The sequence below is a fragment of the Bacillota bacterium genome, from assembly GCA_018818595.1.
GTDB lineage: Bacteria > Bacillota_I > Bacilli_A > Izemoplasmatales > Hujiaoplasmataceae > JAHIRM01.
Genome location: JAHIRM010000008.1, coordinates 57,672 through 115,342, shown reverse-complemented (window position 1 = coordinate 115,342; position 57,671 = coordinate 57,672). Strand labels below are relative to the sequence as shown.

Sequence of the window (57,671 nt, the reverse complement as noted above, 5' to 3'; positions counted from 1 at the left end):
TAAAAGTTTATATGGAGGAACTTTAAGAACAGATTATTTTAATGCATACGCAAACTATCTTGTAAAATATATTATTACAATGCAAGAAGAAGGAATTGATATTCATTACCTTTCTATCCAAAACGAACCATATTATGCAGCAGTTGATTATCCTGGTATGACTTGGACAATTGATACAACTAAAATATTTATTCGTGATTTTTTAGGCCCAAAATTAGTTGAAAATGAATTGCAAACCAAATTAATGATTTGGGATCACAATCCAGAGGATAATTCAGGGAATTTAATTGATTTTCCTGTACGAGTATTGCTAAATGATGCAACGGCTTCTTTTATAGATGCAATTGGAGTTCATTGTTATACAGGCGATGAACAAGATATGAAAGATTATCTTACCTATTTAAGTACAAATAACCCCGAAGTAGAAGTGTTTATGACAGAATGTACTGCGACAACGACTTATCAAAATAGAGAAAATAATATTGAATGGTCTATAAGAAGAATGTATACTTCGGCCTATAATTTAGGAGCAGTAGGAACAACTTACTGGAATTTGGCTTTAGATCCAGAAGGATTAACCCACTTAGGTGGATGCGATACATGTACTGGATTAATAAGCGTTCCTTTAAATCAGGAGTCAGGATATACTCTTGAGGCAGACGGATATGTGAGTGCCCATTTTTCGAAAGATATTCTATCAGGAGCTAAAAGAATTTTGACTTCGTCGAATAATTCTTCTCTTTTAGTTTCAGGCTTTGTTGATGAAAACAAAAAAATTACTTTAGTAGTATTTAATGATGGGCCTCAAAAAACGACTTCCATTGTTTGGCAAAATAATACTTTTTTAATTGTACTTCCAAGCAATAGCTTAACTACTATTACTTGGACAAAACCAAGCTAGAATGAGAGGACTATGATGAAAAAAAGTGTAGTGATCATTGTACTATTATTATTTTTATTTATAGTGGGATGTCAAAAGAGTTTGACTTCCACTTCAACCACTGTTTCAATCACATCTTCTGAAACATTATCTACGACAACTTCAATTACTGAATCAACTACGACCTCTTTTTTGACAAACATAGCAGAAGTAAACTATGAAGGATCTTATTGCGATGATTTAGAAGTAGATTATGCTTTTATTGATGATTTACTTGAAAGTCTTGATTTAGATGAAAAAGTCGGTCAAATGTTACAAGCTGAAAAAAATGGAGCTTCCTCTCTTGATGCAAAAACCTACAATTTAGGATCTGTATTAAGCGGAGGAGGATCCTCTCCGGATACAAATGATGCATATCACTGGTATTTAATGTATAAAGGATATCAAACCGCAATGAGAACGTCTTCTTCACAAATTCCCATCATGTATGGAGTGGACGCAGTTCATGGACATAATAATGTCTATGGCGCAACTATTTTTCCTCATAATATAGGTCTTGGAGCTGCAAATGATCCAGATTTAATGGAAAAAATTGGAATCATAACCGCAAGAGAAGTACGAGTAACAGGAATCAATTATACCTTTGCTCCAGCGGTTAGTATTGTTCAAGATATTTCATGGGGAAGAAGTTATGAATCTTTTGGTGAAAAGTATGAATTGGTGTCTAATTTAGCTGAACCTTATATTAACGGACTTCAATCTTATTGTGTTGCCTCAACAGCAAAACATTTTTTAGCAGATGGCGCAACAGACGATGGTCAGGATCAAGGAGACGCTACTTTAACCCAAGAACAAATAAGAGATATTCACTTACAACCCTATTATGCAGCAATCAATGCAGGTGTTTACACCATAATGGTTTCTTACAGCTCAATTAATGGAGAAAAAATGCACCAAAGTAAATACTGGATTCAAGAAGTACTAAAAGACGAAATGAACTTTGAAGGATTTGTTATTTCTGATTACAACGCTATTCATCAATTGCCAGGAGAGTATTATGACAAACTCGTTTCTTCTATCAATGCAGGAATTGATATGTTAATGGAACCTTATGATTGGAAAAGCGCCATTGAAACTATTTTATTAGCTGTGGCTAATGGAGATATTTTAGAAGAAAGAATTAACGATGCGGTTAGAAGAATCTTAATTGTTAAATACAAAATGGGTTTATTTGAAGAAGAATTTTACGACGAAACAACTGGTGATTTTTATAGATTAACCTACGATGGTAATTTTTATACCACCGAAAATAAAGAAGTAGCAAGAGAAGCCGTAAGAAAATCACTTGTTTTACTTAAAAATGATAATAATGCACTTCCTTTATCAAAAGATCAAGATGTAGCAGTAATAGGTGAGGGAGCAGACAATATTGGAATTCAATCAGGAGGCTGGACCATTTCTTGGCAAGGAGATGACGCCTCAAGGTTGACTAAAGGAACCACAATTCTTTCGGGAATGAGGCAAGCGGTTTCAGGTACAAGCGGATCTGTTTATGATAATACAGAAGATGCAGATACTGTTGTAGTTGTTTTATCAGAAAATCCATACGCTGAATTTAGCGGAGATAACGATACTTTAACGCTTACAGGGCCAACTGCTTGTAGTCAAAATGCAGCTTTGTTAGATGAAGCATTGCAAGCTAAAAGCCAAGGAAAAACTGTTATTGCTTTGTTAATAACCGGACGCCCTTTAATTATCAATAACTATTTACCGTTTTTTGATGCTGTTGTTGCTTGTTGGCTTCCTGGGTCAGAAGCGGGGCTTGGCATAGCAGATGTATTATATGGAGACTATGATTTTTCTGGTAAATTACCCGTCACTTGGCCAAAAACATTGTCGGGTGTTGGTATGAATAGCAATTCATTAAATTATGATCCAACCGTCGTCGAATTTGCTTTTGGATTTGGACTTTCATACAAAGAAGAATAGTGATTAGTAATGTAAGATTGAGATAGACTTTATTGGCATAATCATTTTACATTTGAAGTAAAATAAATCATCAATATTTTATGAGGAAGACGAGAAAAACCTCGCGAACGAGTATTGAAAAGAATTGATAAAGGAAGGTTTTTATTCATTCAAAAAAAGTTAGAATGACTGAAAATGATTATGATTAAATAATGAAACTTAATCACAAAAAGACTATCGATGAAAAAAATATGTAACCAATTACATAAAAAGTGTTGAAAACGCTTTACTGATATGATAAAATAATTCGTGTATAATAAAAATATAGGAGGAAAATAATGAAAAAGTTTTTAATGGTTTTTGTAGTATCGGCTTTTTTGTTGGTTTTAGTTGGTTGTGGAGAAGTTACGACCACTACAACCACTACTCAAACTACATCTGAAGAAACTACTACTGAATTAACAAATATTGAATCTGACACAGGACTTGATAAAAACGTTGTCGGAGAAATAGATATCGTTTTATGGAGTGGGTCTGGTCAACAATATTATGATTTAGGACATCAAACTTATGATGCAATTGATTTGCCTGCTCAAAATGATGCGGCAGCATATGCGGTTGCCAAAGCATTTAATGAAATTTATCCAAACATTGTTATTAACGGATATTTTAAAACAGGAGGCCCAGATAATTGGAGCCAAACCTTAGAAACTTATAAAGATGACGAAGGACGTTTTCCAGCAGTTTGGGCGTCCATGGGATTATACAGCGACCTTGAAAAAGGAATCGTTGCCGATCTTACTCGTTTTGAAGATGATCCTTTATATGAAGCTTTAAATCCAAGTGCAATGGAAATGATGAATTATTACGGATTCCAAGCTGGACTTCCACAATATATTCTTCCTTGGGGAGTTTACGTGAATAAATCACTTGCGGATACGAACGGAATAGAAATGCCAAGTTATGATTGGGATATCGATGAATATACCGATTTTGCTTCACATTATTCACTTGAACCAGATTCTATTTATTTTGGAGCAATGGATACTCCGCTTTCCTTTATTTCAACAGGAACAACTACAATGTATGCCTCTCTTGCAAGCTACACTTCTGGAGATACATTTATTAATATGAACTCTGGAGAAGTCAGAGATATGATAGGCTACATTCACGAATGGGTAGACGGTACTCTTTGGGGACGATATGATCAAGAAATGTTAATTACTCCTGATGGATCTGGTCCAGTCGCAACTTATATTGCTGGAACCGGTTGGTGGGATTATGATATCTTTAGAACTGGTGGTCTTTTAACGTTTGATGGTCAACCATGGATGATGGGTGACTGTGCTGAAACCGATCCTGATTGGTGGGCAGTATGTAATATCAATGATTGGGATATTTATCCAAGACCTGCAACAGAATATCAAGATACAACAATAGGAATCGTTTTAGATCCTATGGCTGTTTATAATTATTGTTTAGAAGGGGCAACGATTGAGTGTACTCCAGAAGAAGAATTAAAGATTCAAATTGCTTACACATTTGCTATATTCTGGGCTGCAGATAGCCGTTCTTTCGAAGCAAGAGCTAATCAATTATTTTATGATGAAACTTCAGATGCGTATTCTTCAGCATTAAACGACTCTCTTCCAATTGTTACTGGAGCAATGTTTGATGATCAAATGGCTTATTGGTATACACCAACAAAACACATTCGATTTGGCGCAACCAATGACGATGGAGATTATTTAATGCCAGGATTCCAAGAAGTATTAAGATTATATCTTGAAGGACAGTTCTGGGATATCTCAGATAAAGCCTTCCCTTGGAACTATTCTTTTGAAGGATCAAGTCGAGCTATTTTATACGAATGGTTACACTACTATTTGGCAGAGGTAAATGGAGATAAAACAAAATTTGATACAGACTTTACATCTACCATTCAATCCTTACTTCCTACATGGAATGACCTAGCAAATCAGCGCTTGGTTACAGCGTTTGATGATATTAAGATTGCACTTCAAACTTATTATGGGTATTCTTCATCCGATTTCGAATAAATCAAAAAAAAGGTGTGTGTAAACACACCTTTTATTTTTTTAAAACTGTTTATTAATATAGACACTATTTTATGATTTATGATATAATTAAATCGTATGTTACGGTTTACATACGTGAAAATAAAATAAAATTAGTGCTTTTGGAGGAACTCATATGAAGTTAAAAAAATTCATAAAACCTATCATCATTATTTTACTAATTGTCATTGCATTTGTTTTTGTTTTTGACAATCCTTTTTTGCAATCTGATTATGATAGTTGGAATGAAGAAATCACAGATACAATGTATGAAGATGCTTTAAATGTTATTAAAGGATCTTCCGATTACATAACAAGATATTCATATATTAGTTTTCTCGAAGAGTTTCAAATTCAATATGGACTTGAAGATTATGATGCAACTTTGTTAGGAGCAGCTGCTACTTCAAATTTTGATTATCAAGGGAACAAAGCAATCGACCTTGAAGAAGCCAATATTGTTAATTATCAAGTTTCAATTGATCAAGCCGGTTTGTATTATATTTACGTTGATTATTACGTCAAAGAATCTGTTTTGAATAATCTGACTATTTCCGTTAAAATAAATGACGAAATTGAGTTCGATGATGCACAAATCGTTGATGTGCCACTGATATGGGAAGATGAGTCAAAAGAATTTTCACTTGATACCTACGGAGATGAATCCTTACCAAATCAACTAAGAGTTTTAGAGTGGAAAACACTCCCACTTTATAATAATACGTATACGACCACTGAACCACTGCTTTTTTATTTTGAAGAAGGGAATAATACCATTACTTTTGAAAATGTAATATCAGGAGCCGTTCTTTTTGGAGATTTACAAGTTGTAAGTCCAAAAGTAGTTCCATCTTATGAAGCTTATAGTACTTTATATGTTTCTGAAAATCATCCCGAAACAATTTTAAACATCGATGCGACAGAATATGTAGACAAAAACTCATCTTATGTCAGATTATATTCCTTCCAATCTCCATCTGTTTCTCCTTTTGATTCTATTGATAAAAAATTAAATGTAATCAACGGAGCAGCTTGGTATCGCTCAGGCCAAGAAGTAACCTACTCTTTTACAGTCAGCGAAACAGGGCTATACCACTTAAATTTACATTACTTAAATGATAAAGATGAATTTAGTGTTTTTCGTTCCATTTACATTGATGGAGAAATTCCGTTTGATGCGTTTGAATCTTATGAATTTAAAGTGACCGGTCAAAACACTTGGGCAAATGAAGTTCTTGGAACGGACGAAACCCCATTTGATATTTACTTAGAAGAAGGAGTTCATCAAATCGCTTTTAGAGTTGAAACCGATTCTCTTTCAGAAGAATTAAGAAATATTCAATTGTTAGTGGACCACATCAATGCTTTTGCCCTGAATATTCTTAAAATTACAGGAGTGAATATTGATGCAGACCGCAAATGGCAATTTACAAATTATATCCCTGAAACTGAAAGCTATCTAAGGGCGTATGAAACCATCATTAAACGAGCAGTCGTCACTTTAAGCAAGTATTCAAACCAATCTGATTTATCAGCTACATTAGCTTATTTGAAAACGGCGGTAAGTGCTCTTGAAGTCATAGTAGAAGAGCCTGACAAAATTCCACTTTATTTGGATTCTCTTTACAGTGGAACCGGATCTGTTACACAAATGCTTGGAGATTCGTTAACAATGATTTCAAAACAACCTCTTTATCTTGATGGATTTACCATTTATAACGATAATGAATTAGATTCTCCTAATGCGAATTTTATTCAAAAATTAGGAAGTGGTATTCGTACGTTTACCGCATCATTTACCGAAAAAAAATACATTACTGAAAACAATCCAGAAGCTGTAAATATTTGGGTGAGTCGCTCGCTCATTTATGTCGATTTAATGCAAAAAATGGCAGATAAAGCTTTTTCAGGTACTGACATTCAAATTAAAATATCTATTATGCCTGATGCAAATAAATTAATTTTAGCAAATGCTGCAAATCAAACTCCTGACGTTGCTTTAGGACTACCATCTTATATGCCTTTTGATTTAGCCATTCGTGGTGCGCTTCAAGATTTATCAGAATTTTCTGATTTTTGGGAAGTAGCAAGCGAATTTAGTCCAGGTGCATTTATTCCATATGTGCTAGAAGACAAAGTATATGCTATTCCAGAAACACTAGAATTTCATGCTTTAGCGTATCGAATTGATACGATGAATGCTTTAGGGTTATCAATTCCTAGTACTTGGGAAGATGTAATCGATATGCTTCCAACTTTACAACGATATGGAATGAATTTTTTCTATCCAACAAGTGGAGGAACCAGTTTAAAATGGTTTTACCAAACATCAGCTTTGATTTATCAAAGCGGAGGTTCTATTTACAATGAAGATGGATTATCCACTTCAATAAATTCTGAGCAGTCATACAACGGATTAAAATTATTATCGGATTTGTATACGACATATAGTTTGCCTTCTTATGTTGCTAGCTTTTATAATTCTTTTAGATACAATACGCTTCCTATTGGAATTATCGATTTTAATACGTATTTAACTCTTAAGAATGCAGCACCAGAATTAACAGGTCAATGGGCACTAGCTCTCTACCCTGGAATTGAAGATGAAAACGGCGATGTTCAAAGATGGTATATCGCCAATGGAACAAGTGCAATTATGTTTAAGAATGAAGATACTCAAAAACTGTCAGACAGTTGGGAATTCATGAAGTGGTGGTTATCTACAGAAACACAAACTGAGTTTGCATTTGCACTTCAATCAACTTATGGGCCAGAATATGTATGGTTATCTGGAAACATTGAAGCTGTTGCAAATTCACCAATTGATTCTGCAGATAAAGCAGTTATCTTAGAACAAGTTACTTGGCTTGTGGATGTTCCAAGAACGCCAGGACAATACATGTTAGAACGCGGATTGTCCGATATTTGGAATACCGTTACGTTTGATGGAACCTCCATTCGAGTTGCCATCGATGATCAAGTATTAAAAATAAATCGAGAGATTACAAAAAAAATGGTGGAATTTGGGTATATCGATTCGAATGGAAACATACTAGTCCCTTATACCATTCGTGATACCGCTTGGATTCTAGAACAAATAGAAAACTATTTTGCAGAAGGCGGTGAATGATATGAGTGAACGGGTTGTTAAAAACGGAACTCCTTTGAGAAAAATTAGGCGTTTTTATGAAAACAAAGTGAAACCATCCGTTAATAAAATCGATAAAGATAAAGCATCTACTGTATTGCTTTTAGCTCCTTATATTTTGTTATTTACTCTTTTTATTATCATCCCAGTCCTTGTAGCATTTTTCTTATCGTTTACTTATTTTAATGTAATCGAAATGCCAAGCATTGCTGGAATGTCTGGACTTTATAATTATGTAATGATTTTAACGCAAGATGAAGTATTTCTTCGCTATGTACTTCCAAACACGTTAAAATATGCCATAATTACCGGACCTGGAGGATATTTGCTATCGTTTATCATGGCTTGGATGCTATCACAAATTCAAGCAACTCCAAGAAAAATTTTAGCGTTAGCATTGTATACCCCTTCTATGTTAGGTGGCGTTTTTATTGGTGTCATCTTTCGAACGTTGTTTAGTGGAGATAAATCTGGGTACATCAATTCCATTTTACTGAATATCGGTGTTATTAATACCCCTCTTGATTTTTTACAATCCGGAAATTATTTAATGAACATTATGATATTTGTAACACTTTGGTCTTCGATGGGTATCGGATTTTTATCGATGCTTGCAGGTATTTTAAATGTAAATAAAGAAATGTATGAAGCCGCTTATATCGATGGAATTAAAAATAGGTTACAAGAAATTTTTTACATTACCATTCCTTCTATGAAACCTCAAATGCTCTTTGGAGCAGTCATGGCTATCGTGGGGGCATTTAATGCTGGAGGAATTGGTGTTGCACTTTCAGGATCCAATCCGACACCACAATATGCAGGACAATTAATCGTAAACCATATTGATGATTATGGTTTTCTTCGGTATGAAATGGGATATGCCGCAGCGTTGTCCGTTATTTTATTAATCATTATTTTGCTCTTTTCACGAGTTGCATATTCGTTATTTGGGGAAAGGGATTAGGTGATGCTATATGGCTAGTTTTTTAGGAACTCAAATTAATCCGAAAAAATTTCATAAATCCCAAATGAAATTTTATGTTATCTTACTTCCAATAGGATTGTTTATGCTTTTGCCTGTGGTTTATGTTATATCACAAGCGTTTAAACCGTTAAGTGAACTTTTCTTATTTCCACCGAGATTCTTTGTATCCAATCCAACGTTTGATAATTTTACAAGATTATTTAGAACCGCATCTGGTACAGGAGTACCGATGACAAGGTATTTATTTAATTCGATTATCATAACAGGACTTACAATCACCTTGACCTTAGTTATTACATTATCAACTGGATATGCGTTATCCAAAAAAAGATTTAAATCTAAAAAAGTCCTTTTTAAAATCAATCAAACCGCGTTAATGTTTGTTGCAACAGCGGTTGCTATTCCTAGATATTTAGTAGTGTCTTCTTTAGGGCTTACCAATAGTTTCTTCGCTCATATTATTCCATATCTTGCGATGCCTGTTGGCCTATTCCTTGTGAAACAGTTTGTAGATCAAGTTCCAGATGAATTGATTGAAGCAGCTAAAATTGATGGAGCAAATGATTGGGACATTTTATCAAAAATAATTGCACCTTTAGTAAAACCAGCTTTGGCAACAGTTGCAATTCTATCGTTCCAAATGATTTGGAATTCTACTGAATCATCAAACATATACATCATTGATGAAACAAAGAAGACATTCGCGTTTTATATGTCAACTTTAACTTCGTCTACTTCGGGTCCTGCAGGAGTCGGAATATCTGCTGCAGCTGGACTTGTAATGTTTATTCCAAACTTATTTATCTTTATTATCATGCAAGGTAATGTCATGGATACCATGAGTCATTCAGGAATCAAATAGGAGGTGACAATGTGAAAATTATCAAGAAAATAAGTCTTTTTACCATCATGCTTCTTTTATTTGTTTTTGCATTTATACCATTGTCGACTCAAGTGTTTGCTTCGTCTTCGACAACCTATACCTATGCCTTAGATGACAATGAACATTTTGTAAGAACCCAAGATGCTTATCTTCCTGGACAAACGGTTACTTTTTTGGGGTTAGATAAACCTGCAGATATCGCCATCAATGAAGATAATTTTCTAGTGATTGCAGATTCTGGAAACAAACGAGTTCTTGTATACAATCCAGTTGCCAATGAAGTTGTTTTAGAAATTACCAATTCGCAAATGATCAATCCAAGTGGAGTCTTTGTAGTGTTAGAAGAGTCAAGTTATGTAGGATATGGTGATATATACGTAGCAGATCCTTCTGCAGGAATTGTATTTCATTTTGATAAAGACGGATTACTGTTAGATCAATTTGGAAAGCCTAATTCCATTATGTATGAGTCCCTTGAATTTCAACCAGAAAAAATTGCGGTTAATAAATCAGGGATTATGTATGTTGTATCAAAAGGAACAAGTGATGGAATCGTTCAATTATCAAATACTGGAGACTTTTTAGGTTTCTTTTCCTCAAACCAAGTAACTCTTTCATTAAGAGAACAATTTCAACAACTTATTTATACGGATGAACAATTGGATAACTTAGGGATAAATCTAACACCACCTGTTTTTACAAGTGTGTATATTGATACGAATGGAATTGTCTATTCGAGTTCATCTGGAATTCAAGTTGAAAACATTAAAAAACATAATACGCAAGGAACTAATATGATATCAGAAATGTTGGTGGTATCTTATCAATATTCCGATTTATATGTTGACAATCAAGGCATTATTTATACGGCAGATCAAAGTGGATTTATTGACATTTATACCAATGATGGCGAATTCATTTACTCTTTCGGAACCATAAACGAGATTTCTATTGCTGGGTTCTTTAAAACCTTAACTGGAATTGCTGTTGATTCAAATGGTCAAATTTGGACAGTTGACTCAGGTAACAATTACTTACAATCCTTTGTACCAACAGAATACGCAACAACGATTTATCAAGCAATCAATTTATACAATGAAACAAAGTACAATGAAGCCATTGAACTTTGGAAAACCGTACTTAGTTTAAATCAATTATCTATTTTAGCCCATAATGGAATTGCAAAAAATTATCTTCAAATTGAAGAATATCAATTAGCATCAGAACACTTTAAAATATCTGGCAATAGAGCCCTTTATTCGGAAACGTTTTGGGAGATTCGAAATATTTGGCTTCAACAGTACTTAATTGGAATTATCGGAATAGGATTGTTATTTGGAATTGCATACGTTGCTGTAAAAGTAACCAACAAAAAATATCATTATCTATCTCCGATCAGCAATGCTTTTCATAAAGTAAAAGATGTCAGAATTATTAATGATGTATTATATATGTCTCAGGTTTCAAAAAAACCTGCTGACGCTTTTTATTACTTAAGAAAGAAAACCAAAGGATCCTATGCAGGTGCACTGATCATTTTTGCAATAACGTTTTTTAGCTACTTGCTATTTGTTTCTGGAAAAGGCTTTATATTCCAATACACTGATTTAAAGGATTTAGATTTAGGTTCGATTATCTTAGGATTTATCATTATCATTGGATTATTTATCATTTGTTCGTACCTTGTAACATCGATTCAAGATGGAGAAGGAACTTTAGGAGAAATCTTTAAAGGTGTATCCTATTCGATGTTTCCTTTCATTATTGCTTGTATTGCGACCACTTTGTTTTCTTACGTAGCAACGACAAATGAAATTTTCCTACTAAACCTTATCTTTTATCTTGGATTAGGATGGAGTCTTCTTTTAGTTTTTATCTCGATTTCTGAAATTCAAAATTATACCTTTGGACAAACCATTAAAAGCATTCTTTTAACCGCTTTGTTTGTAATTATTATTTTACTTGTATTGTCCTTTGTACAAATGACACTTCGACAAGTATTCAGTTTCTTTCAAGAATGGATAAAGGAGGCGATTAGAAATGTTTTCAATTAAGAAAGTATTATTAATTGTTGTTTTATTTCTTTCCATTACTCCTTTGGTTGCACAAGCAAATTATGTATCAACAGGAAGAGATACTCAAGAAAACCCAGAAACACTTACCAATATCCTTCCAGCCGATTATGATCAAGCCGGTTATGCAAAATTATCAGAAAACGACATCTATACATTTTACTGGCAAGAAGCAAGAGATGTTCTAGTCATCTACGATAAACGAAATGGGTATACTTGGAAGACAGGATTAGATATCGATCCAAACGCCAGTAGAACAGAACAAAGTACAGTTTGTAAAAATTTACGAAACGATTATAATGATGATTTAATTACTTATGATGAGTTTGAAGAGGGTTGCCAAATTAGTGTTGACTCCATTACCGGAACGACTACAGGACCACTTGTTGCAAATTCCCTTTTGTTCTTTGAGTATTTTAGCAAAGGAGCAAACGATTCTTTCTATCAAACAAATGCAGTTTACAGTAGTTATCTTAAGACATCGCTTTATAAAATGACTTCGACAATGCAACAAGTCAATGGGGATGAAACTCATTGGAAATTTACCGTGTATGCAGAAAATTTAGGTGTGGATAAAACGCTTGATTTGAGAATAATTGCAGATCTTTATTTAAGCGTTGATGGATTCCAAATACAAATAGCAAATGAGAATTTGAGCGGAACCGCTTTGCCTTATCTATCTTCAATTGGTATTGCATCCTATTTAGGTGCCGTTGGTGGAATTGATTATGTTTTCACGACTACACCAAAAACCATAGATGAAAATGGCGATTATGATTATGTTGAATCTCAAAGAGATATGGTAGATGGATATTCATTTGTGCCAGATGGAAGTGGAGCGTTAATCCGATTTAGAGATAATTCTGTTTCATTATCTAGATATCAAGCATACGTTTATGGAGCAGATCCATCTCAAACCATACAAAATTACCGAATTTGGGAAGGAATATATGTTCCTTTCAAAACAGCGTCCATTCCAGTTTATGGAATGGCCCACGGAAACAACCAAGCAGCATACGTTGCTTACGCAAGTTCTGGAGATGAGTTTATGTATATCATTTCGACTCCAGAGGAAAACGTTTATCACTACAATAATACCTTTGCTAAATTTAATTACAATTTTAGTTATAATAAACTTTATACCTTAGATGGAGATAACCCCGTTCCAAGTATTGGCGATGCCATTAATGTGTTCGACATAGAGATGAACTATAATTTTCTTTCAGGAGATGGAACTGATGATAATTATCCAGCCAATTATGTTGGAATGGCTCAAAAATATAAAGACTTCTTAATCTCTGAAAACATTCTTGCTTTAGAAGAAACAACAGAGTCTCAAATTGGGCTTCGACTTGATTTCTTAATGGCTGATTCTGAAAATTCAATCGTAGGATATAATACGCAAATTGCGACTACAGCAAGTGATGTTAAAACAATTCTAGATGATGTTATTTCAAAAGGAATTACGAATATTTCTTCCGGACTTATCGGATGGCAAAAAGATGGATTGACACTAGGAACTCCTACTAAAGCAGAATTTTCAGCTCAAATAGGCTCAAAAACTGCTTATAAGAATTTAATTAACTCCTTTTTAGAACAAGGAGTCGATATATCGTTTTATCAAGATTATTATAAGATTAATGAAGAACAGATTTCTCTTTACAAAAATGCGACAAAACATCCAGCTGGATGGTATGCAAGAATTTTAACCTATGAAGATCCTATCTCTGTTTTTTATTATGCGAGACCTCTAAAGAGTGTTGATTGGTTAAACAATCAATCAAAAACCTTTATTGATATGGGAGTTAGAAGCATTACCGTTGATGGAATTTCGAATAATTTAATTTCAGATTATTCAGAAAACTTGACTTCAAGAGTAGAAGCAGTCACTCTCTTTCAACAAGCTTTTGCTACTTTATCTCAAGATGTTAAAGTGAATTTAACCAAACCAAATCAATATTTGTTTGCTTATACTGATCGTTATTTACAAATGGATGTATATTCTACTCAATATTTAATTGAAACAGATACGGTTCCGTTCTTACAAATTTTACTTCAAGGAACAATGGAACTTTATGCCGTTTATAGTAACTTTTCGTTTTATACAAATAAAGATGTACTTCGAATGATTGATTACAACGTCTACCCATCGTTTGTTTTAACAATGGAACCTTCTCACATTTTAACTGATACAAATTCCAGTGAATTTTATACTACTGAATATAGTCTTTACGAAGAGTTAATTCAATCGATTTACGGTGATGTAAATGATGCATTAAAGGAAGTACTAAATGCTTCTTGGGTAAACAGGGAAGTATTAGAACTTGGTTTCATTCGCAACACCTATGATAACGGCGTCGAGATTTTGATTAATTATACCGATCAAATCAAAACGGTAAATGGAGAAGACGTTCTTCCACAATCCTTCCTCGTTTTAGGAGGTGAGTAAGATGGCAAGAGATAAAACAGTCAAAAATCTTACTTCTACATCTTCCATTGAAAATCAAAATAAAATTGCTTATTTATTTCTTTTACCATGGTTTATCGGCTTTTCTTTGTTTGTTATTTATCCTTTCTTTAAAACGATTTATAACACGTTATTTGATATTTCTTCACAAGCGAACACTTTGGTGTACGTTTATAACTTAAATATTACAGGAGGAAACTTCGGAACGGCGTTTCGAAATCTGTATTTCTTCCCACAATTACTTGATTTTATCGTCATGGAAGTTACTTATGTACCAACGATAATTATTGTTGCATTTATCTTAGCTTTATTATTAAATACTGGCGCAAAAGGACAAGGAATCTTTCGAGTTATCTTTTTCTTTCCTGTCATCATTATGAGTGGGCCTGTTGCTGGAATTTTAAAATATAATGGAGCTGGATCATTGTTTGATTACGTCAATAATATTGTGTTTAAAATGATTTTTAGTTATAGTCATGGGTTAGCTGAAGCTTTATCTGGACTATTTGAAAACTTTACAATGGTATTATGGTTTACAGGAATTCCAATTATCTTATTTATCAATGCGCTACAAAAAATAAATGTAAATCTTTACGAAGCAGCCAAAATCGATGGAGCTTCCTCTTGGCAAATATTATGGAAGATTAAAGTTCCAATCGTAAAATCAACAGCTTTTATTACCGCAGTATTTACGATTGTTCAAATTGGAACCTATTCACTCAATCCAGTCTATAACCTTATAAAGGGGCAAATTTATGCAACAGAAGGTGGAATTGGACTTGCCTCAACCTTTGCTTTTATTTATGCTGTCGTTGTTTTCATGTTAGTAGGAGTAGCCTATTTGCTTTTAGGTAAACCTGAAAAAACAAAAACCATTCACTTATCCTCTATCCAAAGAAGGAATTTAGAATCGGTTAAGAAGAAACAACAAAAATTGAAGAAAAGGACGGTGGTTGACAATTGAAAACAATCGTCTTGAAAACTAAGTTGTTCTTCAAAAAACTAGCAACGAATCAAATCAACTTTAAAGAATATTACCGAACTCATAAAACAAGAATAAATCGTTTGATTTCTCAAATTGTTGTATATGTCTTTTTAATTACGATTAGTTATGTTTTTTTATATCCTATTATAAAAATGCTTTCTATTTCATTTATGAGTTCAAATGACTTGGTAAATCCTGAAGTCATCTGGTTCCCCAAAGATTTCTCCTTTTCAAATTACAAAATAGCTTGGGCTGTTTTAAATGGGTCAGTATCCTTATTCAACTCTATTAAATTTTCAATGATTATGGCTATTTTTCAAACATTTATTTCAGCAATTACCGGTTTTGCTTTTGCACGATATGAATTTAGAGGTAAAAAAGTATTGTATGGAATTTTACTTTTATCTTTTATCATTCCGGTTCCTATTTTATTAATCACTCAATACAATATGTTTAATTCGTTTTACCAATTAATTGGTTGGACAGGTGCAGGCAAAGGATTAAATACATATGATTCTCAAATGATAATGGCTTTCTTTGGACAAGGAGTCAATTCAGCTATTCTAATTTTAATCTTTGTAAATTTCTTTAAAATGATACCTGTGGATTTATATGAAGCTGGAAAAATTGATGGAGCAAACCCTTTTCAATTATTTTGGCACATCACTATTAAATTGTCTCTATCAACCATTATCGTAGTGTTTTTGTTTTCCTTCGTATGGAACTGGAACGAAAGCTACGTCACCGAACTTTTGGTTGGAGATGGCGTTGATTTATTTACAAATCAATTAGGTAAATTCGATTCTTTATTTGGAACAAGAGTATCGGACACTAGATCAGAAGGAGACGCTATTCAATTAGTTGAATCCTTTAAAATGGCAGCGACGGTCATTTCAATCATTCCATTATTGCTTATTTATTTTGCTGGACAAAAATCATTTGTTCAAGGAATTGAAAAAACTGGAATCACTGGTGAATAGAAAATATTGTTGTGTAAAGACTTCTTTTTCATCACAAAAAGCTCAGTATTTATTTTCGTATTTCCGATAAATCTTTAATTTATTATGGTATAATAAATGCTGACAATTAGTCGGCATTTTATTATTTAAAGGGATGTGTTTTGATGGAATTATCTAGAACGGAGTTGAAATTCATCATTACCATTGATGAATATGTAAAACTTAAAAATCAACTTCAGTTAATTATGAATTTAGATATTCATGCAGAAATCGATGAAGACGAATACTTTCTTCACTCCCTTTATTTCGATGATTTTTATGATTCTCGCATTTTTGAAAAAGCGGATGGAATTGAATTTCATCAGAAGTTTCGAATTCGAACCTATTCATCCAGCGAGAAACGATTGGAGTACAAAACAAAAGTTGGAAATATGACAAACAAACAATCCATGTGGATCTCTGATGAATTGGCGCAAGCCCTTATTTTGAGAGATTATCCTGTATTGTATCAATTTATAGATGAACCGTTAATTCAAGCTATTTTGATTCGAATGAAATGCGATGATTTACGACCTAGATTATACGTAGATTATAAAAGAGAAGCCTACACTTATCCTGAAGGGGACGTAAGAATTACTTTTGATAAAGATATCTGTGGATACTTATTCGATCGTAGTATTTCAAGCAAACGAAAAATCTTAGAACCAAGAACAATGATTTTAGAAGTTAAATATACTGGAATATTGCCAGATTTCATTCACAAAATTGTTTTTTATAAAAATTTACAAGTATTATCATACTCTAAGTTTTATATGAGTTGGCTTTTGCTTGAAATATAATGGAAAAAGGAGAAAAAGAAGATGCAATTATTTTTATCAATTATAGATATCTTAGGAGAACTTGAATCTCTTGATTTATCTGTATTAGACATTGTTTTAAATTTACTCATTACTTTATTTATTAGTTTATGGGTTTTGTTTATTTATAAGCTTAGTTATCAAACAACCGTCTATAACAAAAGTTTTTCCATGACGTTACCTATCTCTGCATTGGTTACTTGCATGGTTATTATGGCGGTATCAAGTAATGTCATATTATCTCTAGGAATGGTTGGAGCTTTATCAATTGTCAGATTTAGAACCGCGATAAAGAACCCCTTAGACACTATTTTTATGTTTTGGTCCATAGGGATTGGTATTACCGTTGGAGCGAACTCAAGCGTACTTGCAATCATTGGTAGTGTAGTTATCGGACTATGTATTCTTTTTGTTCAAGCCTTAGAAATATTTACTACTCCTTATATTTTGATTGTAAATTTTGAAGGAACATACAATGAAGACTTTTTATTGAAAGAAGTAGAACAAATTTATAAGAAATATTCCATAAGAAATAAATCGATTCAAAAAGAAAAAGCTGAATTTACATTTGAAGTCAGAGGAACAAAAGGTTTTCAAAAGAAAATTGAGCCTCTTCGTAAACTTGAAGGGGTTTCTCAAGTCATGCTTTTAAGTTATAGGGGCGATTACGTTTTATAAATAGGAGGGTCTTTTCATGAGCCAAATCATTTATCTTTATTATAAAAATATCGATTACGATACGTTAATCGCTTTTTTGAATGGGTTTGAAGATTTATATGTTAAGAAGCTTAGTGAAAACCTCTTTATGATTACGGATGAATCCGCCTATGAAGATCGAGATTATAATCATTTGCGAGAAATGGCTATGCAAGAGTTTTATCAAGATTTTACAGCATTCATCGTTCCGAAATCACAAGGATTTGATGCAAATATCATTCTCCAAGTTTTACCGAAAATGAATCCAGGCGTATATGAGATTCAAACCATTATTCCCGAGATTGTATTATCTCATCTAAACGAAACCAAATCATTATTAAAAAATTATTACTATTCCCTTTGTGGAATTGAAACCATTGAATCTGTCATTGGCTTTATCGAATCAAATTTAAATGCTTCCGAAGCATCAAAAAGATTATTTATGCATCGAAATACACTCAATTACCGGCTGGACCACTTTGTGAAACAATCTAGAATTGATATTAGAACGTTTGAAGGAGCTCTTGCCATCTATTTGTTATTTCGAATTTAAATTTGTGCAGTTTGCATATAGGTTTTACGCCATTAATTTAGTATACTTAAAAAGAAGATTTAGATATTAGGAGGAAATTATGGCAACTTTAACATTTAAAGGATTAGACAAAGTTTACGACAATGGCGTACAAGCAGTTTTTGATTTTTCACTAGAAGTAAAACATAAAGAATTTATCGTATTTGTTGGTCCTTCTGGATGCGGAAAATCCACTACACTTCGAATGGTAGCAGGACTTGAAGAAATTACAGCAGGAGAGCTTTATATTGATGATGTATTAGTAAATGATGTAGCTCCGAAAGATAGAAACATTGCGATGGTTTTCCAATCTTATGCACTGTATCCACATATGACTGTATACGATAATATGGCATTTGGATTAAAACTAAGAAAAATGCCAAAAGATGAAATTGAAAAACGCGTTAAAAACGCAGCTGATATTTTAGGCTTAACAGGATACCTTGATCGTAAACCAAAAGCTTTATCAGGTGGACAAAGACAACGTGTGGCATTAGGTAGAGCGATTGTAAGAGACGCGAAAGTGTTCTTAATGGATGAGCCATTATCTAATTTAGATGCTAAATTACGTGTAGCTATGAGAGCGGAACTCATTAAACTTCATGAACGGTTAGGAACTACAACCATTTATGTAACGCATGACCAAATTGAAGCCATGACAATGGCTACAAGAATTGTTGTTATGAAAGATGGAAGAATTCAACAAATAGGTGCTCCAAAAGAAATTTATGACAATCCAAACAACATGTTTGTTGGTGGATTTATTGGAACTCCAGCCATGAACTTTTTAACAGGTGAAGTGCAAGATGATGGGTATTTTTATTGCGAGAATTTAAAATTAAAAATTCCAGAACCTAAATTCCAATTATTAAAAGACAAAGATTATTTGAATCATCAAGTAGTATTAGGAACACGTCCAGAAGATATGCATGATGAATTAGTTGCTTTAGAAACTTATAAAGATTCAAAAGCAAAATTCTTAGTAGACGTTGCCGAGTTACTAGGGGCTGAAACAAATATTCATATCGCAGTTGCTAAAACAAATATTATTGCCAAAGTAAACGCTCGTTCAGACATTCACATAGGAGATACCATTGAACTTGCTTTTAACATGAACAAATGTCATTTCTTTGATGTTGATCACGAACACAGAATCGTTAAAGCATCCCCAGTAAGACAAGATACAGTTCAATAATTATTAGAACCACCTTCTAGGTGGTTTTTTTTTCGAATTTTATCAACAAGAATTCTTTCACTTTTGTGCTATATTAAAACAGGGGTAAGAATATGATCCATTATATAGAAAAGACAAAAGAAGATTTCGTAAAAGTGGCAAAAGAACATGATGTTTTCTTATATGATCGCACATTAATTGGCTACTTAAATGAGTTGTTGCTTGAAACGCTTTCAACACTAGAAGGAAGATTGAAAGCGACAAAGAAAGTGTTTCATTTTAAGGCGAAAATTCCGATTTTTATTAACGAATCAACTTTACTAATTCCTTTGATTGGATATCGCTCTAAAACAAGTTTCTATCTTAATTATCATAGTATAGAACATTTTTCGATTCTAAAAGGCAGCAAATTATACATATCTTTTCGAAACAATCACGAAATGAAATTAGAAAAAAAATATGGTTTTATAAAACAATATGAAAAAGCAAAAAGAATCTTAGATTATCTTGAAAAGGCAAAAAACGAATAAGAAAATGCTTTCATTTTGAAAAAGGCGGTATTTTTAAGTAGTATTTTTAGACCATAGATAGTATAATAAATAGTGTTATATGTTTATCCTATAAGGAGGAATAAAATGAAAAAGAAAACAATTGAAGACATTCAAGTAGCTTCAAAAAAAGTGCTTGTTAGAGTAGATTTTAACGTTCCGATGCAAGATGGAATGATTACTGATGATAATCGAATAGTACAAGCGTTACCTACCATAAAATACCTTTTAGATGAAAAAGGAAAAGTAATATTATTTAGTCACTTGGGTAGAGTGAAAACAGAAGCAGATAAAGCATCTGCATCGTTAGCACCAGTAGCTAATCGGTTGGCAGAACTTTTAAATCAATCCGTTAAATTTATTCCTTTTACAAGAGGTATAGAATTAGAAGAAGCTATTAACCAATTAAATGATGGTGAAGTTTTGATGTTTGAAAACACTCGCTTCGAAGACATAGATGGAAATAAAGAGTCGAAAAATAATCCAGAATTAGGTGCATACTGGGCAAGTCTTGGAGATGTATTTGTAAATGACGCATTTGGAACGGCACATCGCGCTCATGCATCCAACGTGGGAATTGCAAGTCATTTAGAAGCAGTAGCTGGATTTTTAATGGAAAAAGAATTGCGTTACATTGGTGATGCTGTTGATAACCCTGCAAGACCATTTGTGGCTATTCTTGGTGGTGCAAAAGTTTCAGATAAAATTGGAGTCATTGAAAATTTATTAAATAAAGCGGATAAAATCTTAATTGGTGGAGGTATGGCATATACCTTCATGAAAGCTTTAGGATTTAACATTGGAACGTCTATTGTAGAAAATGATAAGGTTGACTTAGCTAAATCTCTTCTAGAAAAAGCAAATGGCAAGATTATTTTACCGATTGATTTGGTTGTTTCTGAAGAGTTTAAAGAGGATGCACCTTTCCATACAACAACCTATAAAAAAATTCAAGATAACGAAATGGGCTTAGACGTAGGGTCAAAAACCATTGAATTATTTAAAAAAGAATTAAAAAATGCTAAAACAGTGGTATGGAATGGACCCCTTGGTGTTTTCGAATTTGAAAACTTTTCCAAAGGAACTAGAGCAATTTGTGAGATTTTAGCTAACTTAAAAGATGCAAAAACAATCATCGGTGGAGGAGATTCTGCCGCAGCTGCTATTCAAATGGGTTATCAAGATAAATTCACTCATATTTCAACAGGAGGGGGAGCTTCCTTAGAATACCTTGAGGGCAAAGAGCTTCCAGGAGTTGTCGCATTAGATGACCAAGAATCATGCGGTTGTGGATCGGATTGTGAATGCAATTAAACTTTACTTTTTAAGACAACTTTTTCTTTTGCAGTGAATAATCCTTGAAAGATTACCAAAAAAAGTATAGAATAGGTAAGGGTTTAATTGGCAACCTATATTTTGAATGCCTTTTAAATCAAAATACTAAAAAAGAAGCGTTACTTACAATAATTAATAAAACGTTGAAATAAAAAAAGGAGAAATAAGAATGGAAAAAATAATTACTATTAAAAGCACAGCAGGATTACACGCTGAACTGGCTTCAAAAGTAGTTCAAACATCAAGTAAATATGATGTTGATATTAAATTAGTTTACGCTCATGTGACAATAGATGCTAAATCTATTTTAGGTTTAATGAGTTTAGCCGTTCCTCAAGGGGAAAATGTAAAACTAATCGCTATAGGTGAAAATGCCGAAAGCGCAATCAATGATATTGAAAAGATTTTAGGATAATTTTGGTTAAGAAAATGAGAAAACCAATTATTGCTGGAAACTGGAAAATGTTTAAAACGCGTGATGAAGCGCTGTATTTTATTTTAAAAGTTTCGACAATGATGCCAAGTATCGAAGAAGTTGAAACCATCGTTTTTGCACAAGCGCCTTTAATGCGTTGTCTTGTGAAACGTCAAGGAGACAACCTTAGAATCGGTGCTCAAAATTTATGCTATGAAGATGAAGGCGCTTATACTGGAGAAGTTTCAGGTGCGTTGTTAAATAGTTATAATGTGGAATACGTCATTGTTGGACATAGTGAAAGAAGAAATATCTTTTTAGAGACCGATGAGATTGTAAATAAAAAAGTCATTGCAGCTTTAAGAAATGACTTAATGCCAATTGTTTGTATCGGAGAACATCTTGAAGAAAGAGAAAACAATCTGACAAATCAAGTTTTAAAAGCTCAATTAGAAAAAGCATTTGCCAATGTTAGTCAAATAGATATGGATAACGTGATCTTGGCATATGAACCGATTTGGGCAATTGGAACTGGTAAAACAGCAACTTCAGAAATGGCGAATGAATCGTGTAAATACATTCGCAGCGTTATTCAAGATATGTATGGAAGTTCAGTAAGTGAGTCCATTCGAATTCAATATGGTGGTTCTGTAAAGCCAGAAAATATTGATGAATTACTAGCAATGCCACATATTGATGGAGCTTTAATCGGAGGGGCCTCTTTGGATCCCGATAAATTCATCTATATGGCAAATGCCGCAGTGAAAAAATAAAGAATAAGAATCGGAAAATCCGATTCTTTTTTTATAGGATACCTTGAAAATATTGTCAAATATGTTACAATAGAAAAAACATTCTTGGAGGCAATTATGAAAAAAATATTAACTTTCTTTGTACTACTTATATTTTTATTTAGTTTAATTGGTTGTACAGAACAAACTAGAACTCAAATTACTTCAGTAACGACAGATGGCGAAACGACAACGACTGTTTCAACAACGATAGGAAACACTACAACGACTACAGTTTCAACAACAACACAAACGACAACTGAAGAGTGGTTTTATATGACAAAAGACATCGAATTCATCAATTATTCTGAAGAATTTGTAAGAGAAGATCCGATTGATACTCTAACCTTTTATTATTATCCTTATAAAGAGGGAATTCCTTTCGTAGATATCGAAGAATTCGTGAGGCTACTACTTGGAATTATCGATGAAAACGTGCAAGTTGAAGTTCTAGCAAATCAAGTGAGTGTGTACATAGAATCTTGTGATACAGAAGTAGAAAGTATGGACTTATGTCCAGTGGACGATTATTGGCGCGAATACGTTACCTTTGATTTTGACAATACGGTAGTTACTGCACCATCCATTGATAGTTTTGACTATTTTACAGGAAATACCGAGACGGATTTTTCTCTTGGATTAACGCTTTCAAGTTATGAAGAAGAAGAATTACCAGCATTTAGTGCAGATTTATCTGACTATAATTTCCGATTTAGTATTTTGGAAATTGAAGGTGAAACCTTCTATACCATTCCGTTATCCATCGCAAATCTTTTCCTTACTGGATCGATGTTTGATGTCATTAACAATGGCGATTATTTATATGGAGTGGATACCTATCAAATTGGTGATATCAGAACTTCACTCACCGACCCTGTAAGATATAACAATGATTTAACATCTGATATGAGAAAAGAATCAGAGAAATTCTTAATCTTTGTGTTTAATACTTTTTACGGGTTAAAAGATTATAAAAACATCTCTGATTTTGATGATATTATCAATTTCACAAAAACAGATTCTTTTGAAGAACAATTATGGCAATTTTCTTTGTCATTACTCGATGGGCATACTGCCATTATTTCTACTGGACACACAGCCAGTTATTACAACCCAGGATCCTTAATAGAATATACAGCATACTATAACAAATTCTATAAAGATTATTATGGCGGATGTGAATGCGATATTTTGCCTGACGAATATTTTGAAGTTGATTTTTATGAAGATTTGGCCTATTTTAGATTTAACAGTTTTACCGAAAATTTTAGATTAGACATCGAACCTTATATGAATCAAATCATTGCAGCCGCACCGAGTAAAATCGTAATCGACCTTGCTTGTAATGGCGGTGGAGTTTTAGCTGGAGTCTTCCAAATGTTAAATTACATGACAAATGACGATCTCTCTTTTTATACCATTTCAGATGGGGCGAGAAGCTCTTATACTTATGAAGTAGAAGGAGATTATGCCATTGACGCAGATTTTTATATTGTAACCTCTTCAGCTACCTATAGTGCAGCAAATTATTTTACAGCTCTTGCTCAAGAATTGGGATTGGCCAAAGTTATTGGCGCTAGAAGTGGTGGTGGAGCTTGTTCCATTAAGGCTATTGTTTTACCAAACGGAGCAGTCATGGTTATGTCCTCTCCTATGAATTTAACGTACTCTACTTATGAAACCGTTGAACTTGGAGTTCCACTTGATCAATTTTATCGATTATCAAATTTAACAACGTATTTAACTCCAGAAGATTTTTATGGAATTATCGAAAGCATGAATACTGTTGGATAAAACAAAATGCGCTCAATAGTGAGCGCTTTTTTATTTTCAAAAAAAAACACATTCAATTTGAATGTGTTATTACGATTATTTGTTGTAAAGTTCAACGATAAGATTTTCTTTGATTTCTGCTAGAATTTCGCTTCTTTCCGGTAAACGGAGATAAGTTGATTCGTTTTTATTGTCATCAAAAGAAATAAATTCAAGTCTGCTTATTACAGCTTCTAATGCATCTTTAATAATCACTAATGTTTTAGAAGTTTCTTTCACACTGATCACTTGACCAGGTTTTACTCTTATGGATGGAATGGATGCTTTTTTTCCATCTAATAAGATATGACCATGATTGACAAGTTGTCTTGCTTGTTGTCTTGTTCTTGCAAAACCAGAACGATAAACTAAATTATCTAATCTAGATTCTAATAAGAATAAAAAGTTTGCACCTTGTTTTCCTGGCATTTTTTTAGCTTCATTGAATGTTTTACGAAATTGTTTTTCGTTAACACCATACGTGTAACGTACACGTTGTTTTTCTTGTAACTGAACCCCGTACTCTGAAAGTTTTGTCCGTTTTTGCCCGTGTTGTCCAGGAGCATAAGGACGTTTGTTAAGTTCTTTACCGGTTTCGGTTATTGAATAACCTAATCTACGTGATACTTTCCACCCTGATCCTAAAAATCTTGACATATATAATCCTCCTTACTATAGATTTACGTGTAACATCTGAGGAGTTTAGAAGACGGATACTTTGATTGTTTTGATGGGTTCTTGTTAAGCAGTTAACAATACTTCCAAACCGTTTTTGGAACAATCACTGAGTAAAACATCTTTAAAACAACTGCTTTTTATTACATGCGCAGGTAGTATTATAACCCAATCACACTAAAATGTCAACCAAAAGATTTACCGCTTTCTCAAAGGTAAATTTGTCAATTTCATCAAAGCGATTGATGACAGGACTATCGATATCTAAGACCCCAATTAGGGCGTTATTCTTAATAATTGGAATAACAATTTCAGACAAGGAATTACTGTCACATGCGATATGTCCTGTAAAGGCATGAGTGTCCTTTACAACAATCGTTTCTCTTTTTAAAGCTGAAGTGCCACAAACCCCACTTCCGATAGCGATTTCAACGCAAGCTGGAAGACCTTGAAAAGGTCCAAGATAAAGATTTTGTCCGTTGAATAAATAAAAGCCAGCCCAATTAATCTCTTGAAAAGATGCAAAAATAATTGCAGACATGTTTGCAAGATTAGTTACAACCGGTAATTTTGAATCAAGATACCCTTTAAGCGTTTCAAGAAATGAATTATTGATTTTAGTTCTTAATTCTTCGTTTTCTGAATGTATAAACATATTATCACCAGGAAAATTATATAATAAATTCGTGAAATTCACAAGTTTTATGGTAAAATATGAATAGAATAAAGCGAGGTTTTGTTATGTATGATCGAATTTTAGTGCGTTATGGAGATTTAACGATTAAAGGAAAAAATAAAAAATATTTTATTAGTGCCGTGAACAAATTGATCACAGATAAACTAGTGGGTTTAAATGTGACATATGATTTTAATCACGACAGAGTTTATATTATTTTAAATGGTCTTAATTACCAAGAAGTTGTGAAGAAACTAGATTACGTTACAGGCCTTTATTCCTATAGTTTGGTTACAAAATGCGAAGCAAATTTAGATGATATTACAAAATCTGCTTTAAAAATGATTGATGAGTTTTCAGGCAAAACACCAACCACTTTTAAAATTGATACCAAAAGAGCAAACAAAGATTTTTTACAGACTTCTATGGAAATATCTTCTTCTGTAGCAGGGAAAGTATTACGACAAGCACCTTATTTAAGTGTGGATGTTCACCACCCTACTATCTTATTAAATATAGAAGTTCGTTTAGAAGGAGCTTATCTATACATAGGACAGATAAGAGGAATAGGTGGTTTTCCCGTTCCACTCGGAGGGAAAGCATTGCTTATGCTAAGCGGAGGAATTGATTCTCCCGTTTCAGGATACCTTGGTATGAAAAAAGGTATGGAAATTGAATGCATTCATTTTGAGTCAACACCACTCACCCCGCTTGAATCGGTTCAAAAAGTAATTGATTTAACAGAAATACTTGCAAGATACGCTCCTAATAATCGAATTCAACTTCACTTAATTCCTTTTCGAATAATTCATGAAGAGATTATTAAAAAAGTCCCAGAAGCTTATGTTATCACCATCATGAGAAGAATGATGTATCGTATTTCAGCTAAACTTCAAGAAAAAACAAAGTGTTTAGCCATTCTTACCGGAGATTCGATCGGTCAGGTTGCTTCACAAACACTAGAAAGTTTAACTTGCATCAGTGAAGTGACTTCATCTTTAATCATTCGACCTCTTTCTACTTATGATAAAATAGATATTATGAGCCTTGCAAGAAAAATTCATACTCAAGATATATCAGATAGACCTTTTTCAGATTGTTGTTCGGTATATATTCCTAAAAAACCGGTTATTAGACCACAATCCTATATAGCGAAAAATTATGAGAGAAACATTGATTTTGAGCAATTAATTGAAACAGCCCTTCTTCAAACAAAAACACTCACGGTTGAAGCATTCAATCATTTTGATATTATTCAAAAAGGATTTACAGTGGCTGAGGCCTTAGAATGAAAGCACTAGAAAGTCAAAGATTGTATTTAAGAGAGTGGAAAGTTGAAGATGCAAAAGATTTATTCGAATATGCTCAAATGATTACGGTAGGACCAAATGCAGGATGGAAACCTCACGAAAATATCGAAGAATCACAAATGATTATATCGAGATTTATGAAAGATGATGATACTTGGGCCATTGTGTTAAAAGAAAACAATAAAGTCATTGGCTCAGTTGGACTTCATAAGCGCATTGATTTATCCGGAGATGAAGTCACAGAACTAGGATACGTTTTATCAACAAATTATGAAGGAAGAGGATTTATGACTGAGGCTTGCAGAAGCGCTTTAGAATTTGCATTTACAGAACAACAAGTTTCAAAAGTTAAAGTGATGCATTATATCAAAAATTTTAAATCTCAAAGAGTCATTGAAAAGTGTGGATTTATTTATGAAAAAGAAATTGAACATGATACAAAATCTTATGGAATCAAAACTTCAAAAGTATATGTATTAACAAAAGAAAATTATTTTAATAAAGGAGAGAGACAATGAACACATGGAATTTAGACAAATTATATCTTAGTTTTGAGGATGAAGTTTTTCAAAAAGACTATGCAAAAGCAGATCTTTTGATTGAGAAATTTAAAAGTCAAGAACCACTTTTCGCAAATTATGATGACAAAGAAGCAAAACTTGTCCATTACCTTGAAAAAGAGATTGAAATTGCTGACCTAGCAACAAAGCTATTTCATTTTGCTTTTTTAAAACAATCAACAGATTCGACGAACCAAAAAGCAATTAAATACTTAACATCTTTGCAAATGAAATTTACAGAATTGACCATCGTTGAGACACTTTACAAAAAATGGTTAAAGAATTATCCTGATATTGATTTATCTATTCAAAAAATACCGTTTCTAAAAGAACATGAATTTCACTTACATGAAATCATATTACAAGCAAGTCATATGTTAGACGAAAAAACAGAAGCCTTAATCGCTAAATTAACCCAAACAGGATCTACGTCTTGGGGAAGACTTCAATCTTTGTTGACATCCACTTTGACAGTAGACTATGAGGGAAAAGAAATCACCTTATCTGAAGTGAGAAATTTAGCCTTTGATAAAGACCCAAAAGTGAGAAAAGCGGCTTATGAAGCAGAATTAAAAGCTTATAAAGCTATTGAAAAGCCAATCGCCTTTTCTTTAAATTCAATTAAGGGTGAAGTAAATACTCTTTCTGAACTAAGAGGATATTCGAGCGCTTTAGAACAAGCCTTAGATCAAAGCAGAATGAAACAATCGACATTGGATGTATTGATTTCCTCCATTGAAGAATATTTACCAGTTTTCCGAAAATATTTAAAAAGAAAAGCAAAATTACTTGGTTATACTTCAGGACTTCCTTTTTACGAACTTTTCGCACCAATTGGAAATTTATCTAAAAGTTATACCATACCAGAAGCCAATGCCTATGTCTTAAAAAACTTTAAAACATTTAATAATCGGTTATATGAAATGGCAAATAAAGCCTTTACAGAAGGATGGGTAGACTACTCTCCAAAAAGCGGAAAAGAAGGTGGCGCATTCTGTGCCAATATTCATGTGATTAAGGAAAGCCGTGTTTTAACCAATTTCACTGGAGTATTCGGAGATATCATTACCTTATCTCATGAACTAGGGCATGCCTATCATGGTGAAGCAATTTTTACTGAATCGGTTTTAAATGCAGAATACACAATGCCAGTTGCTGAGACAGCGTCGACATTCTGTGAGACAATCGTCAATAAAGCGGCATTAAATGATGCCACTTCTGTTGAAGAAAAAATCTATTTATTAGAATCATCTATTCAAGATTACACTCAAGTTACAGTAGATATTATGTCTCGCTTCTTATTTGAAAGAGCAGTACTTGAAGGACGTAAAACAACTGTTTTTGATGAAAACGAATTAAAAGAAATGATGTTATCTGCGCAAAAGAAAACGTATGGAGATGGCTTAGATGAAAATCTATTACATCCTTACATGTGGCTTTGCAAATCACATTATTATAGAGGAAGCTTAAGTTACTATAATTTCCCATATGCTTTTGGATTGTTGTTTGCAAAAGGGTTATATGCAAAATATCTTGAAGATAAATCCTCTTTTGTGAAAATGTATGATTTGTTACTATCAGCAACCGGAAAAAATATGGTAGAAGATGCCGCTATGATTGCAGGCATTGATATTACGAAGAAATCTTTCTGGGTTGCCTCTTTAGAACTACTAAAGAAAGATATCGATATGTTTTTAGAATTAACAGAGTAGATTCTTACTCTTTTTTTCTTTTCTCCAACAAAACGTAAGTTTCATTTGTTTATATTAGTGAATGAGTAGGAGGAATATAATGAAAAAAATAATTCAATTAAAAAGATACTTAGTAATACTTCTGACCCTTATCTTATCTTTAGGGTTATATGCATGTCAAGACTCAAGAGAAACATCTGAACTTCCAACGGTAGAAACGGTTGGAAATTTTAAAAGTTATGATGAATTAAAAACCTATTTAAACTCTTTTTATGATAAGAATGATGATATTTATCTGTATCAGAATTCAAACATGTTAGCAGAAAATACAATTTTGACTACAGGGGTATACATGTCAGGAGCAGAAGATTCTTCACAGTCAACCACTCCAATAAGTCATAGTGAAACCAATGACCAAGTAGAAGGGGTATCTGAATCAGATCGTATCTTAACCGATGGAATAAATATTTACGTTTTATCAAATCAAAAATTCTTTATTATTGATGCTTTATCATTAGAAATTGTATATTCCTATACGATTGAAAACGGATATTTAACAGGAATGTATCTTTATAATGATAAGATTGTTATCATAGCAAATGAATATCTTTATGATGAAACAAAATTAGAAGATGTCTATTACTGGAGTTATTACTCCTATGGAACCAGTGTAAATGTATTTGATACTTCAGATATGGAAAACATTTCCATTACAAAAAGAGTCTATTTCGATAGTACTTACCTTGTAAATAGCCGTATGATTGACGGATATCTTTATTTAGTAATGGATAATTATACAATCAACTACGGATTTAGCGATGATAATTTTGTTCCACAGTATCGTGATTCTACTATAAGTAGCGATTTAATTAATTTACCAGCAGAAAATATCTATTACATGCCAAATGACAATCAATCGTTTGGGTATTTACTTCTTGCATCCATATCAGTTGATACCGATGAAGAAGCCAATGTAAAAGCATATCTTGGAAGTAGTTATCAAATCTATATGAGTTTAAATAATCTGTATACGATTATTTATCGCAACACTTATGATGTAGTAGAACAAACTTATACTTACAATACTTATATTCTAAGATTTGAAATTATTGAAAATGAATTAGTCTATCAAGCAATTGGTAAAGTAAATGGATCGCCACTAAACCAATTTTCAATGGATGAATATAATGGTGTATTTCGAATTGCAACAACAGGTTATAGTTATTTTCCTGAATCTTGGAGCATTACAAATGAGTTATACTTACTGGATGCAACTTCGCTTGAATCTATGACTCAAATTCAAACGTTATCTGGACTTGGAAAACCAGGAGAAAGAATTTATGCAGTAAGATTTAGTGAAGATTATGCATACGTTGTAACTTTTATTCAAACCGATCCTCTTTATAAACTCGATTTAAGCGACCCAGAAAACCCTCTTATTCTTGGAGAATTATATGAAGATGGCGTATCAGATTATCTTCATGAAATTAGTGATTCCTTAATGATAGGAGTCGGAAGACAAGCCGAAACTTCTGGTGATTGGACTCGCTTTACTGGAGTCAAAGTCGCAATATACAACACGTTAGAAGATATTCCTGTTACTCTCGAAACGTATTTAGTTGAAGGAGAATACAGTTATACTGATGTTCAATATGATCATAAAGCTTTTGTGACATATGAACCAGATGGAGCAGATTTCATGTACGTGGCCATTCCAATCTATGAATACTATGAAAACTATTATCAATATTCTCAAAGCGTATACGTATTTAAAGCATTTTACTCAGGTGATTTAGAACTTGTTGCAAAGTTATCACATTATCAAGAAGAATCAGTTAACTATTATTGGTATTTTGATTCAATTGATCGCACCGTAATGATAGGAGATAAAATTTATACTGTTTCCTATTCGAAAATTCAAATGTATGATATGGCAAACGATTTTCAATTACTAAAATCAACAGAATTAGATCCAGATTATTTCAGCAATATTTATTCATCTCCAGTGTCTCCAATCGATTAATAATTGCTTTAGAGGAGCCCTTTTCAAAAGGCTCTTTTTTTTTTCGTATATTATTAGAATAATATAATATAACAAAAAGCTTAAAATATAACGAAAGTCATGTAGATTTTTTTTTTAAATCATGATATATTTAAATTGGAACAAATAGAATAACACTATTTTAATAGGAGGGATATTTTGTGAAACGAAAGATTATATCAATTTTTTTGTTATTTGTTTTTACTTTTGCGTTAGCTGGTTGTGACCTTTTTGGTGGAACAACAACTACGACTACGACTGCAGCAACCTCTGATACTACAGACACCACGACAACAATTACGACAGAAACTTCTGGAACAACGACAACGACTATCACTACTACAACTTCCGGAACTTCGACGACAACGACAACAACGACCGTTAATACCGGAACAACTACAACCACTCAAACTTTGACGACAACAACTTCTTCTGGAACGACAACGACGACTACTACAGATGGAGAATTGTTTGTACGCCAAGATTTAATTGATTACATAATTGCTAAAGCGGGAGACACTACACCAACGACTGAAGAAATAGAAGCGAAAATTGCCTTCTATAAAGCAATCCTTGGAATAACTTCCGAGCAGGACCTCTATTATCTTTTACTTGCATCCGATACTTTAATGGATGAGTTTAATTTAGTAGAGACTTTAACAGATTTCCAAGCTTTATATCAAAATGCTAAAACATTGGGCTTTGACAAAACATTTGTTACAAATGTCATGACCAATGCAGCATTACAATTTGTGAATGAATCAGCAGACAATTTTGATGAAACTTTTTATACTTCGCTGATTGCTGAAATGCAAGCAGACATTGTGGCAAATGAATTTTCTATGATGCAAATTCGAAGTGGAATGACAGATTACTGTAATAATAGTACAGGTTATGGTGTTGAATGTATTGGCTACTATGATGCTTATATAAACGAATACCAATTGAATACAGTTTTTAGTCAAGCACAAGATGAAGCAGAAAACAATCCTGCTTTTGATATCAGCACTTATCTAGATCTTATTTGGAATTTGGATGATGTGATTCAATATACTTATTATAATGTAGACACGTATTATCAAGAACTATATCAAGACTCTTTTGATACCCTTTACGGTGCTTTATCACCTGAAGAAAAAACACTTTATGATAATGTGTTAGAAAAATACGAGTTATACGCTACTGTAATGTATCGAGATCGTTTACCAAAACAAGATTTTCTATATGGTGTAACTGATTATAATTCAAATCCAATTGCTCAAATTGTTTATTCCGATTATTATTCTTATTACGAAAATCTCGGAAATTTAAATCAACAAATCCGTTTTGAACTGCAAGAAAGCCAAGATGAATTAGTGCGCATGCAAGAGCAACATCAAATGATGATCTTAATGCAAACGTATTTTGGAAGTGTTGCAGGACAAGCAAAACTTAAAACATTAATGATAACAATATATGACATCTTAGATTCGGTTATTTTAGGTGTAAGTCAAGAATCATTTGATTTATTACTTGGAATCTTATCAAGTGAAACAGATTTTTCATTTGAAGATTTAACCGCGGAAGAGATTGCTCTATATTCAGGTCAAATAGCGGATTTAATGACTTTGATTAAGTCTACTATTACTACAGAAGATACCGACAATCTGAAAGCTTTAGTAAAAGAGTTTGCGGCAATTTATGTAGGTTCATTAGATTTAACTTTATTAGAACAAACTGCTTTAATTGTTAAATTAAATGCAGCTGTCGATCATTACGTAGATGTTTTCTTTGAAACCTATGATGATTTAATTGTATTTTTGGATTCCATTACTTTGCAAAAAGCAAGTATCATTCTTGATGTCGTTGCAATGATGAAATCAGAAGATGCTACGATGGAAGAGCGAATCATTGGAATTGCAACACTCATTGATACCTTACAAAGTGATGGCAGTTTAGATATTAATTCACTTACACACAATTTAACAGAGCTTTATTATGATATACAAACCATGTTTAATCCAGACTTATTGATTGTAAGTGATGTAAATGATGCTATTGATGAAAACATTGCCCGTATTCTAGAACTTTCTGCCATTATTAAAGAATATGATTCTTCTACAATTCTCGATGCAGAAGATATGCTAAATTTAGAGGAACTTTTGGCGCGAGTTCAAGCGTTTGCTATGATGTTTGAATATGGATTTGAATCGATTTTAGATCCAATAGCATTTGGTTATGAACACCAAGATTTTATCGACTTAATTTATCGTTTATCTGATGAATGGATGACTCTTGAAGAAGCAGAAGCACAACTATTAATGTATATGGATGTATTTGGATATGAATCCGAAGAAGAAACCTATTATCTTCTATCAACTATTATGATTTTCGCGAATGAATTAAGAATGATTTCTTCTTTTACGGATTTCCAAAATTGGTTCTATCAAGTTATATATTTAGGCTTTTCAAATGAAGCAATTGCAGAATACATTCTAAACTTTATTATTTTAAAAGTTGATGACATAAATACAAATTCTATTATTGATAAACTTGCTGCTGTCAATGATAGAATTGATGAATATACGGGATATATAGAATTTTATTCTGATGAATTAGATAGTATTAATGCGGAAGTTCTTATGGGAATAGCCATGTTAGATCCTTCATACCAAGCAACTGCCACAGCTTTTTGGGAAGCAGCTATGCAACGCGTTATTTTAGAAATTGAAGCAAATACAGCCTATTGGAACGCTATGGATACTCTTGGGTACTATACGGTTTTAAGGTTAATTGATGCAAGAGATATGGTTGTTTTTTACGAATCTATCTTGGATTTTGAAAATGCAGCATTTTCGCAAGATGCTTATGATACACTCTATAATTCTTTAGAGCCTGAGGAACAAGATCTAATTGACGATATGTTTAGCGCCGAGAATGCTTTATTACTATATGAAACAGATACATATAATCCTTTGTATCTGCAATGTGAAAGTTTAGAATACTTTAATGTTACGATAATGTTTACTGAATTCGAATATACTTATTTTAGTTGTTATCAAAATATGATTGATTATTCTTCGTTTCTAGAAGGATATGTAGCTGAATTAGCACAGATTGAAGCAGACCAAGCATCACTATTATTACTTCAAACGTATCTTCAAGATCTTGATAATCAACAATTAATTCAAGATGTAATAGTGATTGTCATTGAAGAGGTAACTCAATTGATTCTGGCTTCAGATCCACAAACATTTGATGTATTCTTTGGCTTTTTAATGAATACGACAGTGAAAGTATATGGCCTTATTGGAGAAGAGCCTGAAACTCCTGATATTGACTTAAGTCCAGAAGCTATACTTGGATATTCAGAAGATATCTCAGCGCTACTTCACTTAATCTTTAGTACGATGTCTTTAGAAGATATTGTAAAAGTCAAGGCACTTCTGTTAGATGCCATTGAGATTCAGTTAACCATGGAAGGAAAGACTGGACCTGAAATTGAAGCCTTTATGACGGTTATTACGCCTGAAATCGATAAATATTGGGTTATGCTTACAGGCTTGATTGAAGTAATGTATCATACTTTAGATGGACTAACCGAAGCTAAAATTCAAATTGTTATAGACAATTTGACAATTATTATGGATGACATGAGCTCTCTACCTTCCAAGGTGATTGCTGGTTCCGCTATCATTGATGCTTTGTGTACTGATGGTACATTTGATTATGAAACCATCATTGATTCAGTACTTACTGTTTACTTTGATGTGATGTATGAATTTGATTATAGTCTTACAGATTTAGAAGATTTACAAACGATTTATAAAGATCAAATCGCGGCAATCATTGCTCTTGCAAGCGAAATAAAAGATTATGATGTTGAAAATTTAACAGAATTACAATTGCAATCAATCTTTGAAGCTCAAAAAAGAGTGATGTATCTTATTTCAGTGGTTCAAAACCCTGAAAGCATTACAGATACATATGTGTTTGTCTATGAGCATACAGATTTTGTCAATTTAATCTATTCTATGTATGGAGACGAATTAACACCAACGGAAGTAGAAGACGAAATTTCAAGCTTAATGGCCTCATTTGATGCAACAGAAGAATTTACATACTATAGAATCACCTTAATTGGATATTTGATGCAAGGAGTATCAAAAATTGAAACCTTAAGTGATTTCAAAACTCTGGTTCAATCCATCTTAAATTCTGGAGTCAGTATCGCTGACTTATCCGAATATGCAGTAAATACGTTGGTTGATATGTTCTGGCAAAATCTAGATAAGAATCCAGTGTATTTTGATTATCAAAGTTTGCTTGATAATTTAGCAGGCTATGTTGCTTCTTTGGATGCATCTGAAATAGAACTTGCTCAAATAGATTCTGAAGTTGATTTAGAGATTTCAGGTATTATCAATATTGTTGCGCAAGAACTTGCTGAGGCTGTTTGGCTCCAAGGACTTGATTTAAATGAATTAAACCGCGCGTGGGATAATTTTTATTACGAAGGTAGCGATTCTGATTTATGGAGCGGTTCGATTTACAACGAGTTAATGATTTATCGCTATGGTATTGGTGAAACCCCAATAGATTTAGAAGCATACGATTTATTGTGGTCCTCGTTAAGTGTTGAACAACAAGTACTATACGCTCCTGTATTTGACGCTTCTGATGATTACTTTGCTGCTTTAGAAATTTATGAAGGTTTATTAGAGGATTTAGTAGCATACGCACTAACAACTTCTGATGAAGTTACGGAGTTTAGTGATTACTTAGATGCGATGAGAATTGACCGTTATTTTGTGCAAAACGATGTGATTCGGTTAACACGAAATGTACAATTCTTTGAAATTGAAGTTGCTATGGCACAAGCAGAATTAGGAATGATTTTAATTGTGGCAGATTACTTAAGTAATCCTGATAATATAGGCCTTTCAAAAGAAGTATTAGTTATTGTTTTTGATGAATTTGCTAATTTTATAATGAATGCAGATGAAGAAACTCTTAACTTTTTCGCAAGTGTATTTTTCAATTTTGAAGGAAATCCAGAAGAAGAAATAAATGCTTTGTTTATTCTTACGAAACTTCAAGCGATATCTGATATGTTAGATTTATTCTATGCAACCTTTACACCAGAAGAAATGGATACTCTAACCTTATTCTTAGATCAAGTGATGGGATCTTACATTCGGAACTGTGAGTTAGACTTCAGTGACTCAGAAGAAATTGCATTAATCCTATCTATGAACATTATCATAGAAGATTATTTCCAAAATATACTTGCATTAGTTCCAATCTTTAACAGTTTCTTAGATTCCTTGACTCTTGAAAAAATTCAAATTGTTATGGATCAAACGGCATTACTAAATTTACTTCCTACAGAAGACGATAATGCAGATAACCTTGTTAGACTACAAGCAATTAGTAATATATTGGTTGCTTTACTAGGGGATGGAAGTTTAGATACAGATGCAATTATCGATACTTTAATTGGTCTTATATATGATGTAGAAATAGCAATTGGCAATGATGAATTCACAGCGGCTAACAGAATTTTAGCATTTCAAACAGCCCTTGATGCTTTGATGTTGCAAGCAAATGTTGTTTATCTATATGACTTTACTTCTTTAACAGTAGAACAATTAATACAAGTCGATTTATTTAAAGGCTGTATTGATTCTCTTCAAGAATTAGTAGTTTACTTACCAATTCAATTGCCAGCTTAAACAATAATGCAAGTGGAGCTAAAATGCGAAATTTTAGCTCCACTTTTTTTTTTATGATATAATAAGAAATGGTGATAAATATGATAGTCTCCCTTACAAACGAAAAAATTAAGGATGTATTAAAACTCAAGTTAAAAAAACATCGTTTAGAAGCAATGGAATTCGTGGTTGAAGGATTCCATTTGGTTCAAGAAGCTATTTCTGAAGGTGTGTGTAAACGAATTTTCTATACTGAAAAAACACTTGATTTCAAACTTGAAACGTATCAAGTTTCAGAAGAAGTTATGAAAAAAATGACTGATCTTGAAAACTCTCAAGGTATTTTAGCGGTATGCAAAATTTCATCCACTGAAAATTTATCCGATCGTGTTTTAATTTTAGATGGGATTCAAGATCCTGGAAATCTGGGAACACTTATTCGGAGTGCTAGTGCTTTTGGGTATTCAACCATTGTCTATGAAAACACAGTAGATATCTACAATCAAAAAGTGATTCGTGCCTCTCAAGGAGCTATTTTTAAACTACATTTTTCTTCGCAAAACATTTTAACTTTTATGAAATTACATCCAGAATATTATTACATCGGTACGGATTTAAAAGAAGGTAAAAATCTGAACAACTTTTTTGTTTCTGTAAAGAAAATAGCCATTATTTTAGGAAATGAAGGGTCTGGAGTGAACGAGTTAATCTTAGCGAAAACCAATGCGAATTTATATATTGAAATGGACAATATGGAATCCCTTAATGTAAGTGTTGCTGGAAGCATATTAATGCATCATTTTAGGAATTGGAAAGGATAACACTATGGAATATATTTATGAAATAAATCGAATTTTTGCCATAGATACATCTCAAAAATTGTTAGCTGAAGTCACTTTTCCTGCAAGAGATGATCATAGAGTAAATATCAATCATGTATTTGTTGATGAATCATTAAGAGGACAAGGAATTGCTTCACATTTAATGGAATTGGCTTACGATTATATCAAAAAAAACGACTTACTCATCATTGCAAAATGCCCTTATGCCATTTCTTGGTTTAAAAAAAATGTTGATTTTCAAGACATTGTTGTAAACGTAAAAACCAAAAAAGAAACCTAAAATACTGATATTTATATCTTGAAATTAGCTACACTGTGTGATATAATATCACTGCATAAGTTACTTAAGAGAGGGTCGGACCCTCTCTTTTTGATAGAAAAAGGGGGTTTACAATGGATCTTTCAAAGTTAAAAATTCAAATTGAAAAAAAGGTTCGTGAATTGGGATACGACTTTTATGATCTTGAGTTTGTGAAAGAACGAAAAGTAGATGTCTTAAGAATATTAATTGATAGTGCAAATGGAATCGATATTAATGATTGTGTAAAAGCTTCAAATTATCTAAGCACCTATTTAGATGAAATCGATCCAATTCCTATGGAATACCATTTAGAAATATCTTCACCAGGAGCTGAGAGACCTCTTAGAAATCGCGAAGAGATTGTTAAGGCCATAGGAAAGTTTGTTCATATCGACAATTATGAACAAAAGTTTGAAGGGGATTTAATTGGATTTGAAGATGACTATGTCATTATTAAAATTAAAAACAAAAACATTGAAATCAAGTTTATCGATATCCAAGAGATTCGATTAGCCATAAAATTTTAGGAGAATATAAAGATGATTAGCAAAAACTTTTTTGAAGCTTTAAATGTAGTAGCAGATGAAAGAGGCGTTTCTAAAGATAAAATATTAGATATTTTTGGAAAAGGATTACTCAATGCCTATAAAAAAGATTACAATGGTCAACAAAACGCAAAAGTAATCTTTAACGAAGAAAAATATGAAATTTTAATTGTCGCCACCTATTTAGTTGTAGAAGAGATTGACCTAGAAGCGGAAAAAGGCACTCAAATTACAATCGTAGACGCTCAAGATATTAAAAAGAATGCTAAAGTTGGCGATATTATTGAACAAAAAATCACTCCAAAAGATTTTGGAAGAATTGCAGCATCTAGTGCAAAACAAATTCTGACACAAGGATTAAAACAACTAGAAAGAGAGCGAAACTTTGAAATTTTTACTGATAAAACGGGAGAAATGATTATTGCAGAAGTTGTTCAAATTAATGACGATTTTGTTACACTTAGTTTAGGATATGATACTGAAACTTCGATACCTTCAAAAGATTTATTGCTTTCGGATTTATATCTTGGAAATCAAGTAAGAGTTTATATAACAAAAGTGGAGCAAACAACAAAAGGACCTAAAGTGTTTGTATCAAGGACGGATCGTAACCTTGTAAAACGTTTAATGGAAAATGCCATTCCAGAACTTCATGAAGGAATAGTTGAAATCATTGGACTTGCAAGAGACCCAGGTGATCGTTGTAAAGTATGTGTTTCATCAAACAATCCAAAAGTAGATCCACTTGGTGCTTGCCTTGGTAAGAGTGGCTCCAGAATTAAAGAAGTAATCGATCAATTAAACGGTGAAAAAATTGACATCTATAAATATAGTGCTGATCCAAAAGAATTAGTTTCAAATGCCATTCAACCAGCAAGAACTGTGGCTGTATTGGTTGATTTGAAAGAGAAAACTGCCATTGCGATTGTTCCTGATGATCAATTATCTCTTGCGATTGGAAAAAAAGGACAAAATGCAAGACTTGCAGTTCAATCAAGTGGATGGAAAATAGATATTAAATCAGAATCCGACGCATTGATTCAAGACATTAAATATTAACATCAAAAAGGGTGATAAGTGATGAATAAAATCAGAAAAATCCCAATGCGAAAGTGTGTTGTTTCACAAGAACATTATGAAAAAAAAGCATTACTTCGAGTTGTTAAAACCCCAGAAGGCATTGTAATTGTTGATCCAACTGGTAAAGCGAACGGAAGAGGTGCTTATGTTTCCAAAAACAAAGATATTATTTTGAAAGCTCAAAAAACAAAAATTTTAGAACGTCATTTAGAAGTATCTATCCCAGATGAAATCTATCTTGAATTATTAAAGTTGGTAAGTCATGAATAAATCAAAAGTATTATCAACCTTTGGATTAGCTTATAAAGCTTCCAAGATGGTAACCGGTGAAGAAATGTGCCTGGATAGAATTAAAAAAAGAAAAGCGCTTCTTGTGTTCCTTGCAAAAGATGCTGGACCTAATACAACAAAAAGAATTACAGATAAAGCAAGCTTTTATAATGTAAAATTAAATACGGAGTTTACAAGTGATGAACTAAGTAATTCAACGGGAAAAATCAACCGAAAAGCACTTGCAATTACCGATGCTAATTTTGTATTATTAATTGAAAAGGCATTAAACGAATAAATAGAAAGAGGTGGTAATATGGCTAATAACAGACCAAATACCAAGAAAAAATCCAACTTCACAAACAAGAAACCGATGGAAAAGAAACCGATTCCTGTACAAAAAAAGCCTGAAGTTGTTGATAAAACAGTGTACTACAAAAGTACGATGACGGTATTAGAGTTAGCCGAATCTTTGAGTCGCCCAGTTGCAGAAGTTATTAAAAAACTAATGTTTATGAAAATCATGGCTTCTCAAACACAATCCGTTAATCGTGAAACAGCAGAACTTATCGCTATGGATTATGGATACGAATTTAAAGATGAAATAATGTCTGATGTATCCAGATTTGAAGAAATCGAGATTTTAGACGATGTCAAAGATTTAGTAGAAAGACCTGCAGTTGTTACCATCATGGGTCATGTTGACCATGGAAAAACAACTTTGTTAGATACCATAAGACATTCAAGAGTTGTAGCATCAGAAGCTGGAGGAATTACACAACATATTGGTGCATATCAAGTTACAAGAAATAATAAAGCCATTACTTTTATCGATACACCTGGACATGCTGCATTTACAGAAATGAGAGCAAGAGGTGCTAGAATTACCGATATTATTGTTTTAGTTGTTGCCGCGGATGATGGAGTTATGCCTCAAACAAAAGAAGCAATCGATCACGCAAAAGCTTCAAAATGTTCCATTATTGTTGCAGTGAATAAAATGGACAGACCAGGAGTAAATCCTGACCGCGTAAAACAAGAACTAGCAGATCTCGGACTACTTCCAGATGACTGGGGCGGCGAGACTCCATTTTGCTATATTTCAGCACTAAAAGGAACTGGAGTAGATAATTTACTTGATACAATTCAATTGGTTGCAGAAATGCTTGAATTAAAAGCAAATCCAAAACGAAATGCTGTTGGTACCGTAGTTGAAGCAAAACTTGATAAAGGAAGAGGACCAGTAGCTACCATTTTAATTTTAAATGGAACGTTAAAGATTGGTGACGCCTTTGCAGTTGGAAGTACTTACGGAAAAGTAAGAGCGATGAATGACGACTTAAATCAACCCATCTCACTTGCAAAACCAGGTGCTGCCATTGAAATTATAGGTCTTAATGATGTTCCTTTTGCAGGAGATCCTCTTATGGTTTTTGATGATGAAAAAGTTACCAAAGACATCGCTTCAAAAAGATCTAATCGTTTGTTTACAGAAGAACACAGTAACAGAAAACCAATTACTCTAGAAGAATTCTTCGAAAAAGCAGAAGGCAATATTAAAGAATTGCGCTTAATTATCAAAGCGGATACACAAGGTTCTATCGAAGCCTTTAAAGGTTCAATCGAAAAAATAAACATCGAAGGAACTTCGATTGATATCGTTCGAACCGGTGTTGGAGCGATTACTGATACTGATGTATCTTTAGCTGAAGCAAGTAACGCGATTATTATAGGTTTTGACGTCCAAGCTCCTTCAAACATTAGAGAAACCGCAGATGCAAAAGGTGTTGAAATTCGTGATTATCGAGTTATATATGAAGCTTTAGATGATATTGAAGCAGCAATGAAAGGCTTACTTGATCCTGTATTCGAAAAACAAATCATAGGTGAAGCTACTGTAAGAGAAACCTTCTCTATTTCCAAAATGGGAACAATTGCAGGGTGTATGGTATTATCAGGAAACATTAAAAGAGATTCTTTAGTAAAACTAATTCGTAATGGAAAAGTTATTTTTGAAGGAAAAATTTCTTCTTTAAAACGATTTAAAGATGACGTAAAAGAAGTGAGACAAGGGTTTGATTGTGGAATCATGATTGAAAATTATAACGATTTAAAAATTGACGACATTATAGAAGCTTCGGTAATGAAAGAGGTGCTTTAGAATGGCTAAAGTAGATCGTTTAGAAACACTTGTACAACGAGAAGTAGCAAATATTATTTCTCATGTAGTTAAAGATGATTTAGGTTTTTTTACAGTGACGGATGTTAAAATCACCAATGAACTATCTTATATGTATGTCTATTACACGGTGTTTGGTGGAAATGATGCTCTAGAAAAAACCAAAGAAGCATTAGAAAGAGCAAAAGGTTTTATTAAAAACCAAATTGCATTAAAAGTTAAAATGAGAAAAGTTCCTGAATTAATTTTCCGACATGATGAGTCTTATGAAAAAGGAAAAAAAGTAGACGATTTAATTCGTAAAATTAAATAAAAGATTTAAACTTTAGTGATAAACTAAAGTTTTTTCTTTTTTGGTATTGGTTGTAAGGTAAGGTAAGCTTTGATATAATAATCTAGGGTGTTAAAATATGAATCAAATCATAAAACAAAAATTAGAAACACTTCCAGAACTTCCTGGAAGTTATCAAATGCTTGATTCTAATAAAAACATCATTTATGTTGGAAAAGCAAAAAACTTAAAAAGTAGAGTAAAATCATATTTTATAGGTAGTCATGATCAAAAAACACAAACTCTAGTTAGTAATATTGAAGATTTTACTTATCTAATTACTCAAACAGAATTAGATGCATTCTTGTTAGAATTATCTTTAATCAAAGAGCATTCTCCTAAATATAATATTATGTTAATGGATGATAAAAGCTACCCATATATCGAAATTACAAATGAACTCCATCCAAAAATCGTCATAACGCGAAAAGTAACAAAAAAATCAAAAAACATTTTTGGTCCTTTTCCCGATTCTTATTCAGCAAGAATGACACTCAACCTTTTGAATCGTATTTTTCCTATGAGAAAATGCTTTAATTTACCAAAAAAAGTATGTTTATATTATCATATTGGGCAGTGCATCGGACCTTGTGTCTATCCTGTATCAAATGATACGTATCAAGGGATGATAGATAAAATCAAACGATTTTTAAATGGAAATAATCAAGAATTACTTCAAGACGTAAAAGAAAAGATGCTTTCTCACTCGCTAAATTTAGAATATGAAAAAGCAAAAGAATACAAAGATTTAATGGATTCAATCCTAAAAACAACGCAACAGCAACAAGTGATTTTTAAAGATTTAGTTGATCGAGATGTATTTGGATACCATCAATATGACCAGTTCCTAGCGATTACAATTCTTTTCATGCGTCAAGGAAAAATTATCTTTAGTGAAGCATCCATTTTTAGTTTCTTTGATGTTGCAGAAGAAAGCTTTATACGTTTCATCATCAAGTTTTACGAAACACATCCAATCCCTAAAGAAATTTTATTACCAAGAGAAAGTGATTATACATTGTTAGAACAAGTTATCAATCATAAAGTGATTTCTCCAGCAAGAGGAAGTAAAGCAAATTTAATTAAAATGGCAAAAGAAAATGCTTCTGTTCATTTACAAAACAATTTAGATGTCTATTTAAAAAAACATGCTAAAACAATAGGAGCTGTAGATGAACTTGCGGCACTTTTGGGAATAACCCCTCCAAGACGTATCGAAGCATTTGATAATTCTAATACGATGGGAACCAACCCTGTTTCAGCTATGATTGTTTTTTCCAATGGACTTCCAGAGAAAAAAGAATATCGAAAATTTATTGTAAAAACAGTGATTGGTGCAGATGATTATCATACAATGCAAGAAGTTTTATACAGAAGATTTCAAAGAATGTTAATGGAAAATACGATTTGGCCGGATTTGATTATTATGGATGGAGGAATTATTCAAGTTCATGCAGCGAAAGCAATTCTAGATTCTTTGTATCTAGATATTCCTATTATAGGGTTAAAGAAGGACTCAAATCATAAAACAGATGCCATTATAGATTTAAACGAACAAGAATTAAAATTAGACCGACATAGTAATTTATATATCTTATTAACAAAAATTCAAGATGAAGCACATCGATTTGCCATTTCATTTCATCGAAATGTTCAATCAAAACAAATTTACGCTTCTATTTTAGATGCGATTCCTAAAATAGGAAGTGTATCAAAACAGAAGTTGCTAGAGAAATACAAAACCATTGAAAACATAAAAATGGCTTCTGCTGAAGAGCTTCAAACTCTAGGAATTGCAAAAGATGCTATAGTTAATTTAAAAATAGCTCTAGAAAATTACAAATAGCACTCGCTATTTGTTTTTTTTGGAAAAAAAATAACGTTTTATGATACAATTAATACTGGTGATGATATGACAGAATACGTTTATGGGATTTTACACGGAGTCGATGAAAAAAAACGAATCATAGCAATTAAAGGTCGTACAAGAGTTCGATTTTATTATATGGCAAAAGGGATGTTCTTAAATTTCATGCTATATTTTAATCCGGGAATTTTTATATTTATGGATGTTCAAAAAAATAGTAGAAGATATAGAGGGTTGACGGTTCAAAATGTCATTAATATTGAGAAAATATTATTGCCAAAAGCTCAACATCCTAAAATATATTATGATGTTTCTCTTATTAAGTCTGAAATAAAAACTATGATAAATTCACAGAAACCTCGAATTTTTCTTGATTTCGAAATGTCAATGCCTCCTTTTAGAAATTATCAAAATTTCGTTTCCGAAATCATTCAAGTTGGATTGGTTTTAACAGATTCTTCTGGAACTATCATTGAAAAACATTCTATGTTTATTAAACCGGTTCTTCATCCTGAAATTAGTGACAGAACCCAAAAATTCTTACATATTGATCAGTCAGATATTATTAATGGAGTTGAATATCCTGTTTTTTATCGTTTGTTTCAAAAACTAATAAGAAGCAATCAACCTATGGTTTTCGTTTGGGGCCAAAATGACCAAATTGAGCTTAAAAAAATGAACTCAATTCATCAATTAATCGATTTCACTCCACGAGTTCAATTTATCGATTTACTAAAAATGCATAAAACCTATTTTGGTTTAAAAAACGATCTTGGATTATTTAACGCTTATAAGGCTTATGCCAGTGTTGATTTAAATACTCAAATGCATGATGCTTTTGAAGATGCAATGATTACAAAAAAAGTCTTTGATTCTTTTTTAGACATTTGTAATCAAAATATTGATTTTGTATTTCCAAGTGAAAACAATGAATAGTGGGGTATGGGCATAGAATGATACATACAAATAAAGTACCTCTTAGAGCAAAACTAGCCTATGGAGTAGGAGATGCGTCTTTTACTTTTGGAACAGCTATCACTGGATTTTATCTCTTAATTTTTTTAACAAATGTTGTAGGTTTAAAAGGATATCTTGCTTCAGCCATTATTTTTCTTGGTTTTATATGGGATGCAATCACTGATCCAATTGTTGGTCATTATGCCGATAAAATTAAATCAAAATTTGGTAAACGAAGAAAATTAATGTTGTTTGCTATGATTCCTTTAGGTCTTTCTTTTTTTGGAATATTTGGATTGTCGACTTTAATCGCAACTCTTTCTCCAACTATGTTGGGATTGACTTCAAATTCGGTCATGTTTGTTAAAGCTTTTCTCGTCTTAATCATTTATTTATTATTTTATTTTTGTTATACGCTTGCGTATATTCCGTATATTTCTTTAATCAACGATATGACAAAAGATTATCATGAACGTACAAAATTGACTGGATTTCGCATGATTTTTACCATCATTGCTACGATTGTTGCCGTTGCCATTCCTGATTTGATTATGGGCGATATTACCATTACCCATTCTGGAGAAAAATTTATCTTAATATCGGCGATATTTGGAATTTTGATGGTAATCATATTACTGATTAGTATTTTTGGAACATATGAACTACCAAATGATGAAGAAGTAAAAACAGGGAAATTTAGTTTTTATAAAAGCTTTTTTGTTTGTTTTAAAAACAAAAGTTTTCGACAAGCATCGCTTGCTTTTATGTTTAGTTTGGCAGCAATCTTTGTTTTACAAGATACCATTCAATATTATGTGAATTATTGGTTAAGATCTCCAGAAATGTTTTTACCTCTTGCAGGGTCAGTATTAGTTCTTGGATTCTTGTCCGTTCCTCTTTGGGTAATAGTTTCAAACAAAATTGGTAAAAGAAACACTTTATTTCTAGGAAGTCTTTGCTGGGTTGTTGCTTTTGGAATGTTGTTGTTTTTACCTATAATGCCCTATGATTCTGTAGCGTTATTTTTTCAAAATGAAGTGTATGTTGTACCTCAATCGATGTCTGATGCCATAGCAAATTTTCCTTGGTGGGGTTGGATTGCTGTTGTTATCTTAGGCTTAGGAATGGGAAACATTCACTTAACTGCTTATGGAATGTATCCTGATGCGATAAGTATTATATCAAGTGATTCTTTGGAAAAAGAAGGAAGTTATTTTGGTGCAGTTTCCTTTTTACAAAAAGTTGGAATTGGATTTGCGACGTTGTTGATTGGTCCAATACTGGATTTGACAGGTTACATCGCAAAACCAAGCGAAGAATGGTTTCAAGCGTTATCATTAGCGGATATGCAGATTGAAAACACATGGTTATATCTTCAAGGTAATGAAAGTGCGCCTTTGGCTATTAAATTAACTTTTTGTATTTTGCCCATTATCTTAATGATTTTGGCAAGTATTTCCGTAAAGAATTACAAAATTGATCATTTATTAAAAACCAAATAAAAAAATGATGAACTCTTTTCGAGTTCATCATTTATATTATAAAATCATAATAACTGGCATTACCATCGGTTCACGACCTGTTTTTTGAAACACGTACTTACTTATTGTTTTTGAAAGATCGTTTTTTATTCCGTTAATGTTTAATTTTTTGTTCGAAACTAAAAACTTATCTGATACATTGAGTGCCATTTCTTGTAAATCTTTGATCATTTGTTCGTTGTCTTTCATAAAGATAAAACCTTTAGAAATAATGGTTGGAGCGCAAATAACTTCTTTTCGTAGTTGATTTATTGTTAAAACAACAGACAACAACCCATCTTCTGATAGCTCACGACGGTCTTTTATGACTTGTGAGCCGATTTCACCGATTGCGGCTCCGTCAACGTACACATCTGAGGTTGGGACTTGTCCGGCGATTCTTGCGCCTTCAAGCGATACTGCTAATACATTACCATTATCTAAAACAAATGTATTTTCTTTTTTAACTCCCGTATCAATACCTAATTTAGAATGCATCTTAAGCATTCTAAACTCACCATGAATTGGCATAAAGAATCGAGGTTTCATCAGTTTTAACATCAATTTAAGTTCGTTTTGCCCACCATGCCCTGAGGCATGAACGTCTGCGAATGGAGATTGAGTAATTACAGAAGCACCATTTTTATATAGTAAATTAATGGTTTTATTTACACTTTCTTGATTACCAGGAATTGGAGAAGAAGAAAGAATGACTGTATCTCCTGGAATTAAAGAAATTTGTTTATGCGTACTTGAGGCGATTCTTGTAAGGGCGGCCATCGGTTCTCCCTGAGAACCAGTACATAGAATGGTTAGGTTTTTATGATTGATGCCTACCAGATTGCGGCTGTAAAGAAAGGTGCCTTGAGGAGCCTTAATATACCCTAGTTTTAATCCAACTTCAATATTCTTTTCCATTGATCTACCAAAAACAGCTACTTTACGATTCGATGATATTGATGCTTCAACGATTTGCTGGACTCTATGAACATTCGAAGCAAATGTCGCAATAATGATTCGACCAGTAATTGAAGAAAATAAATCCTTAATTGTCTCAGCTACAACCATTTCAGAAGTAGTAAAATCTTCAAGTTCTGAGTTTGTAGAATCTGATAAAAGGCATAATACACCTTCTTGTCCGATACTTGCCATTTTTTGATAATTAGAATCGGTTCCGGTTGGTGAAAAATCAAACTTAAAATCACCAGTATGAACAATGTTTCCAATTGGCGTTTGAATTTTGATTCCAAATGAATCTGGAATTGAGTGATTGGTTCTAAAAAAACCAATCGAAAAATGATTAAATTTTATGACATCTTCTTCGTGATACTCAATCAGATTAGCGTGAATACCTGGATGATCTTCGAGTTTGTTTTTTATCAGTCCTAAACTTAAGCCAGAAGCATAGATAACAGGAATTTTTACTTGTCTTAGTAAAAAAGGAATTCCTCCAATATGATCTTCATGACCATGACTTATAAACAAACCACGAATTTTATCCTGGTTTTCGATTAAATAGGTATAATCTGGAATAACATAGTCAATACCCATTAAATATTCATCCGGAAACAAAAGTCCCGAATCAACTATAATGAGTTCATCTCTGTATTCCACGCAATACATGTTTTTACCGACTTCTCCTAATCCACCAAGTGCAAAAATCCCGACCTCATTAGAATTAAATAAATGATTTTGCATGGGGATAAATCCTTTCTTAAACATTAGAATAGGTTATTCGTTTGCTTTATTATACCTAATTATCCTGATTTATGCAAATGAATCAGTTTATTTATTTCCGATTCATCTTGATTTTTTTTAAAAAGAACTATACAATAGATATAGCAAAAGCCCGAGTGGCGGAATAGGTAGACGCGCTGGACTTAAAATCCAGTGTCAGCAATGACGTGCCGGTTCAAGTCCGGCCTGGGGTACCATTTTGTAAGTTTAAAAAATCACCGAAAATTTTGGTGTTTTTTTTATAAGGAGCCACGATTTTGTTTGCTTAAAAAAGAAATTTTATTTTCAGGGAAGATTATCATGAAAAACAATGATTTAGACTCTTTATATAATCCAATAATTTCGTTTGTTCCCTAAAAAAATATGTTATAATATCTTAAAGAGAGGTGATAAATTGATCGCAAGAGTCCTTGTTGATGTTCCTTCTAAAGCCGTTGACAAATTATTTGATTATATCGTTCCACCACTCTTTGAATCCGTTCTTGAAATAGGAATGCGATTAATTGTACCTTTTGGACATCGAGAATTGATGGGATATTGTTTGGAAATAACAAATATTAGCGAATATGAACATGAATTAAAACCAATTATTCGCCTTTTAGATATGGAATCTTATCTTACAAAAGAGTTGATTGAACTTGCAAAGATTATTCAAATAGATACCTCCACTGTATTAATTAAAGTTTTAGAAACGATGTTGCCATCTGCTTTAAAAGCAATTTATCGAACAAAATTTCAAGTAATTTCTTATGATAAACTTCCATTAAAATTACAGTCAATATTTGAAAACTCACATATAAAATATTTAAATGAAGAATTCAATGAAGCTTTAAAAGAAGTAAAAGAAGCTATCTTTTCTGGAGCTTTAAAACAAATCTACGATATTTCTTCAAAAAGTAATCCAAGATATAAAAAATTTGTAAAGTTACAAGATTTAAATTATAGTTTAAGTTCTGAAAAACATTTAAAAGTCGTTGAATATCTAAAAGACAAGCAAGAACAGAAAATAGAAGTAAATGCACTATTGACGAAATTACAGCTAACAAGTTCTGTTTTAAAAACTTTAGAAAAATATAAAGTAATTTCAATCTATTCAAGTGAAGAGTACCGAGAAATTGAAAGCATTCAAGAAAATTACAACAAAGAAGTCACTTTAAATCTAGAACAAGAAGCCGCCTTTCAAAAGATTGTTTTAAGTCTAAACGAATCAAAGACCTTCTTACTACATGGTATTACAGGTTCTGGAAAAACAGAAATCTACTTAAAAGCCATTGAAGAAGTTTTAAAAAGAAAAAAAGAAGTCATTTTTTTAGTTCCAGAGATTGCTTTAACTCCGATGATGGTTAACCGATTCAAAGGTCGATTTAAAAACCAGGTAGCCATCCTTCATTCTGGACTATCTGTTGGAGAAAAATATGATGAATGGCGAAAGATTATTCGTCAAGAAGTTTCGATTGTCATAGGTGCAAGAAGTGCCTGTTTTGCGCCTTTTACCAATTTAGGTCTATTAGTAGTTGACGAATGTCACGAAAGCACATATAAGCAAGACGACATGCCTAAATATTATGCGATTGATGTGTTAAATCATCGAGCAAAATATTATAATATTCCCGTTATTTTAGGGTCTGCTACACCAAGCATAGAATCTTATGCAAGATATAAAAGGGGTTATTATGAATTACTTCCTTTAAAGAATAGGGCTATGAATTCATTTGAACCAGATTTAAAAGTAATTGATATGAAAGAAGAATTCAAAAAAGGAAACCAAAGTTTGTTTTCTCTTGAACTTCAAGAAGAAATTAAAATTCGTTTAGACAAAAAAGAACAAGTTATCTTATTATTAAATCGCAGAGGATATTCGACTTTTGTTATTTGTAGAAATTGCGGACACGTATTTACTTGTCCAAATTGTGATATATCGTTAACTTACCATGAAACTGACCATTCTTTAAAATGCCATTACTGCGGACATAAAGCAGAATTACCTAAGGTTTGTCCTAAATGTGGAAAAGAAGATCTTCGATATATGGGAAGTGGTACCCAAAAAATCGAATCGGAACTTTCTTCTTTATTTCCAAATGCTAAAATTATCCGAATGGATAACGATACGACAAGAACTAAGAACGCTCATGAAAAATTACTCGTTTCATTTGAAATGCAAGGCGATATCCTTCTTGGTACTCAAATGATTGCTAAAGGATTAGATTTTCCAAAAGTTACTTTAGTAGGAATTATTCAAGCCGATAGCAACCTATACTCTCCAGATTTTAGAGCACCTGAAAAAACATTCCAACTTATCACTCAAGTTTCGGGTAGAGCCGGAAGACATGATCTAAAAGGAAAAGTCCTTGTTCAAGCATTTAATCCAAATCATTATGCAATTCAATATGCGATTCATGATGATTATTTAGGATTTTATGAATATGAAATGAGTTTAAGAAAACTTGCAAAATATGTTCCTTTTTATTTTCTTGTTCAAGTTTTATTAACTGGAGAATTTATTAGAGATTTATTTATTGCAGGAAAAGAAATCGTACGCAATCTTCGAACTCATTTGTCAAATGAAGCTATTGTACTAGGACCAGCATTACCACTAATCGCAAAAATTAAAAATCGTTATAGTTGTCAAATTGTTATTAAATACAAAAAGGAACCAAATCTTGATTTGTTGTTATTTGAAACAAAAGAGAAGTATGACACGGATACTATATTTGTAAGTATAGATAAAAGTCCAACTTTAGGGTAGGTGAAAAAATGAAAATTGTATTTATGGGAACAATGGAATTTGCTGTTCCAATTCTAGAAGGATTAAAGGAAAAATATGAGGTATCTTTAGTTGTTACTCAACCAGATCGCCCCTTTGGAAGAAAACAAACGCTGAAATATTTACCCATTAAAAAAGCGGCTATTCGTTTAAACATACCTCTTTTTCAACCAGAAAGTATCAAGAAGGATTATAAAAGAGTATTAGAAGAAAAACCTGATATGATTATTGTTTGTGCATATGGGCAAATGATACCTTCAATTATTTTGGAGTATCCTAGATATCATGCCATCAATGTACACGCTTCCTTGCTACCTAAGTTTAGAGGAGGAGCACCTATGCACAAAGCCATTCAACTAGGAGAAACTTTCTCTGGAGTAACCGTTATGTATATGGCAAAAAAAATGGATTCTGGGATGATTTTATCTCAAAGAGAAACGGCAATTTTAGATACAGATGATGTGGGGACACTGCAAACTAAATTATCTATAATGGGGAAAGAATTATTACTTGAAACAATACCTTTGATACTAAACAATCAGATCACTCCAATTGAGCAAAAAGAATCTTTGGTGACGTTTGCTTACAACATTAAGCCAGAAGAAGAACATTTAAATTTAAACCTAAGCGCAAAAGAAATTTACAATCATGTTAGAGGATTTCATCCGTGGCCTTTAACTTTCGTTATGATAGATGAGTATATATTAAAAACGCATTCAATCAAAATTGTACCTAACCCACAGGTTTCAAAATCTTTTGTCCCAGGGCAAATCATTAAAGCAGATAAATCAAATGTATATATTAATACAGGAGATGGAGTTATTTCTTTAGAGAAAGTACAACTTCAAGGGAAAAAAGTTATGGATATATCTTCTTTTATGAATGGCATCGGGAAATCGCTTTTCATCGAAGGAAAGATTTTAAAATAGCGCTTAAAAACATCACATAAATGTGGTATAATAATTAGTTAGTATCGCACATATTTTTTGAGAGGTGAAACAATGAATCGTCAAAAAAACTTATTTTCTCGAGATGAAATGTTTCAAATGAATGTAGACAAATTACTCGAACGTGGAGTTTCAATTGAAGAAATAGCGGATGTTGCATATCGCCAACAATCAAAATGGAATAAAGAAATCTCTTTTCAAGAATGTCTTGAATCGGTAGAAAAAATCCTTTCCTTAAGAGACGTCTTTCATTTGCTTCAATTAGGAGCAGAAATTGATCGACTTACTGAAGAAGGAGCTTTTAAAGGGCCTATTCAGTCGATTTTAGCATCTGATTTAGGCATGTTTGGGATAGATGAATTATTCGGATTAGAATTAGCTGGACTCTATGGAACAATTGGAAAAACCAATTTTGGAGATATCGATGTCAATAAACCAGGAGTTGTGGCAAGATTAAATGATGCCGGAAAAGAAGACAAGCAAGCTTGTCATACATTTTTAGATGATATTGTTGGAGCTTTAGCTGCAGCTGCATCCACAAGAGTCGCACAAATTGAAAATGAAATTGAAGCAAGAAAAGATCCAAGCATTATTGAACAACCCAAATTATTTTAAATAGATAAAATCAAAAGGTAAAGGAGGTGTGATTTTTGGACAATCGTGAAAAAACTCTTGATGAATTTTTTCGTAAGAATGATAATTCACAAAAAAAGAAAAACCCAAAAGATTTAAAAAAAGAGGAAAACAAAAAAATAGATTTATATTTTGAAACGGTTGCTCAAGAAAAAGCACCAAAGAAAAAATCGGGATTAGATAAACTTGTCGATTTTTTTCGGATAACCTCTTTTAAAAATCGTTTTGATGAAAAAAAAGTCAGCGTTAATTTAAAGCAGTATGAAGTTGAAGGAAAAAATAAAGTATCCAAATTTTGGAATAAAATTACTTTATTTTTTATCAATCAATTTAGTTTTGAAGCCGGAGTGGACATTTTGGATGAAACCTCCGTTTTATATCGAAAAAATTTAGTAATCAAAAACATTATATTGGTAACCAATATCGTATTCTTATCGTTTACATTGATAGGTTATGAAGGCGTCAATCTAAAACTTAATTTAATTGTTGCATTTATTATCTTTTTAGTAATGTTTTTTACAAATCAACTCATTAAGAAAATTATTTTTGAAGAACCGAAAACGCTTCAAAAACAACAAATGGGAGAATATATTTCCGGAATTTATATCTTAATGATGGCTATTGCGGTTTATATTAAATTGAAAGTAACGCTTGGAGGAAATCCTGCAGAAGGATTCTTTAGCATCACTCAAGCAGGATATTCTTTAATCTATTTTGCTTTAGTAGTACTCGCGTTGTATCAAGACTCTAAATTATTGAAATTGATTTTTAAAGTTTCAATTATTGCAATGACAATTATCCACGTGACTATTTTGTACCCACTCATGGACTACGCCACTGACATAACTACTCTTTGGGCTTATTTAAAAGGTCCAATACTTACCGATATTATTTTAAGGACATTAGTTCTTGCCATTTTTATGATTGCTTTATACTCCACTTCGAAAATTTCAGAAGATATGAACAACAAACGAAAAGAAGAGTTAGTAAAACGAAGAGCTATGGAAAAAGATTTTAAAGCCGTGGTAGCTGATGTGTTTGATGTCATTAGTGTTTATCGAAGTCATGGCGAAGATCATCAAGAAAAAATGGAAACGGAATCTGCAAGAAGAGTCGCTGAAATGTCTGGAAAACTTGGAAATTTCCTTGGTTATTCTCCAAAATTATGCCGAGAAATATTTGATTTTTCTACCATTCATATCGATAAAAAAGATGTGCTTTCTCTTTCTGGATATGATGATAAAGAAGTGTTAGAAGAAAACGATTTTCGTAAAATTCGTGAAAAAACAATTATTGGGTCTGTTATTATTAAACGTCTTCAATTAGACAAAAAAGGTGAAGACATTGTAAGAGCACACTTTGAAAAAACAGCAGATGCTGATTTTATAAAAGATATGAATGGAATTCAAAACAATCGAGAATCACAAGTGATTTTGTTATGTCAAATTTATGATATCTTAAGACAACCAAGAAACTACAAAAGAGAATTAAAGCATTCAAGAGCTATTGATTTAATTCAACTAGAATTTTATCCTTATTTTGATCCTCAGATCATTGATCGTTTTGTAAAATATAGTGATGATTTTGAGTCGATATATTATAAATTAATTCAAGAATAGGAGATTTTAACATGTACCGATTTTTTACATCGGAGTCCGTAACTGAAGGACATCCAGATAAAATTTGTGACCAAATAAGTGATGCTATTTTAGATGCTATATTGACAGACGATCCAAATGCAAGAGTCGCTTGTGAAACGCTTGTTACAACAGGGCTTGTATTAGTCGCAGGAGAAATAACAACAACTACTTATGTTGATATTCAAAAAATTGTAAGAGATACAGTGACTGAAATAGGATATGATAGAGGTAAATATGGGTTTGATGCAGATAATTTGGCCGTATTAGTCGCAATCAATAATCAATCTCCAGACATTGCATTAGGTGTCGATCAAAACGAAACTCATGAACAAGGTGCAGGAGATCAAGGAATGATGTTTGGTTATGCAACAGACGAAACAGAAGAATATATGCCAATCACTCATGTTTATGCGAATAAACTTGCAAGAAAATTAGCTCAAGTAAGAAAGAATGGACAATTAAATTATCTTCGACCAGATGGGAAAACCCAAGTGACTGGAGAATTTAATGATGAAGGAATTTTGATTCGTTTTGATAAGATTCTAATTTCAACTCAACATTCACCTGAAGTCTCTCAAGATAAGATTAGACAAGACATGATTGAATTTGTTATTAAACCGATTATCCCCAATAAATATATAGATAAAAACACTGAAATTTTAATTAATCCTACCGGAAGATTTGTCATTGGAGGACCTTCAGGAGATTCAGGATTAACTGGAAGAAAAATTATTGTAGATACTTACGGAGGAAGAGCACACCATGGTGGCGGAGCCTTTTCTGGAAAAGACCCATCGAAAGTAGACCGAAGTGCGGCTTATGCATGTCGATATGTTGCAAAAAACATAGTAGCTTCTGGAATTGCAAAAGAAATAGAGGTGCAGGTTTCTTATGCAATAGGAGTTGCAAAACCTACAAGTATTGGAGTTAACACCTTTGGAACAAGCAAAATACCAGAAGACGAAATCATTCATATCATTACAAAACATTTTGATTTAAGACCTAAATCCATCATTGAAATGTTAAACTTAAAGCGTCCCATTTACCGACAAGTTGCAACGTATGGACATTTTGGAAGAACGGATTTAGATTTACCATGGGAAAAACTAGATAAAGTAAAGATTTTAGAACAATATCTTAAATAAATTAGGTGATAATTATGTTTTTAACAGATTGGACAATAGTAATTGAAGTTTCATTAATCATATTATTTCTTATTGGAAGTATTGTTGTAGCTTCGTTTTTAATAGTTAGATCTTTAATCTATTCTTATAAGGATGTTTTCAAAGCACATTCAAAATTTGATATTGAATTAAGAAAATCATTGAATCTGATTTCAAAAGTTGTCAAAGATGAATCGCTTAAAGCGTACGATAATGTTATCATTAAAGAATTAAATTATGAAGAAAAAAAGAAATTACTGACTTTAGTTGACTTTACTTTTTTATCATTAAATTCAAAAGAGGAAGCAGACAGCTACTTAGCTGAAACATACGAAAATCTTCAAGAATTAAGAAGAATTAGAGATAGTAAAGTATTAATCTTTAACCAAAAAATATTGATGTTTCCTTTTAATATTTATTCTAAAATAATGAAAATGAAAAAATGGGATGTTTTTACTTCCTAAAAATAAGAGAATTCAACTTTATCGGTTGAATTCTTTTCTTTATTATTTATAATTGATACCTTGATATGTTTTATTTATTCGTAATTGTTTATCGATTTCATTTGTGACCACAAACTTCTTTAAAGACCATTTTGGTTCAATTAAATCACTTTTTAAAGCATCACCTGTCAACCGATAAATAATGATATCGGGACGTAACTGTTCAATTTGATTTGTTACAACATCTACGTATTCTTTTAAACTTAATATCGGAAAGGGATTTAAGTTATAATAATCTTCAAGAGGAGTATTCTTAAGAAGATAGAGCATGTGTATTTTTATTCCTTGAATATCTAAAGAATTAAGGAAATGTATGGTATCTAACATCATTTCTTTGGTTTCATTTGGCAATCCATTAATGATGTGACATACAACATGAATGTTGTGAGCTCTTAACTTTGAAACTGCATCTTGAAACGCTTGAAGAGAATGGCCTCGATTAATTAAAATAGATGTTTTCTCATGAATGGTTTGTAGTCCAAGTTCAACCGTCAAAAACGTTTTTTGATTCAATTCACTTAGGTATTCTATCACATCATCAGGTAGACAATCCGGCCTTGTTGCAATACTGATTCCGATTAGATCTTTATCTAAAGTAAGAGCCTCTTCAAATAAACGTTTTAATTTATCAAGAGGAGCGTAAGTATTTGTAAAAGACTGAAAATATGCAATTGTTTTTCCAATAGGCCATTTGCGTTTCATCATAGAAAGCATTTCTTGATATTGATCTTTTAATGAAAAATTAAGGTCACCTGTAAATTCTCCTGAACCTTTTTCAGAGCAATAAAGACAGCCTTTATAAGAGATTGTTCCATCACGATTAGGGCAAGTGAAATTTCCATTTAAAGAGATTTTAAACACTTTTGAATGAAATGTTTCTTGATAAAAATCATTTACAGTATAATAAGGTTTTTCTTTTATTTTAAAGTTCATAATCTTCACCTAATCTTCATTATAGCACAATATAATGTTTAATGGTTTTCATAAAATTGAATTAATGTTATAATAGAATAAGCTAGGTGATGAAAAATGTACAATATAATGAAAGATAGTTTATTTGAACCAAAAAAAATCCTTCAATATCGTAATAAATCAGGATGGTACGCTTTTTTATACTTCCTG

46 protein-coding genes and 1 tRNA gene (2 of these 47 cut by a window edge) are annotated in these 57,671 nt (G+C 32.4%); 43 read left to right on the top strand and 4 right to left on the bottom strand.

The window, feature by feature from the left end:
* From KJ971_02310 to KJ971_02220, 19 genes are all read left to right on the top strand, one after another.
* Nucleotides 1-901 carry the 3' portion of a hypothetical protein gene (locus KJ971_02310; protein ID MBU1144677.1) on the top strand. 638 nt of this gene lie to the left of the window's left edge, so 901 of the gene's 1,539 nt are visible here — the last part of the coding sequence; its start codon lies off the left edge, out of view; its stop codon occupies nucleotides 899-901.
* A gap of 15 nt (nucleotides 902-916) precedes the next feature.
* Nucleotides 917-2,869: a glycoside hydrolase family 3 protein gene (locus tag KJ971_02305; GenBank protein ID MBU1144676.1), complete on the top strand. Its 1,953-nt coding sequence runs from the start codon at nucleotides 917-919 to the stop codon at nucleotides 2,867-2,869.
* A 317-nt stretch (nucleotides 2,870-3,186) separates the two neighbouring features.
* Nucleotides 3,187-4,908: a hypothetical protein gene (locus KJ971_02300; protein ID MBU1144675.1), complete on the top strand. Its 1,722-nt coding sequence runs from the start codon at nucleotides 3,187-3,189 to the stop codon at nucleotides 4,906-4,908.
* A gap of 154 nt (nucleotides 4,909-5,062) precedes the next feature.
* Nucleotides 5,063-8,056 carry an extracellular solute-binding protein gene (locus tag KJ971_02295; GenBank protein ID MBU1144674.1) on the top strand — a complete coding sequence of 998 codons (2,994 nt, stop codon included), beginning with the start codon at nucleotides 5,063-5,065 and terminating at the stop codon, nucleotides 8,054-8,056.
* Nucleotide 8,057: 1 nt separating this feature from the next.
* The gene (locus tag KJ971_02290) at nucleotides 8,058-9,038 is read left to right on the top strand and encodes a sugar ABC transporter permease (protein ID MBU1144673.1); all 981 of its coding nucleotides are present in this window, start codon (nucleotides 8,058-8,060) and stop codon (nucleotides 9,036-9,038) included.
* A gap of 10 nt (nucleotides 9,039-9,048) precedes the next feature.
* Complete coding sequence (locus KJ971_02285) at nucleotides 9,049-9,921, top strand: carbohydrate ABC transporter permease (protein MBU1144672.1); 873 nt, start codon at nucleotides 9,049-9,051, stop codon at nucleotides 9,919-9,921.
* A gap of 11 nt (nucleotides 9,922-9,932) precedes the next feature.
* Entirely contained in the window at nucleotides 9,933-11,996 is a 2,064-nt protein-coding gene (locus KJ971_02280) for a YIP1 family protein (protein MBU1144671.1), read from the top strand.
* Nucleotides 11,983-14,463 carry a hypothetical protein gene (locus KJ971_02275; GenBank protein MBU1144670.1) on the top strand — a complete coding sequence of 827 codons (2,481 nt, stop codon included), beginning with the start codon at nucleotides 11,983-11,985 and terminating at the stop codon, nucleotides 14,461-14,463. The genes KJ971_02280 and KJ971_02275 overlap by 14 nt, the downstream gene beginning before the upstream one ends.
* A gap of 1 nt (nucleotide 14,464) precedes the next feature.
* Complete coding sequence (locus KJ971_02270) at nucleotides 14,465-15,445, top strand: sugar ABC transporter permease (GenBank protein MBU1144669.1); 981 nt, start codon at nucleotides 14,465-14,467, stop codon at nucleotides 15,443-15,445.
* Nucleotides 15,442-16,446 carry a carbohydrate ABC transporter permease gene (locus KJ971_02265; protein MBU1144668.1) on the top strand — a complete coding sequence of 335 codons (1,005 nt, stop codon included), beginning with the start codon at nucleotides 15,442-15,444 and terminating at the stop codon, nucleotides 16,444-16,446. Before KJ971_02270 ends, KJ971_02265 begins: the two co-directional genes overlap by 4 nt.
* A 143-nt stretch (nucleotides 16,447-16,589) precedes the next feature.
* Nucleotides 16,590-17,264, top strand: coding sequence for a polyphosphate polymerase domain-containing protein (locus tag KJ971_02260; GenBank protein MBU1144667.1), 675 nt, complete (start codon nucleotides 16,590-16,592; stop codon nucleotides 17,262-17,264).
* 21 nt (nucleotides 17,265-17,285) lie between these two features.
* Nucleotides 17,286-17,960 carry a DUF4956 domain-containing protein gene (locus KJ971_02255; protein ID MBU1144666.1) on the top strand — a complete coding sequence of 225 codons (675 nt, stop codon included), beginning with the start codon at nucleotides 17,286-17,288 and terminating at the stop codon, nucleotides 17,958-17,960.
* Nucleotides 17,961-17,976: 16 nt separating this feature from the next.
* Nucleotides 17,977-18,531, top strand: a complete 555-nt coding sequence (locus tag KJ971_02250) for a helix-turn-helix domain-containing protein (GenBank protein MBU1144665.1) — start codon at nucleotides 17,977-17,979, stop codon at nucleotides 18,529-18,531.
* Nucleotides 18,532-18,610: 79 nt separating this feature from the next.
* Nucleotides 18,611-19,744 carry a sn-glycerol-3-phosphate ABC transporter ATP-binding protein UgpC gene (ugpC, locus tag KJ971_02245; GenBank protein ID MBU1144664.1) on the top strand — a complete coding sequence of 378 codons (1,134 nt, stop codon included), beginning with the start codon at nucleotides 18,611-18,613 and terminating at the stop codon, nucleotides 19,742-19,744.
* A 92-nt stretch (nucleotides 19,745-19,836) separates the two neighbouring features.
* Nucleotides 19,837-20,253 carry a competence protein ComK gene (locus KJ971_02240; protein ID MBU1144663.1) on the top strand — a complete coding sequence of 139 codons (417 nt, stop codon included), beginning with the start codon at nucleotides 19,837-19,839 and terminating at the stop codon, nucleotides 20,251-20,253.
* Nucleotides 20,254-20,358: 105 nt separating this feature from the next.
* Entirely contained in the window at nucleotides 20,359-21,585 is a 1,227-nt protein-coding gene (locus KJ971_02235; GenBank protein ID MBU1144662.1) for a phosphoglycerate kinase, read from the top strand.
* Nucleotides 21,586-21,775: 190 nt separating this feature from the next.
* Nucleotides 21,776-22,021, top strand: a complete 246-nt coding sequence (locus tag KJ971_02230) for an HPr family phosphocarrier protein (protein ID MBU1144661.1) — start codon at nucleotides 21,776-21,778, stop codon at nucleotides 22,019-22,021.
* A 14-nt stretch (nucleotides 22,022-22,035) separates the two neighbouring features.
* On the top strand, nucleotides 22,036-22,794 hold the full coding sequence (gene tpiA, locus KJ971_02225; protein ID MBU1144660.1) for a triose-phosphate isomerase: 759 nt from the start codon (nucleotides 22,036-22,038) through the stop codon (nucleotides 22,792-22,794).
* A gap of 96 nt (nucleotides 22,795-22,890) precedes the next feature.
* Complete coding sequence (locus KJ971_02220) at nucleotides 22,891-24,606, top strand: hypothetical protein (GenBank protein ID MBU1144659.1); 1,716 nt, start codon at nucleotides 22,891-22,893, stop codon at nucleotides 24,604-24,606.
* A gap of 75 nt (nucleotides 24,607-24,681) precedes the next feature.
* On the opposite strand, the gene rpsD is transcribed toward KJ971_02220, so the two are convergent.
* On the bottom strand, nucleotides 24,682-25,281 hold the full coding sequence (gene rpsD, locus KJ971_02215; protein MBU1144658.1) for a 30S ribosomal protein S4: 600 nt from the start codon (nucleotides 25,279-25,281) through the stop codon (nucleotides 24,682-24,684).
* Between the two features lie 190 nt (nucleotides 25,282-25,471).
* On the bottom strand, nucleotides 25,472-25,954 hold the full coding sequence (locus tag KJ971_02210; GenBank protein MBU1144657.1) for a GAF domain-containing protein: 483 nt from the start codon (nucleotides 25,952-25,954) through the stop codon (nucleotides 25,472-25,474).
* An 86-nt stretch (nucleotides 25,955-26,040) separates the two neighbouring features.
* On the opposite strand from KJ971_02210, the gene thiI reads away from it, so the two are divergent.
* The 16 genes from thiI to KJ971_02130 all read left to right on the top strand — a co-directional run bounded on the left by thiI (nucleotide 26,041) and on the right by KJ971_02130 (nucleotide 47,144).
* Nucleotides 26,041-27,267, top strand: coding sequence for a tRNA 4-thiouridine(8) synthase ThiI (gene thiI / locus KJ971_02205; protein ID MBU1144656.1), 1,227 nt, complete (start codon nucleotides 26,041-26,043; stop codon nucleotides 27,265-27,267).
* The gene (locus KJ971_02200) at nucleotides 27,264-27,803 is read left to right on the top strand and encodes a GNAT family N-acetyltransferase (protein MBU1144655.1); all 540 of its coding nucleotides are present in this window, start codon (nucleotides 27,264-27,266) and stop codon (nucleotides 27,801-27,803) included. Before thiI ends, KJ971_02200 begins: the two co-directional genes overlap by 4 nt.
* The gene (locus tag KJ971_02195) at nucleotides 27,800-29,557 is read left to right on the top strand and encodes a M3 family oligoendopeptidase (protein MBU1144654.1); all 1,758 of its coding nucleotides are present in this window, start codon (nucleotides 27,800-27,802) and stop codon (nucleotides 29,555-29,557) included. The genes KJ971_02200 and KJ971_02195 overlap by 4 nt, the downstream gene beginning before the upstream one ends.
* Nucleotides 29,558-29,636: 79 nt before the next feature.
* Nucleotides 29,637-31,559: a beta-propeller domain-containing protein gene (locus tag KJ971_02190; protein ID MBU1144653.1), complete on the top strand. Its 1,923-nt coding sequence runs from the start codon at nucleotides 29,637-29,639 to the stop codon at nucleotides 31,557-31,559.
* Between the two features lie 179 nt (nucleotides 31,560-31,738).
* Nucleotides 31,739-37,291, top strand: coding sequence for a hypothetical protein (locus tag KJ971_02185; protein ID MBU1144652.1), 5,553 nt, complete (start codon nucleotides 31,739-31,741; stop codon nucleotides 37,289-37,291).
* An 80-nt stretch (nucleotides 37,292-37,371) separates the two neighbouring features.
* Nucleotides 37,372-38,091: an RNA methyltransferase gene (locus KJ971_02180; protein MBU1144651.1), complete on the top strand. Its 720-nt coding sequence runs from the start codon at nucleotides 37,372-37,374 to the stop codon at nucleotides 38,089-38,091.
* A gap of 13 nt (nucleotides 38,092-38,104) precedes the next feature.
* On the top strand, nucleotides 38,105-38,392 hold the full coding sequence (locus KJ971_02175; GenBank protein MBU1144650.1) for an N-acetyltransferase: 288 nt from the start codon (nucleotides 38,105-38,107) through the stop codon (nucleotides 38,390-38,392).
* Between the two features lie 113 nt (nucleotides 38,393-38,505).
* Nucleotides 38,506-38,940, top strand: coding sequence for a ribosome maturation factor RimP (locus KJ971_02170; GenBank protein ID MBU1144649.1), 435 nt, complete (start codon nucleotides 38,506-38,508; stop codon nucleotides 38,938-38,940).
* 12 nt (nucleotides 38,941-38,952) lie between these two features.
* The gene (nusA, locus tag KJ971_02165) at nucleotides 38,953-40,017 is read left to right on the top strand and encodes a transcription termination factor NusA (protein ID MBU1144648.1); all 1,065 of its coding nucleotides are present in this window, start codon (nucleotides 38,953-38,955) and stop codon (nucleotides 40,015-40,017) included.
* Between the two features lie 21 nt (nucleotides 40,018-40,038).
* Nucleotides 40,039-40,308, top strand: a complete 270-nt coding sequence (locus KJ971_02160) for a YlxR family protein (protein MBU1144647.1) — start codon at nucleotides 40,039-40,041, stop codon at nucleotides 40,306-40,308.
* Nucleotides 40,301-40,606 (top strand): ribosomal L7Ae/L30e/S12e/Gadd45 family protein, encoded by a 306-nt coding sequence (locus tag KJ971_02155; protein MBU1144646.1) that lies wholly within the window; start codon nucleotides 40,301-40,303, stop codon nucleotides 40,604-40,606. Before KJ971_02160 ends, KJ971_02155 begins: the two co-directional genes overlap by 8 nt.
* A gap of 18 nt (nucleotides 40,607-40,624) precedes the next feature.
* Entirely contained in the window at nucleotides 40,625-42,469 is a 1,845-nt protein-coding gene (infB, locus tag KJ971_02150) for a translation initiation factor IF-2 (protein ID MBU1144645.1), read from the top strand.
* Between the two features lies 1 nt (nucleotide 42,470).
* Nucleotides 42,471-42,800, top strand: a complete 330-nt coding sequence (gene rbfA / locus KJ971_02145) for a 30S ribosome-binding factor RbfA (protein MBU1144644.1) — start codon at nucleotides 42,471-42,473, stop codon at nucleotides 42,798-42,800.
* Nucleotides 42,801-42,897: 97 nt separating this feature from the next.
* Complete coding sequence (gene uvrC / locus KJ971_02140; protein ID MBU1144643.1) at nucleotides 42,898-44,664, top strand: excinuclease ABC subunit UvrC; 1,767 nt, start codon at nucleotides 42,898-42,900, stop codon at nucleotides 44,662-44,664.
* 66 nt (nucleotides 44,665-44,730) lie between these two features.
* Nucleotides 44,731-45,621, top strand: a complete 891-nt coding sequence (locus KJ971_02135) for an exonuclease domain-containing protein (protein MBU1144642.1) — start codon at nucleotides 44,731-44,733, stop codon at nucleotides 45,619-45,621.
* Nucleotides 45,622-45,638: 17 nt separating this feature from the next.
* Nucleotides 45,639-47,144 carry an MFS transporter gene (locus tag KJ971_02130; protein ID MBU1144641.1) on the top strand — a complete coding sequence of 502 codons (1,506 nt, stop codon included), beginning with the start codon at nucleotides 45,639-45,641 and terminating at the stop codon, nucleotides 47,142-47,144.
* Between the two features lie 36 nt (nucleotides 47,145-47,180).
* On the opposite strand, the gene KJ971_02125 is transcribed toward KJ971_02130, so the two are convergent.
* Nucleotides 47,181-48,860 (bottom strand): ribonuclease J, encoded by a 1,680-nt coding sequence (locus tag KJ971_02125; protein MBU1144640.1) that lies wholly within the window; start codon nucleotides 48,858-48,860, stop codon nucleotides 47,181-47,183.
* Between the two features lie 149 nt (nucleotides 48,861-49,009).
* Between KJ971_02125 and KJ971_02120 the strand changes: the two genes are divergently transcribed.
* The 7 genes from KJ971_02120 to KJ971_02090 all read left to right on the top strand — a co-directional run bounded on the left by KJ971_02120 (nucleotide 49,010) and on the right by KJ971_02090 (nucleotide 56,510).
* Nucleotides 49,010-49,096 (top strand) — tRNA-Leu (locus KJ971_02120).
* A gap of 197 nt (nucleotides 49,097-49,293) precedes the next feature.
* The gene (gene priA, locus KJ971_02115; GenBank protein MBU1144639.1) at nucleotides 49,294-51,645 is read left to right on the top strand and encodes a primosomal protein N'; all 2,352 of its coding nucleotides are present in this window, start codon (nucleotides 49,294-49,296) and stop codon (nucleotides 51,643-51,645) included.
* An 8-nt stretch (nucleotides 51,646-51,653) separates the two neighbouring features.
* Nucleotides 51,654-52,592 carry a methionyl-tRNA formyltransferase gene (gene fmt, locus KJ971_02110; GenBank protein MBU1144638.1) on the top strand — a complete coding sequence of 313 codons (939 nt, stop codon included), beginning with the start codon at nucleotides 51,654-51,656 and terminating at the stop codon, nucleotides 52,590-52,592.
* 72 nt (nucleotides 52,593-52,664) lie between these two features.
* A complete protein-coding gene (locus KJ971_02105) occupies nucleotides 52,665-53,225 on the top strand; it encodes a phosphatidylglycerophosphatase A (protein MBU1144637.1) in 561 nt (186 codons plus the stop codon).
* Between the two features lie 35 nt (nucleotides 53,226-53,260).
* Nucleotides 53,261-54,862: a hypothetical protein gene (locus tag KJ971_02100; GenBank protein ID MBU1144636.1), complete on the top strand. Its 1,602-nt coding sequence runs from the start codon at nucleotides 53,261-53,263 to the stop codon at nucleotides 54,860-54,862.
* An 11-nt stretch (nucleotides 54,863-54,873) separates the two neighbouring features.
* Entirely contained in the window at nucleotides 54,874-56,028 is a 1,155-nt protein-coding gene (gene metK / locus KJ971_02095) for a methionine adenosyltransferase (protein MBU1144635.1), read from the top strand.
* Between the two features lie 14 nt (nucleotides 56,029-56,042).
* A complete protein-coding gene (locus KJ971_02090; protein ID MBU1144634.1) occupies nucleotides 56,043-56,510 on the top strand; it encodes a hypothetical protein in 468 nt (155 codons plus the stop codon).
* 42 nt (nucleotides 56,511-56,552) lie between these two features.
* On the opposite strand, the gene KJ971_02085 is transcribed toward KJ971_02090, so the two are convergent.
* A complete protein-coding gene (locus KJ971_02085) occupies nucleotides 56,553-57,482 on the bottom strand; it encodes a TIGR01212 family radical SAM protein (protein MBU1144633.1) in 930 nt (309 codons plus the stop codon).
* 96 nt (nucleotides 57,483-57,578) lie between these two features.
* Here KJ971_02085 and KJ971_02080 point away from each other — a divergent pair, with 96 nt between their 5' ends.
* Nucleotides 57,579-57,671, top strand: partial view of a DUF1189 domain-containing protein gene (locus KJ971_02080; protein ID MBU1144632.1) — the beginning only. Its footprint extends 762 nt past the window's final position; only the first 93 of its 855 coding nucleotides appear in the window; the start codon lies at nucleotides 57,579-57,581; its stop codon lies off the right edge, out of view.

What these genes read in the sequence shown, in the direction of transcription:
- KJ971_02240 (MBU1144663.1), top strand. Translation starts at nt 19,837, where the DNA reads ATGATCCATTATATAGAAAAGACAAAAGAAGATTTCGTAAAAGTGGCA.
- KJ971_02125 (MBU1144640.1), bottom strand. Translation starts at nt 48,860, where the DNA reads ATGCAAAATCATTTATTTAATTCTAATGAGGTCGGGATTTTTGCACTT.
- KJ971_02250 (MBU1144665.1), top strand. Translation starts at nt 17,977, where the DNA reads ATGAGCCAAATCATTTATCTTTATTATAAAAATATCGATTACGATACG.
- KJ971_02285 (MBU1144672.1), top strand. Translation starts at nt 9,049, where the DNA reads ATGGCTAGTTTTTTAGGAACTCAAATTAATCCGAAAAAATTTCATAAA.
- fmt (MBU1144638.1), top strand. Translation starts at nt 51,654, where the DNA reads ATGAAAATTGTATTTATGGGAACAATGGAATTTGCTGTTCCAATTCTA.
- KJ971_02230 (MBU1144661.1), top strand. Translation starts at nt 21,776, where the DNA reads ATGGAAAAAATAATTACTATTAAAAGCACAGCAGGATTACACGCTGAA.
- nusA (MBU1144648.1), top strand. Translation starts at nt 38,953, where the DNA reads ATGATTAGCAAAAACTTTTTTGAAGCTTTAAATGTAGTAGCAGATGAA.
- KJ971_02200 (MBU1144655.1), top strand. Translation starts at nt 27,264, where the DNA reads ATGAAAGCACTAGAAAGTCAAAGATTGTATTTAAGAGAGTGGAAAGTT.
- ugpC (MBU1144664.1), top strand. Translation starts at nt 18,611, where the DNA reads ATGGCAACTTTAACATTTAAAGGATTAGACAAAGTTTACGACAATGGC.
- rbfA (MBU1144644.1), top strand. Translation starts at nt 42,471, where the DNA reads ATGGCTAAAGTAGATCGTTTAGAAACACTTGTACAACGAGAAGTAGCA.
- infB (MBU1144645.1), top strand. Translation starts at nt 40,625, where the DNA reads ATGGCTAATAACAGACCAAATACCAAGAAAAAATCCAACTTCACAAAC.
- KJ971_02300 (MBU1144675.1), top strand. Translation starts at nt 3,187, where the DNA reads ATGAAAAAGTTTTTAATGGTTTTTGTAGTATCGGCTTTTTTGTTGGTT.
- thiI (MBU1144656.1), top strand. Translation starts at nt 26,041, where the DNA reads ATGTATGATCGAATTTTAGTGCGTTATGGAGATTTAACGATTAAAGGA.
- KJ971_02210 (MBU1144657.1), bottom strand. Translation starts at nt 25,954, where the DNA reads ATGTTTATACATTCAGAAAACGAAGAATTAAGAACTAAAATCAATAAT.
- rpsD (MBU1144658.1), bottom strand. Translation starts at nt 25,281, where the DNA reads ATGTCAAGATTTTTAGGATCAGGGTGGAAAGTATCACGTAGATTAGGT.
- KJ971_02305 (MBU1144676.1), top strand. Translation starts at nt 917, where the DNA reads ATGAAAAAAAGTGTAGTGATCATTGTACTATTATTATTTTTATTTATA.
- KJ971_02180 (MBU1144651.1), top strand. Translation starts at nt 37,372, where the DNA reads ATGATAGTCTCCCTTACAAACGAAAAAATTAAGGATGTATTAAAACTC.
- KJ971_02235 (MBU1144662.1), top strand. Translation starts at nt 20,359, where the DNA reads ATGAAAAAGAAAACAATTGAAGACATTCAAGTAGCTTCAAAAAAAGTG.
- KJ971_02160 (MBU1144647.1), top strand. Translation starts at nt 40,039, where the DNA reads ATGAATAAAATCAGAAAAATCCCAATGCGAAAGTGTGTTGTTTCACAA.
- KJ971_02275 (MBU1144670.1), top strand. Translation starts at nt 11,983, where the DNA reads ATGTTTTCAATTAAGAAAGTATTATTAATTGTTGTTTTATTTCTTTCC.
- KJ971_02295 (MBU1144674.1), top strand. Translation starts at nt 5,063, where the DNA reads ATGAAGTTAAAAAAATTCATAAAACCTATCATCATTATTTTACTAATT.
- KJ971_02105 (MBU1144637.1), top strand. Translation starts at nt 52,665, where the DNA reads ATGAATCGTCAAAAAAACTTATTTTCTCGAGATGAAATGTTTCAAATG.
- KJ971_02220 (MBU1144659.1), top strand. Translation starts at nt 22,891, where the DNA reads ATGAAAAAAATATTAACTTTCTTTGTACTACTTATATTTTTATTTAGT.
- KJ971_02085 (MBU1144633.1), bottom strand. Translation starts at nt 57,482, where the DNA reads ATGAACTTTAAAATAAAAGAAAAACCTTATTATACTGTAAATGATTTT.
- KJ971_02135 (MBU1144642.1), top strand. Translation starts at nt 44,731, where the DNA reads ATGACAGAATACGTTTATGGGATTTTACACGGAGTCGATGAAAAAAAA.
- KJ971_02260 (MBU1144667.1), top strand. Translation starts at nt 16,590, where the DNA reads ATGGAATTATCTAGAACGGAGTTGAAATTCATCATTACCATTGATGAA.
- uvrC (MBU1144643.1), top strand. Translation starts at nt 42,898, where the DNA reads ATGAATCAAATCATAAAACAAAAATTAGAAACACTTCCAGAACTTCCT.
- KJ971_02130 (MBU1144641.1), top strand. Translation starts at nt 45,639, where the DNA reads ATGATACATACAAATAAAGTACCTCTTAGAGCAAAACTAGCCTATGGA.
- KJ971_02090 (MBU1144634.1), top strand. Translation starts at nt 56,043, where the DNA reads ATGTTTTTAACAGATTGGACAATAGTAATTGAAGTTTCATTAATCATA.
- tpiA (MBU1144660.1), top strand. Translation starts at nt 22,036, where the DNA reads ATGAGAAAACCAATTATTGCTGGAAACTGGAAAATGTTTAAAACGCGT.
- KJ971_02155 (MBU1144646.1), top strand. Translation starts at nt 40,301, where the DNA reads ATGAATAAATCAAAAGTATTATCAACCTTTGGATTAGCTTATAAAGCT.
- KJ971_02270 (MBU1144669.1), top strand. Translation starts at nt 14,465, where the DNA reads ATGGCAAGAGATAAAACAGTCAAAAATCTTACTTCTACATCTTCCATT.
- KJ971_02255 (MBU1144666.1), top strand. Translation starts at nt 17,286, where the DNA reads ATGCAATTATTTTTATCAATTATAGATATCTTAGGAGAACTTGAATCT.
- metK (MBU1144635.1), top strand. Translation starts at nt 54,874, where the DNA reads ATGTACCGATTTTTTACATCGGAGTCCGTAACTGAAGGACATCCAGAT.
- KJ971_02195 (MBU1144654.1), top strand. Translation starts at nt 27,800, where the DNA reads ATGAACACATGGAATTTAGACAAATTATATCTTAGTTTTGAGGATGAA.
- KJ971_02190 (MBU1144653.1), top strand. Translation starts at nt 29,637, where the DNA reads ATGAAAAAAATAATTCAATTAAAAAGATACTTAGTAATACTTCTGACC.
- KJ971_02170 (MBU1144649.1), top strand. Translation starts at nt 38,506, where the DNA reads ATGGATCTTTCAAAGTTAAAAATTCAAATTGAAAAAAAGGTTCGTGAA.
- KJ971_02290 (MBU1144673.1), top strand. Translation starts at nt 8,058, where the DNA reads ATGAGTGAACGGGTTGTTAAAAACGGAACTCCTTTGAGAAAAATTAGG.